Origin of the sequence: Dactylosporangium sp. CA-139066, assembly GCF_050936175.1 — a bacterium.
Classification (GTDB): domain Bacteria; phylum Actinomycetota; class Actinomycetes; order Mycobacteriales; family Micromonosporaceae; genus Dactylosporangium.
In genome coordinates this window covers 791,310-848,980 of record NZ_JBNJNH010000001.1, presented here as the reverse complement: position 1 = coordinate 848,980, position 57,671 = coordinate 791,310, and the positions used below count along the sequence as shown (strand labels likewise).

Annotated in this window: 48 protein-coding genes and 3 pseudogenes (2 of these 51 cut by a window edge); 11 read left to right on the top strand and 40 right to left on the bottom strand. The window is 72.3% G+C overall.

Features of this window, described 5'->3' with window-relative positions:
- Positions 1-1,361: the 5' portion of a PLP-dependent aminotransferase family protein gene (locus ACQEVU_RS03975; RefSeq protein ID WP_433320662.1), read on the bottom strand. It extends 115 nt beyond the left edge of the window; the window shows 1,361 of its 1,476 coding nt (coding positions 1-1,361); the start codon lies at positions 1,359-1,361; its stop codon lies beyond the left edge, outside the window.
- Between the two features lie 24 nt (positions 1,362-1,385).
- Positions 1,386-2,306, bottom strand: a complete 921-nt coding sequence (locus ACQEVU_RS03970; protein WP_433320659.1) for an EamA family transporter — start codon at positions 2,304-2,306, stop codon at positions 1,386-1,388.
- Positions 2,307-2,377: 71 nt separating this feature from the next.
- Here ACQEVU_RS03970 and ACQEVU_RS03965 point away from each other — a divergent pair, with 71 nt between their 5' ends.
- Positions 2,378-3,325, top strand: a complete 948-nt coding sequence (locus ACQEVU_RS03965) for a LysR family transcriptional regulator (protein WP_433320656.1) — start codon at positions 2,378-2,380, stop codon at positions 3,323-3,325.
- An 86-nt stretch (positions 3,326-3,411) separates the two neighbouring features.
- Complete coding sequence (locus ACQEVU_RS03960; protein WP_433320653.1) at positions 3,412-3,897, top strand: hypothetical protein; 486 nt, start codon at positions 3,412-3,414, stop codon at positions 3,895-3,897.
- Here ACQEVU_RS03960 and hisF read toward each other — a convergent pair.
- The 9 genes from hisF to ACQEVU_RS03915 all read right to left on the bottom strand — a co-directional run bounded on the left by hisF (position 3,894) and on the right by ACQEVU_RS03915 (position 10,682).
- Complete coding sequence (hisF, locus tag ACQEVU_RS03955) at positions 3,894-4,655, bottom strand: imidazole glycerol phosphate synthase subunit HisF (protein ID WP_433320650.1); 762 nt, start codon at positions 4,653-4,655, stop codon at positions 3,894-3,896. The genes ACQEVU_RS03960 and hisF overlap by 4 nt on opposite strands.
- Positions 4,652-5,380, bottom strand: coding sequence for a bifunctional 1-(5-phosphoribosyl)-5-((5-phosphoribosylamino)methylideneamino)imidazole-4-carboxamide isomerase/phosphoribosylanthranilate isomerase PriA (gene priA / locus ACQEVU_RS03950; protein WP_433320647.1), 729 nt, complete (start codon positions 5,378-5,380; stop codon positions 4,652-4,654). The genes hisF and priA overlap by 4 nt, the downstream gene beginning before the upstream one ends.
- A 3-nt stretch (positions 5,381-5,383) precedes the next feature.
- Complete coding sequence (locus tag ACQEVU_RS03945; protein WP_433320645.1) at positions 5,384-5,698, bottom strand: hypothetical protein; 315 nt, start codon at positions 5,696-5,698, stop codon at positions 5,384-5,386.
- A complete protein-coding gene (gene hisH, locus ACQEVU_RS03940; protein WP_433320642.1) occupies positions 5,695-6,318 on the bottom strand; it encodes an imidazole glycerol phosphate synthase subunit HisH in 624 nt (207 codons plus the stop codon). The genes ACQEVU_RS03945 and hisH overlap by 4 nt, the downstream gene beginning before the upstream one ends.
- A 10-nt stretch (positions 6,319-6,328) precedes the next feature.
- Positions 6,329-6,472: a hypothetical protein gene (locus ACQEVU_RS03935; RefSeq protein ID WP_433320639.1), complete on the bottom strand. Its 144-nt coding sequence runs from the start codon at positions 6,470-6,472 to the stop codon at positions 6,329-6,331.
- Positions 6,473-6,491: 19 nt separating this feature from the next.
- Positions 6,492-7,106, bottom strand: coding sequence for an imidazoleglycerol-phosphate dehydratase HisB (gene hisB, locus ACQEVU_RS03930; RefSeq protein ID WP_344612622.1), 615 nt, complete (start codon positions 7,104-7,106; stop codon positions 6,492-6,494).
- Positions 7,107-7,194: 88 nt separating this feature from the next.
- Entirely contained in the window at positions 7,195-8,271 is a 1,077-nt protein-coding gene (locus ACQEVU_RS03925) for a histidinol-phosphate transaminase (RefSeq protein ID WP_433320636.1), read from the bottom strand.
- A complete protein-coding gene (gene hisD / locus ACQEVU_RS03920; RefSeq protein ID WP_433320633.1) occupies positions 8,268-9,569 on the bottom strand; it encodes a histidinol dehydrogenase in 1,302 nt (433 codons plus the stop codon). Before hisD ends, ACQEVU_RS03925 begins: the two co-directional genes overlap by 4 nt.
- 471 nt (positions 9,570-10,040) lie before the next feature.
- Positions 10,041-10,682, bottom strand: a complete 642-nt coding sequence (locus tag ACQEVU_RS03915) for a TetR/AcrR family transcriptional regulator (RefSeq protein ID WP_433320630.1) — start codon at positions 10,680-10,682, stop codon at positions 10,041-10,043.
- Here ACQEVU_RS03915 and ACQEVU_RS03910 point away from each other — a divergent pair.
- On the top strand, positions 10,583-12,001 hold the full coding sequence (locus ACQEVU_RS03910; protein ID WP_433320627.1) for an alpha/beta fold hydrolase: 1,419 nt from the start codon (positions 10,583-10,585) through the stop codon (positions 11,999-12,001). The two genes, ACQEVU_RS03915 and ACQEVU_RS03910, sit on opposite strands and share 100 nt — an antisense overlap.
- A gap of 37 nt (positions 12,002-12,038) precedes the next feature.
- Positions 12,039-12,767: an LON peptidase substrate-binding domain-containing protein gene (locus ACQEVU_RS03905; protein ID WP_433320624.1), complete on the top strand. Its 729-nt coding sequence runs from the start codon at positions 12,039-12,041 to the stop codon at positions 12,765-12,767.
- Between the two features lie 83 nt (positions 12,768-12,850).
- Here ACQEVU_RS03905 and ACQEVU_RS03900 read toward each other — a convergent pair whose 3' ends face one another.
- On the bottom strand, positions 12,851-14,059 hold the full coding sequence (locus ACQEVU_RS03900) for a hypothetical protein (protein WP_433320621.1): 1,209 nt from the start codon (positions 14,057-14,059) through the stop codon (positions 12,851-12,853).
- Positions 14,060-14,484: 425 nt separating this feature from the next.
- A pseudogene (gene dnaE, locus ACQEVU_RS03895) lies at positions 14,485-17,793 on the bottom strand (DNA polymerase III subunit alpha); the annotation flags it as partial.
- 35 nt (positions 17,794-17,828) lie between these two features.
- Here dnaE and ACQEVU_RS03890 point away from each other — a divergent pair.
- Positions 17,829-19,184, top strand: a complete 1,356-nt coding sequence (locus tag ACQEVU_RS03890; RefSeq protein ID WP_433320618.1) for a transaminase — start codon at positions 17,829-17,831, stop codon at positions 19,182-19,184.
- On the opposite strand, the pseudogene ACQEVU_RS03885 reads toward ACQEVU_RS03890, so the two are convergent.
- Positions 19,172-19,963: pseudogene (locus tag ACQEVU_RS03885) on the bottom strand (MinD/ParA family ATP-binding protein); the annotation flags it as partial. The gene ACQEVU_RS03890 and the pseudogene ACQEVU_RS03885 overlap by 13 nt on opposite strands.
- A 386-nt stretch (positions 19,964-20,349) precedes the next feature.
- Complete coding sequence (locus ACQEVU_RS03880; protein ID WP_433320616.1) at positions 20,350-21,147, bottom strand: hypothetical protein; 798 nt, start codon at positions 21,145-21,147, stop codon at positions 20,350-20,352.
- A gap of 125 nt (positions 21,148-21,272) precedes the next feature.
- On the opposite strand from ACQEVU_RS03880, the gene ACQEVU_RS03875 reads away from it, so the two are divergent.
- Positions 21,273-22,802, top strand: a complete 1,530-nt coding sequence (locus tag ACQEVU_RS03875; RefSeq protein ID WP_433320613.1) for a carbohydrate binding domain-containing protein — start codon at positions 21,273-21,275, stop codon at positions 22,800-22,802.
- Positions 22,803-22,812: 10 nt separating this feature from the next.
- Here ACQEVU_RS03875 and ACQEVU_RS03870 read toward each other — a convergent pair whose 3' ends face one another.
- From ACQEVU_RS03870 to mraZ, 23 genes and pseudogenes are all read right to left on the bottom strand, one after another.
- Entirely contained in the window at positions 22,813-23,742 is a 930-nt protein-coding gene (locus ACQEVU_RS03870) for an RluA family pseudouridine synthase (RefSeq protein WP_433320610.1), read from the bottom strand.
- Positions 23,735-24,382: a signal peptidase II gene (lspA, locus tag ACQEVU_RS03865; RefSeq protein ID WP_433320608.1), complete on the bottom strand. Its 648-nt coding sequence runs from the start codon at positions 24,380-24,382 to the stop codon at positions 23,735-23,737. The genes ACQEVU_RS03870 and lspA overlap by 8 nt, the downstream gene beginning before the upstream one ends.
- Positions 24,292-24,723, bottom strand: a complete 432-nt coding sequence (locus ACQEVU_RS03860; protein ID WP_433320605.1) for a TraR/DksA family transcriptional regulator — start codon at positions 24,721-24,723, stop codon at positions 24,292-24,294. Before ACQEVU_RS03860 ends, lspA begins: the two co-directional genes overlap by 91 nt.
- A gap of 454 nt (positions 24,724-25,177) precedes the next feature.
- On the bottom strand, positions 25,178-26,695 hold the full coding sequence (locus ACQEVU_RS03855) for a potassium/proton antiporter (protein WP_433320602.1): 1,518 nt from the start codon (positions 26,693-26,695) through the stop codon (positions 25,178-25,180).
- A complete protein-coding gene (locus ACQEVU_RS03850; RefSeq protein ID WP_433320599.1) occupies positions 26,692-26,979 on the bottom strand; it encodes a DUF167 domain-containing protein in 288 nt (95 codons plus the stop codon). The genes ACQEVU_RS03855 and ACQEVU_RS03850 overlap by 4 nt, the downstream gene beginning before the upstream one ends.
- 84 nt (positions 26,980-27,063) lie before the next feature.
- Positions 27,064-27,834, bottom strand: a complete 771-nt coding sequence (locus tag ACQEVU_RS03845; RefSeq protein ID WP_433335354.1) for a hypothetical protein — start codon at positions 27,832-27,834, stop codon at positions 27,064-27,066.
- Between the two features lie 233 nt (positions 27,835-28,067).
- Positions 28,068-28,856, bottom strand: coding sequence for a DivIVA domain-containing protein (locus ACQEVU_RS03840; RefSeq protein ID WP_433320596.1), 789 nt, complete (start codon positions 28,854-28,856; stop codon positions 28,068-28,070).
- Positions 28,857-28,905: 49 nt separating this feature from the next.
- Complete coding sequence (locus tag ACQEVU_RS03835; RefSeq protein WP_433320593.1) at positions 28,906-29,211, bottom strand: YggT family protein; 306 nt, start codon at positions 29,209-29,211, stop codon at positions 28,906-28,908.
- Positions 29,212-29,229: 18 nt separating this feature from the next.
- Positions 29,230-29,961, bottom strand: a complete 732-nt coding sequence (locus tag ACQEVU_RS03830; RefSeq protein WP_433334780.1) for a cell division protein SepF — start codon at positions 29,959-29,961, stop codon at positions 29,230-29,232.
- A 126-nt stretch (positions 29,962-30,087) separates the two neighbouring features.
- Entirely contained in the window at positions 30,088-30,795 is a 708-nt protein-coding gene (locus ACQEVU_RS03825; RefSeq protein ID WP_433320591.1) for a YggS family pyridoxal phosphate-dependent enzyme, read from the bottom strand.
- A gap of 68 nt (positions 30,796-30,863) precedes the next feature.
- Positions 30,864-31,976: a cell division protein FtsZ gene (ftsZ, locus tag ACQEVU_RS03820; RefSeq protein ID WP_433320588.1), complete on the bottom strand. Its 1,113-nt coding sequence runs from the start codon at positions 31,974-31,976 to the stop codon at positions 30,864-30,866.
- Between the two features lie 261 nt (positions 31,977-32,237).
- A complete protein-coding gene (locus ACQEVU_RS03815; protein WP_433320585.1) occupies positions 32,238-32,738 on the bottom strand; it encodes a DinB family protein in 501 nt (166 codons plus the stop codon).
- Complete coding sequence (locus tag ACQEVU_RS03810) at positions 32,735-33,493, bottom strand: cell division protein FtsQ/DivIB (protein WP_433320582.1); 759 nt, start codon at positions 33,491-33,493, stop codon at positions 32,735-32,737. The genes ACQEVU_RS03815 and ACQEVU_RS03810 overlap by 4 nt, the downstream gene beginning before the upstream one ends.
- A gap of 7 nt (positions 33,494-33,500) precedes the next feature.
- Complete coding sequence (gene murC / locus ACQEVU_RS03805) at positions 33,501-34,943, bottom strand: UDP-N-acetylmuramate--L-alanine ligase (RefSeq protein ID WP_433320579.1); 1,443 nt, start codon at positions 34,941-34,943, stop codon at positions 33,501-33,503.
- A 136-nt stretch (positions 34,944-35,079) separates the two neighbouring features.
- The gene (locus ACQEVU_RS03800; protein WP_433320577.1) at positions 35,080-36,189 is read right to left on the bottom strand and encodes a UDP-N-acetylglucosamine--N-acetylmuramyl-(pentapeptide) pyrophosphoryl-undecaprenol N-acetylglucosamine transferase; all 1,110 of its coding nucleotides are present in this window, start codon (positions 36,187-36,189) and stop codon (positions 35,080-35,082) included.
- The gene (locus ACQEVU_RS03795; protein ID WP_433320574.1) at positions 36,189-37,595 is read right to left on the bottom strand and encodes an FtsW/RodA/SpoVE family cell cycle protein; all 1,407 of its coding nucleotides are present in this window, start codon (positions 37,593-37,595) and stop codon (positions 36,189-36,191) included. Before ACQEVU_RS03795 ends, ACQEVU_RS03800 begins: the two co-directional genes overlap by 1 nt.
- Positions 37,596-38,012: 417 nt before the next feature.
- Complete coding sequence (gene mraY / locus ACQEVU_RS03790) at positions 38,013-39,134, bottom strand: phospho-N-acetylmuramoyl-pentapeptide-transferase (RefSeq protein ID WP_433320571.1); 1,122 nt, start codon at positions 39,132-39,134, stop codon at positions 38,013-38,015.
- Positions 39,131-40,522: a UDP-N-acetylmuramoyl-tripeptide--D-alanyl-D-alanine ligase gene (locus tag ACQEVU_RS03785; protein WP_433320568.1), complete on the bottom strand. Its 1,392-nt coding sequence runs from the start codon at positions 40,520-40,522 to the stop codon at positions 39,131-39,133. The genes mraY and ACQEVU_RS03785 overlap by 4 nt, the downstream gene beginning before the upstream one ends.
- On the bottom strand, positions 40,519-41,991 hold the full coding sequence (locus ACQEVU_RS03780; RefSeq protein WP_433320565.1) for a UDP-N-acetylmuramoyl-L-alanyl-D-glutamate--2,6-diaminopimelate ligase: 1,473 nt from the start codon (positions 41,989-41,991) through the stop codon (positions 40,519-40,521). Before ACQEVU_RS03780 ends, ACQEVU_RS03785 begins: the two co-directional genes overlap by 4 nt.
- Before the next feature lie 108 nt (positions 41,992-42,099).
- Positions 42,100-43,809: a peptidoglycan D,D-transpeptidase FtsI family protein gene (locus tag ACQEVU_RS03775; protein ID WP_433320562.1), complete on the bottom strand. Its 1,710-nt coding sequence runs from the start codon at positions 43,807-43,809 to the stop codon at positions 42,100-42,102.
- 1,157 nt (positions 43,810-44,966) lie between these two features.
- Positions 44,967-45,245, bottom strand: a complete 279-nt coding sequence (locus tag ACQEVU_RS03770) for a hypothetical protein (protein WP_433320559.1) — start codon at positions 45,243-45,245, stop codon at positions 44,967-44,969.
- A gap of 311 nt (positions 45,246-45,556) precedes the next feature.
- Positions 45,557-46,486, bottom strand: a pseudogene (gene rsmH, locus ACQEVU_RS03765) (16S rRNA (cytosine(1402)-N(4))-methyltransferase RsmH); the annotation flags it as partial.
- Positions 46,487-46,699: 213 nt separating this feature from the next.
- Positions 46,700-47,131: a division/cell wall cluster transcriptional repressor MraZ gene (gene mraZ, locus ACQEVU_RS03760; protein WP_433320556.1), complete on the bottom strand. Its 432-nt coding sequence runs from the start codon at positions 47,129-47,131 to the stop codon at positions 46,700-46,702.
- 382 nt (positions 47,132-47,513) lie between these two features.
- Here mraZ and ACQEVU_RS03755 point away from each other — a divergent pair, with 382 nt between their 5' ends.
- Both ACQEVU_RS03755 and ACQEVU_RS03750 read left to right on the top strand, forming a co-directional pair.
- Positions 47,514-48,758 carry a MurT ligase domain-containing protein gene (locus ACQEVU_RS03755; protein ID WP_433320554.1) on the top strand — a complete coding sequence of 415 codons (1,245 nt, stop codon included), beginning with the start codon at positions 47,514-47,516 and terminating at the stop codon, positions 48,756-48,758.
- On the top strand, positions 48,748-49,458 hold the full coding sequence (locus ACQEVU_RS03750; protein WP_433320551.1) for a type 1 glutamine amidotransferase: 711 nt from the start codon (positions 48,748-48,750) through the stop codon (positions 49,456-49,458). Before ACQEVU_RS03755 ends, ACQEVU_RS03750 begins: the two co-directional genes overlap by 11 nt.
- Before the next feature lie 234 nt (positions 49,459-49,692).
- Here the strand turns inward: ACQEVU_RS03750 and leuS are convergent, their stop codons facing one another.
- Positions 49,693-52,530 (bottom strand): leucine--tRNA ligase, encoded by a 2,838-nt coding sequence (gene leuS / locus ACQEVU_RS03745; protein ID WP_433320548.1) that lies wholly within the window; start codon positions 52,528-52,530, stop codon positions 49,693-49,695.
- A gap of 219 nt (positions 52,531-52,749) precedes the next feature.
- A complete protein-coding gene (locus tag ACQEVU_RS03740) occupies positions 52,750-54,183 on the bottom strand; it encodes a serine/threonine-protein kinase (RefSeq protein ID WP_433320545.1) in 1,434 nt (477 codons plus the stop codon).
- A 279-nt stretch (positions 54,184-54,462) separates the two neighbouring features.
- Between ACQEVU_RS03740 and ACQEVU_RS03735 the strand changes: the two genes are divergently transcribed.
- The 3 genes in view from ACQEVU_RS03735 to ACQEVU_RS03725 are tightly spaced (at most 2 nt apart) and all read left to right on the top strand, a layout consistent with a single transcriptional unit that may run on beyond the window.
- On the top strand, positions 54,463-55,509 hold the full coding sequence (locus tag ACQEVU_RS03735) for an AAA family ATPase (RefSeq protein ID WP_433320542.1): 1,047 nt from the start codon (positions 54,463-54,465) through the stop codon (positions 55,507-55,509).
- 2 nt (positions 55,510-55,511) lie between these two features.
- A complete protein-coding gene (locus tag ACQEVU_RS03730) occupies positions 55,512-56,810 on the top strand; it encodes a DUF58 domain-containing protein (RefSeq protein ID WP_433320540.1) in 1,299 nt (432 codons plus the stop codon).
- On the top strand, positions 56,807-57,671 hold the 5' portion of the coding sequence (locus ACQEVU_RS03725; RefSeq protein ID WP_433320537.1) for a transglutaminase TgpA family protein. Its footprint extends 1,631 nt past the window's final position; 865 of the gene's 2,496 nt are visible here — the first part of the coding sequence; it begins with the start codon at positions 56,807-56,809; the stop codon falls past the right edge of the window. The genes ACQEVU_RS03730 and ACQEVU_RS03725 overlap by 4 nt, the downstream gene beginning before the upstream one ends.

The following is a 57,671-nucleotide window of genomic DNA, read 5'->3' as shown; positions in this document are numbered from 1 at the left end:
GGCAACCGCATGAACCGCTCCATCGTGCCGTCGGCGCCGAAGCGGGGCCCGGGCGCGACCCGCACGCCGAGCTCCTCGGCCGAGCGGGCCAGCGCGCTGGACACCGGCGCGTCGAGCTCGGCCCAGATGACCATGCCGCCGCGGGGCAGCACGAAGCGCCACTCCGGCAGGTGCGTGCGCAGCGCCGCGGCCAGGGTGTCGCGCTGCACGAGCAGCTGCTTGCGCCGCGCGGCGACGATCGTGTCGCGCCGCTGCAGCAGCCGCACGGCGACGAGCTGGTCGAGCACCGGCGAGGCCATGTCGACGCCGACGCGGGCCGCGGCGAGCCGGGCGATGAGCGGCGCCGGGCCGCGGACCCAGCCGATGCGCAGGCCGCCCCAGTACGCCTTGCTCATGCCGCCGATCGTGAGCACCCGCGCGGTGCGGTCGAACGCCGCCACGGCGGGCGGCATCCCGCCCTCGGCCAGCTCGGGCTCCAGCGCCAGGTCGACGAACGACTCGTCGATGATGAGATCGGTGCCGGCCGCGTGCGCCGTGGCGGGCAGCCGCTCGCGCAGCGACGCGGGCATGAGGTGGCCGGTGGGGTTGTGGAAGTCCGAGATGAGGTACGCCACCCGCGCCTGCGCCGCCCGCAGCGTCGACAGCAGCAGGTCGGCGTCCCAGCCGTCGGGGCCGAGCGCGTACGCGCTGATCCGCGCCCGGCCGGCCAGGAAGGCGCTCAGCGCGTTGGGGTAGGTCGGCGTCTCGACCAGCGCCCGCTGGCCCGGGGCCACGAGCAGGCGCAGCAGCAGGTCGAGGGCCTGCTGCACGCCGCCGGTGATCATCACCTGGTCGGGCTCGGTCGGCAGGCCCCGCTCGGTGTAGTTGCGGGCGATCGTCTCGCGCAGCACGTGCAGGCCGGCGGGCTGGTAGCCGGGGCCGCACAGGTACGGCTCCAGGTCGGCGACCGCCTCGGCGGCGGCCACGCCGGCCTCGGGCGGGGCGGGCATCGCCGCGCAGCCGAGGTCGATCAGGCCGGCGTCGTCGCTGGGCGTCCACAGCCCGGAGGTGCCGACGCGGTGCCCGGCCGGCAGCTCGGTCCAGCTGCCCGCGCCGCGACGGCTGGAGACGTGCCCGCTCTCGCGCAGCTCCCGATAGGCGGCGGTCACGGTGGTGCGGCTGATGCCCAGCGAGGCCGCCAGCTCCCGCTCGGCGGGCAGCCGCACGCCCAGGGCCAGGCGGCCGTCGATGAGCAGGCCGCGGACGGCGTTGGCGAGCACGACGTACTCGGGCCGGCGCCCGCCGGGGCCGCGCACCCCGACCGCGACCTGCCAGGCGTTGAGCATGCGGGCCAGTTGGGCGCCCCGGACGATCGCTGACAAGGCCAGTCCCCCCTCGATTGGCTCTTACACTCGCTCGATTGGCCTCACGCTTGCAGGTGTGGCATCGGAAGGCAAGTCCAATTCCACCGTTGGACGGCGGGTGACCGCGCCGAGCAGCACGCCGCCGACGATGGCCGCGCCGCCGACCAGGTCGTACCAGTGGACGCGCTCGTGCAGGAACAGCGCCGAGGACAGGATCGCGAAGACCGGCGCGAGGGCGGCGAACGGCGCCACGGTCCCGGCCCCGTAGCGGGCGATCAGGCCGCCCCAGACGCCGAAGCCGAGCAGCGTGGACAGGTAGGCGATGTAGGCGATGGCGCCGACGGCGACCAGGTCAAGACCCTTCAGGGCGCCGATGACGTACGCCGGGCCGTCGACCGTCAGCGTCAGCAGGACCAGCGGCGGGGTGGCGACGGCGCTGACCCACACCATGAAGTTGAGCATGTTCGTGGCACCGGCCTTGCGCATGGCGATGTTGGCCAGGCCCCACGCCGCGCCGGCCGCCACGACCAGCAGGAACGCGCCGAGCGGGCGGTCCAGGCCCAACTGCGTCGCGATGAGCGCGATGCCGGCGCCGGCCAGCACGACCCCGGCCACGCGCCGCCTGCCCGGACGGTCGCGCAGCAGCACGGTGGCGAAGACGAGGGTGAAGACGACCTGGCTCTGCAGTACCAGTGCGGACAGCCCCGAGGGCAGCCCGGCCGCCATGCCCGCGAAGAGCAGCGAGAACTTGACCACGCCCAGCGCCACGCCGGTGGCGATGATCCAGCGCCACGGCGCCTGCGGCCGGCCCACGAGGAACACCGCGGGCAGGGCCGCCACGCCGAAGCGCAGCGCGCAGAACAGCAGCGGCGACATGCTGTCCAGGCCCACGTGGATGACCACGAAGTTGACGCCCCAGATGACGGTCACCACGATCGCCAGGGCGAGGTCGCGAGGTTTCATGCCTTGATGATTGGCCCGCGAAACTTGAAGTACCATCGAAATGTTCTGCACTGTTGTTTTAGCATTGCTTCATGCTTGACCTCTCCCGGCTCCAGGCGCTCCGCGCGGTGCAGACGTTCGGCACGGTCACGGCGGCCGCGGGCGCGCTGCACTGCACCCCGTCGGCGATCTCCCAGCACATCGCGAAGCTCGAACGGGAGACGCACGCCACGCTCGTGGAGAAGGACGGGCGGCGGCTGCGGCTGACCGAGGCCGGGCGCGTCCTCGCCGAGCACGCCGGCCGCGTCCTCGCCGCCGTCGAGGAGGCCGAGGCGGCGCTCGCCGCCCACCAGGAGACGGTGTCGGGCCGGCTGAGCGTCGCGTCGTTCCCGACGGCGTGCCGCGGACTGCTCCCCCACGCGCTGCGCCGGCTCGCCGCCGACCATCCCGGCCTCGAGCCGACGCTGCTGGAGACCGACCGCGAGGCGAGCTTCGACGGCATCCTGCGCGGCCTCATCGACGTGGCCCTCATCGACGAGTGGCTGGAGATCCCGGTGACGTACCCGCCGGGCGTGGCCAACGTCGAGCTCGGCCTGGACGTCGGCGACGTCATGCTGCCGGCCGCGCACCCGCTGGCCCGCGGGCTCGGGCCGATCACCCTCGACGAGCTGCGCGAGGAGCGCTGGATCGGCGCGAAGCCGGGCACCGTCTGCCACGAGTGGCTGCTGCGGATGCTGCCCGGGCTGCAGCCGTCGATCCTGGTCAACGAGTTCGAGACGCAGCTGACCTTCGTCGCCGAGGGCCTCGGGGTGGCGTTCATGCCGCGGCTGGCCCGCACCGCGCTGCCGGCCGGCGTCGTGGCCCGGCCGGTCACCCCGGAGGCGGCCCGACGGGTGTCGGTCGCGTGGCGCGCCGCGGCCGGCGTGCGCCCGGCGATCGGCGCGACCGTGGCCGCCCTGCAGGACGCCTGGGCGCACCGGGCGAGCCCCACCGTCCCCGGCCTGGACCTGAGCGAGTGGGACGCCATTCACGTGGTTTAGCCCAGCTCAGGCCGTCCCTCTCGGGGGGCGTTCACTCATCATATTCATTTCAGCGGATCTGAGGGCCGCCCCTTACATTCATTGCTATGGCCCTCTTCCGTTCCCGCACAGCGACCGGCGCCGGGATCCTGGCGACGCTGCTCCTGGTGCTCGTGTTCGGCAACCAGATCTTCACGGAATGGGTCGACCGCCACAGCGACGGTTCGACCGTATGGGGATTCTTCCTGCGCATGCTGGCCTGGCCGCGGTGGTGGATCAGCCCCCGCGACGGATCCGGCGGCGCGGCCCGGGAACTGCTCGCCAACGACCTGCGGGCGTTGCTGGTGATCCTCTTCACCGCGCTCGTGCTGTCCATCGCCGCCAAGACGGTGGCCGGCGGCGGCGGCGCGTTCATCGTCGGCTGGGCGTCGCTGATCTTCGGCGCCGCGCTGGCCGCCTTCACGACCGCGTTCATCCTCGCCGACCCGACCATGCTGAGCGCGCTGCAGTCGGCGGCGTCGGCGTCCGGCTACGGCCTCTTCGTCGGGTGGATCGTCGGCATCGCCGTCGCCGCCGGGAAGAAGGGCGACTAGCGGACCGGATGCCCCGCCTCGCGCAGGGCCGCCTTGACGTCACCGATCGCCAGCTCGCCGAAGTGGAACACGCTCGCGGCGAGCACGGCGTCGGCGCCCGCGGCGACGGCCGGCTCGAAGTGGCCGACCTGTCCGGCCCCGCCGCTGGCGATGACCGGGATACCGACCACCGCGCGGACCGCGCGGATCAGCTCCAGGTCGAAGCCGTCCTTGGTGCCGTCGGCGTCCATCGAGTTGAGCAGGATCTCCCCCGCGCCCAGCTCGGCGACCCGGGCCGCCCACTCGACCGCGTCGAGGCCGGCGCCGCGGCGGCCGCCGTGCGTGGTCACCTCGAAGCCGCTCGGCTGCCCCTCGGCCCGCCGCACGTCCAGCGACAGCGTGAGCACCTGGTTGCCGAAGCGCCGGGCGATCTCCGCGATCAGCTCCGGGCGGGCGATGGCCGCGGTATTGACGCCGACCTTGTCGGCCCCGGCGCGCAGCAGCGTGTCGACGTCGCCGACGCTGCGCACGCCGCCGCCGACGGTGAGCGGGATGAAGACCGTTTCCGCGGTACGCCGGACCACGTCCAGCATCGTCGAACGCCCGTCGGCCGAGGCCGTCACGTCGAGGAAGACCAGCTCGTCGGCGCCGGCGGCGTCGTAGGCGGCGCCCAGCTCGACGGGGTCGCCGGCGTCGCGCAGGTTGAGGAAGTTGATCCCCTTCACGACCCGCCCGGCGTCGACGTCCAGGCAGGGAATCACCCGAACGGCGACACTCATTCCGCCTCCTCCAGCACCTGCAGCGCCTCGGAGACGGTGAAGGCTCCGGCGTACAGCGCCTTGCCCACGATCACGCCCTCCACCCCGGCCGGCTCGAGCGCCGCGAGCTGGCGCAGGTCGTCCAGCTTCGACACGCCGCCGCTGGCGATCACCGGCTTCTTCGTGCGGCCGGTGACCTCGAGCAGCAGGGTCAGGTTGGGGCCGGTCAGCGTGCCGTCGCGCATGACGTCGGTGACCACGTAACGGGCGCACCCGGCCTTCTCGAGCCGGTCGAGGACCTCGAACAGGTCGCCGCCCTCCTTGGTCCAGCCGCGCGCGGCGAGCTGGTGGCCGCGCACGTCCAGGCCCACCGCGACCTGGTCGCCGTAGGTGGCGCAGACGTGGTCGCACCAGTCCGGGTTCTCCAGCGCCGCGGTGCCGAGGTTGACCCGGGCCGCGCCGGTGGACAGGGCCGCCTTCAGCGAGGCCTCGTCGCGGATGCCGCCGGACAGCTCGACCTGCACGTCGAGGCGGCGCACCACGTCGGCGAGCAGCGCGGCGTTGGAGCCCCGCCCGAAGGCCGCGTCGAGGTCGACGAGATGGATCCACTCGGCGCCCTGCCGCTGCCAGGCGAGCGCCGCCTCGAGCGGGTCGCCGTAGGTGGTCTCGCTGCCGGCGGCGCCCTGGACGAGACGGACGGCCTGGCCGTCGGCGACGTCGACGGCGGGCAGGAGCTGCAGGGCCATGGTTCAGATCCTTCGGTCGATGACGAGCACGGTGAGGGCGGGAGTGGCGACGACGACGATCGCGCTGATGCCGAGGCGCGCCGGCCAGGAGTCGATGAACGTCCAGACCACGGCCAGCACCGCCAGCACGAGGATGGCGATGATTGCGCGCTGCTTGCGACTGCGGCGCGCGAAGATCTTACCGGTCCGCCCGACGCGGACCTTGGGCACCAGCCGCCGCACTGCGGCCCGGCGCGCCCGTTTGCGCTCGTGGCGGCGCATCCGCTCGGCGCGCTCCGCCTCCAGCAGCGCGCGTCGCTTGGCCCGTTCCTTGCTCAAAGCGTCCCGAGCCAGTTGGCGAGCAGGGTCGCGCCCGCATCGCCGGACTTCTCCGGGTGGAACTGCGTCGCCCGCAGTACGTCGGTCTCGAACGCGGCCACGAACGGCTCGCCGTGCACGGCGGTGGCCACCCGCACGCCGGCCTCGGCCTGCGCGTCGATCACCGTCGGGGCGTAGGAGTGCACGAAGTAGAAGCGGGTGTCCGGCGGCAGGCCGGCGCCGAGGACCGAGCCCGCCGGCCAGGTCACCGTGTTCCAGCCCATGTGCGGCACCACCGGCGCCTGCAGCCGGGTCACGGTGCCGGGCGCCAGGCCCAGGCCCTTGGTGACCACGCCGTGCTCCTCGCCGGCCTCGAACAGGATCTGCATGCCGACGCAGATGCCCAGCACCGGCGCACCGGCCCGCACCCGCTCGGCGATCGCCGGGGCCGCGCCGAGCTCGTCGATGCCGGCCATGCAGGCCGCGTAGGCGCCGACGCCGGGGACCACCAGGCCGTCGGCCCGCGCCGCCTTGCCGAGGTCGGCGGTGACCTCGACGTCCGCGCCGACCCGGGCCACGGCCCGCTCCGCCGAGCGCAGGTTGCCCGACCCGTAGTCCAGGATCACGACCCGCTTCGCCACGGTCTCCCCCTCACAGCCACAGCAGGCCGCCGGCCGCCGACAGCGCGGCGAGCACCAGCGTGATCACGAACGGCACCTTCGACTTCCCCTGCTGCCGCAGCGACAGCGCCCCGCCGAGCAGCAGCCCGGCCAGCGCGAGCAGCACAATGCTCACGCCGACACCTCCGGGCCGCTCACAGCGCACCTTTCGTGCTGGGCACCGCGCCCGCGTTGCGGGGGTCAATCGCGCACGCCTGGCGCAGCGCCCGGGCGACCGCCTTGAACTGGGCCTCGACGATGTGGTGGGCATCGGGCTGGGCGCCGTGGCGGCCGGCCCGCAGGATGCTGACGTGCAGCGTGACCCGCGCCGAGTGGCCGAAGGACTCCCAGATGTGGCGGGTCAGGCTGGTCGGGTAGTTGCCGCCGATGTGCGGGGCGATGTTCGCCGGCTCGTCGTGCACCACGTACGGCCGGCCGGAGAGGTCGACGACCGCCGAGGCGAGCACCTCGTCGAGCGGGACCTGGGCGTGGCCGTACCGCGTCACGCCGGCCTTGTCCCCGAGCGCCTCGGCGAACGCGGCGCCGAGCGCGAGGGCGGTGTCCTCCACGGTGTGGTGGGCATCGATCTCCAGATCCCCCACCGTGTGTACCCGAAGATCGAACCCGCCGTGCTTGGCGATCTGGTTGAGCATGTGGTCGTAGAAGCCGACGCCGGTGGAGATCTCCCCCACCCCGGTGCCGTCGAGGTCGAGCTCGACCAGGACCTTGGTCTCCTTGGTGACGCGCTCAACACGGGCAGTACGGCTCACAGCGACACCTCCGCTTCGCTCCGGCGCCGCTGCGAGCTTTCTCGCTGTGCCATCTGGCGAGCGGCCTCTCCGCTTCGCTCCGAACCGCTCACAACAGCTCCTCGAGTGCATCCAGGAAGGCGGTGGTCTCTTCGGGCGTGCCCGCGGTCACGCGCAGCCAGCCGGTCAGCCCGACGTCGCGGATCAGCACGCCGCGGTCCAGCAGCGCCTGCCAGACACCCTTGCTGTCGCCGCGCGGGGCGCCGAAGAGCACGAAGTTGGCGTCGCTGTCGGCGACCGGCAGGCCCCAGCCGCGCAGCGCCTCCACGATGCGGTCGCGCTGCGCCTTGACCGCGTCCACGGTCGACAGCAGCGCGTCGGTGTGCGCCAGCGCCGCCCGGGCGACCGCCTGGGTCATGGCGCTGAGGTGGTACGGCAGGCGGACCAGCTGCACCGCATCGACCACGGCCTCGCCCGCCGCCAGGTAGCCGACCCGCCCGCCGGCCAGCGCGAACGCCTTGCTCATGGTGCGGGTGACGACCAGCCTGGGGTACCGCCGGATCAGGCTCAGCGCGAAGACCGTGCCCTGGCGGGCGAACTCCGCGTAGGCCTCGTCGACGATGACCATGCCCTCGGCCGTCTCGGCGACCGCCTCCACGACCTCCAGGGGCAGCGCGGTGCCGGTCGGGTTGTTGGGCGAGCACAGGAAGACCAGGTCGGGCCGGTGCTCGCGGACCTTCGCGACGGCGTGCTCGGCGCTCAGCGCGAAGTCCTCGCCGCGGCGCCCGTCGATCCAGGCCGTGCCGGTGCCGGCGGCCAGGAGGGGGTGCATGGAGTACGACGGCGTGAAGCCCAGCGCCGTGCGCCCCGGGCCGGCGAAGGTCTGCAGCAGCTGCTGCTGGATCTCGTTGGAGCCGTTGGCGGCCCAGACGTTCTTCCAGGTGAGGTCGTGTCCGAGGTACGCCGCCAGGTCCGTGCGCAGCGCGACGGCGTCCCGGTCGGGATACCGGTTGAGATCGCGCAGCACCGCCGAGAGGGACTTCTCCATCTCCGCAACGGCCGCATCCGGTACGGGATACGAGTTCTCGTTGGTGTTGAGGCGCACGGCCACGTCGAGCTGGGGCGCGCCATACGGGCTCATGCCGCGCAGCTCGTCCCGCAGCGGCAGGTCGTCGAGCGTCGTCATCCGTTGAACCGCACCTTCACCGCGGCGCCGTGCGCCGGCAGGTCCTCGGCGTCCGACAGCGCCACCACGTGGGCGGCCACCTGCTGGAGCGCGTCGTGTGAGTACTCGATGAGCTGCACGCCGCGCAGGAACGTCTGCGTCGACAGGCCGGACGAGTGCCGCGCGCAGCCGCCGGTCGGCAGCACGTGGTTGGAGCCCGCGCAGTAGTCGCCGAGCGAGACGGGCGACCACGCGCCGACGAAGATCGCGCCGGCGTTGCGCACCCGCTCGGCCACCGCCCGCGGGTCGCGGGTCTGGATCTCCAGGTGCTCGGCGCCGTAGGCGTCCACGACCCTGAGCCCCTGCTCCAGGTCGCCGACCAGGACCGTCGCCGACTGCGACCCGTTCAGCGCCTCGGTCACCCGCTCGACGTGCTTCGTCGCCGCCACCTGCCGCGCCACCTCGGCGTCCACCGCGTCGGCCAGCTCCACCGACGTCGTGACCAGCACGCTCGCCGCCAGCGGGTCGTGCTCGGCCTGGCTGATCAGGTCGGCCGCCACGTGCCGCGGGTCGGCGCTGTCGTCGGCGAGGATCGCGATCTCGGTCGGCCCGGCCTCGGCGTCGATGCCGACCGTCCCGCGCAGCATCCGCTTCGCGGCCGTCACCCAGATGTTCCCCGGCCCGGTGATCATGTCCACCGGCGCGCAGGACGGCTCCTCGTCGCTGAACCCGTAGCCGAACATGGCGATCGCCTGCGCGCCGCCCACCGCGTAGACCTCGTCGACGCCCAGCAGCGCACAGGCGGCCAGGATGTTGCGGTTGGGCAGCCCCGTGTCCTTCTGCGGCGGGCTGCTCACGGCGATCGACTCGACCCCCGCGGCCTGCGCCGGAACCACGTTCATGACCACGCTCGACGGATACACGGCCAGGCCGCCCGGCACGTAGAGCCCGACCCGCCCGACCGGCAGCCACCGCTGGGTCACGGTCCCGCCCTCGCCGAGCACCGTGGTCACCTCGGTGCGCCGCTGGTCCCCGTGCACCTTGCGCGCCCGCGCGATCGACTCGAGCAGCGCCGCCCGCACGGCCGGATCGAGCTCGGCCTCGGCCCGCTCGATCTCCTCCTTGGGCACCCGCAGCTGCTTGACCTCGGTCCCGTCGAAGCGCCGGGTGGCCTCCCGGATCGCGGCCGCGCCATGCTCGTGGACCGCCTCGACGGTCGGGCGCACCTGCTCGGTGGCGACGGTGACGTCGATGGCGGCACGGGGCAGCAGACGGCGCGGGTCCTCGGCGGAGCCGCGCAGGTCGATCCGGTTCAGCACGCTTGCGAGTCTATTAGCCCCCGCCAGCGCTTATGCGTCCCCGTCCCGCCTGCCGGGCTGTCCGCTATCCGCTCCCGGCCCGCTGTCGCCGCGTTTCACGCCCGACCTGGCCGCGACTCTTGCCCAGCGCCGGTTCGTCTCCCTGCGCGCTTCGCCCGGGCGTCCGGCCGGACCGGGCCGCGACTCTGCCCAGCGCCGGTTGTTCGTCCTTGCGCTACTTTGCCCAGCGCCGGTTGTTCGTCCTTGTGCGCTCAGACCTGGCGTTCTGCCGGACGGGCCGCGACTTTTGCCCAGCGCCGGTTCGTTTCCTTGTGCGCTCAGGCCGGACCGGGCCGCGACTTTGCCCAGCGCCGGTCGTTCGTCCTTGCGCTCCTTTGCCCAGCGCCGGTTGTTCGTCCTTGCGCGCTCAGACCTGGCGTTCTGCCGGACGGGCCGCGACTTTGCCCAGCGCCGGTTCGTCTCCCTGCGCGCTCAGGCCGGACCGGGCCGCGACTTTGCCCAGCGCCAGTTCATCTCGGCGGGGTCCGGCGGCGGCCCGGGGAGGCGGTCGGCGTCGTCGCGGTCCATGCCGTCGATGGCCAGCTCCAGGTAGCGGCGCCGCAGTTCGGCGCTGCGCCGGCGGTCCGGCAGGCGGATGGCGGCGCAGGCCTCCAGGATCATGGTGACGTCGGCCACCACGAAGTCCTCGCGCAGGCGGCCGCCGGCGTGGGCCCGGGCCACCAGGCGCTCCACCAGCTCGTTGGCGCGCATCGCGTCGGCGACCATCTCCGGGGTCGAGGCGAACGTCCCGGCCAGGTGGACCGTGAGCGCGTGGACGTCGGCCTCCACCACGGCGCGCAGGAACGTGGTGAACGCGTCCCAGCCCTCGTTCATGTCGTCGCCGTCCTTGGCGGCGTCGATGAAGGCCTTCAGCCCGTCGTGGCACAGTGTCCGCAGGAGATCTTCCTTGCCCGCATAGCGGCGGTAGAGAGCGCTGATTCCCACCCCGGCCCGCTCGGCCACCGCCGAGATGGGTGCCTTCGGGTCCTCGAGGAACACGTCCCGGGCGGCCGCGAGGATGGCGCCGTCGTTGCGGGCGGCCTCGCGCTTACGCCCCTGCAGCGGTGCGGTCATGGCGACACCCTAGCACCGGAACGGACTGTTCCGATCCGTTGGCCCAGCGCCGCCGGCCCGCGATCCGCGCCTCGCGTGAGCCCAGGCGGGAGGCAGTCGAGGAGATCGTCGTTGCGGATCGCCGACCCGCTTCGCGCCTCGCGCGAACCCGGGCAGGCACGCCTCGGCGCACTGCCGACCCGCTACGCGCCTCGCGCGGGCCCGGGCGAGCAGGACGCGCGAGCCCGGGCGGGCACGACCGAGCCTGCCACTTCCTGCACGTCCGCTCGGCCAACCCGGACGCGGTGCCGCTCATCCTCACGCACGGGTGGCCGGGCTCGATCGTGGAGTACCTGGACCTCATCGAGCCGCTGACCGGCGACTTTCACCTGGTCATCCCGTCGCTGCCGGGCTACGGGTTCTCGGGGCCGACGCGCGGGCGGGGCTGGAACCGGTACACCACGGCCAAGGCGTGGAACGAGCTCATGTCCCGGCTCGGGTACGAGCGGTTCGGCGTCGTCGGCAACGACGCGGGCTCGATGGTCGGGCCGGAGCAGGGACGCCTCGCGCCCGAGCGGGTGATCGGCGTGCACGTGACGCAGCTCTTCTCGTTCCCGAGCCGCGACCCGGCGGAGTTCCAGGATCTCAGCGCCGTCGACCAGCGGGCGCTGGCCAAGCTGCAGTGGTTCTACGAGAACAAGATGTCGTTCAACATCCTGCAGAGCCAGCAGCCGCAGACCCTGGCGTTCGCCCTGGCCGACTCCCCCGCCGGCCTGCTCGCCTGGCTGGCCCAGCTCTTCGGCGAGAACCTGGACCCGGACTTCGTCCTGGCCAACGTCGCCGTCTACTGGTTCACCCGCACCGCGGCGTCCTCGATGCGCTTCTACTACGAGGAGGCCCACGCGACGGACAGGCCGCAGACGCCGACGACCACCCCGATCGGCCTGGCCATGTTCTACGGCGACTTCGAGTCGATCCGTCGCTTCGCCGACCGCGACCACGCCAACATCGTCCAGTGGCACGCGTACGGCTACCCGCCCCTCGCCACGGAAGACCCGGCAGGCAACCCGCCCCTCGCCACGGAAGACCCGGCAGGCAACGCGCCCCTCGCCACGGAAGACCCGGCAGGCAACCCGCCCCTCGCCACGGAAGACCCGGACAGCGCGGCCCTGACCACGGAAGACCCGGCGGACAACGCCGCCCGCGCCACGGAAGACCCGGCGGGCGACGCGGCGAGTGAACCGGTCAACTCGAACGACGCGGCCGGGCATTACGCCGCCCACGAGGCGACCGAAGTGCTGGCCGCCGACATCCGGGCATTCTTCAACACTCTCTCCTGAGAGCCATCGCCGCGCAGGCTCGGTTACGCTTCGGCTCGTGGAGGCACCGAACGATCCGGAGCGCACGCGGACGCTCCTGCCGCTCTTCCCGCTCGGCACGGTGCTGTTCCCCGGCCTGGTGCTGCCGCTGCATGTGTTCGAGCCGCGGTACCGCACCCTCGTGCAGCACCTCACCGAACTCCCGGCGAACCTTCCCCGGGAGTTCGGTGTCGTGGCGATCCGCCGCGGCTGGGAGGTCGGCCGGCAGACGGAGTCGACGGACGCGTCGATCACCGCGGGCGAGTCGCTGTCGCTGTACGAGGTCGGGTGCGCCGCGGAGATCCGCCAGATCACCGAGCTGCCCGACGGCCGCTTCGACCTCATGACGGTCGGCCGCCGCCGCTTCCGGCTGCTGGGCCTGGCCCGCAACGACACCCCGTACCTCACCGGCGAGGTCGAGTGGCTCCCCGAGCCCAAGGGCGACCCGGAGCGCGAGAGCGAGCTGGCCGCCGGCGTGCTGGCCGCCTACCAGGACTACCTCCGCGCGGTACGCGCCGACGAAGACGGCGAGCAACTGCCCGACGACCCGACGGTCCTGTCGCACCTCGTCGCCGCGACGGCCTCCCTCACCCTCGAGGACCGCCAGTCGCTCCTCGCCGAGCCGGACACGGTCAGCCGCCTCAAGGCCGAGCGCACCCTGCTGCGCCGTGAGGCCACGCTGCTCGGCCAGGTCCGCGCCGTGCCGGTCGCCCTGGCCGACCTCGCCGTCCCGTCAAGCCCGAACTAACGGAAATATCCGACACCTGGCCGGCGGTCCGGAACCACCCGGTGCTTGGCGCTGAGGAACGGCGGCGAGGCTAGGCGGCGAGGCTAGGCGGAGCCTCCCGGATCCCGGCGATCGACGCCCGGGCCGGACTCGGACGACCCTTCCGCGTTGGGCTGAGGACCCGGAATCGGGCCATCGGGCGGCCAGACAATGTCGGCGTGCGGAGCGCTCGGCCCGTTGCCGGCCGAGGTGGGCATCGGCGTCGGCCAGCCCTGATCGGCGGCGGAATGCCCAGCCGAAGAAGCGGCCCGACCACCATTCGAAGCCGACGGCTGACCGAACTGCTGCATCTGTTCGCCCGACGGCGAAAACCCCGCCTGCGCCTGGAGGTGACCGGCCGCCGGGAACGTGGGCTGGCCCTCACCGTGACCGGCGGCCGGGAACGTGGGCCGGCCCTCACCGTGACCGGCGGTCGGGAACGTGGGCTGGCCCTCACCGTGACCGGCCGGCGGGAAAGCGGGCTGGCCCTGCGCGTGACCGGCCGACGGGAACGCCGGCTGAGCGTCGGCGAAGCCGGCCGGGTCTGGCTGGTAGCCGGGCTGCGAGTGGCCGGCGGGAACGGTCGAGTAGGCGTCGTCGGCGGGCGGGTACTCGCCGGGGGGCGGCGGGTAGGCGCTCGGCGCCGGCGGCCCCAGGTACTCGGGGGGCATGTTGTCGTAGCGGAGCGTCGGCGAGGCGTGGAAGCCGGCCAGGCCCGTGTAGATCGCCGCGGCGGCCAGGCCCTGGATGAGCATGGTGCCGCGGACCCACGGGACGAAGCCGAACGCCAGGCTGGCCGAGCCGCTGCGCAGCTTCACCGGGCGGAAGATGTGGGTGTCGACCGGGGCGTGCTCGGCCTGGTCGATGTAGTGGGACCAGCCGATCTTGTTGCCCAGCCACGCGGCCAGGACCGAGGCGCCGATCGAGCCCAGGACCACGGCGGCGAGCAGCACCGGGCCGCGGTAGCGGCGGAGCAGGAACCAGGCGGCCACGGCCACGATCGCGCCCATGCCGAGCGACATGAGGATGAACCAGCCGTCGTCGGCCCAGTAGCCCTCGGGCTCGGGCTGGAGGGGATATGGGCCGTACTGCGTCTGGACGAGCTCCACGTGCGGGGCAAGCTTCGACCACAGCCAGCCGAACGGCGCGCCCAGGGCCGCGACCACCACGGCGACGAGGAGGGCGAACAGCGCCTCCCGACCGCGTGGCACGCTCGCCGGCTGCGGGGTGGCGGCCTCCGGCTGTTCGACGGGCGAAATCGGGGCGATGCTCACGATCCCATCCTGCCAGGCTCGGGCGCCGAACCGGCAAGCGAGTCCACCGCCGTCCCGGACGAGGACGCCACCGTCCCGGACGAGGACGCCACCGTCCCGGACGAGGACGCCACCGTCCCGGACGAGGACGCCACCGTCCCGGACGAGGACGCCACCGTCCCGGACGAGGACGCCACCGTCCCGGACGAGGACGCCACCGTCCCGGACGAGGACGCCACCGTCCCGGACGAGGACGCCACCGTCCCGGACGAGGACGCCACCGTCCCGGACGAGGACGCCACCGTCCCGGACGAGGACGCCACCGTCCCGGACGAGGACGCCACCGCCGTCCCGGACGAGGACGCCGCCGTCCCGGACGAGGACGCCGCCGTCCCGGACGAGGACCAGGCGGCGTTCGCGGAAGAGGACCAGGCGGCGTTCGCGGACGGGGCGGGTGAAGACGGGGCAGTCAGGTCCGGGAGGGTGAGGTCCATGGCCATGAGGCGCGGAGCCTCCTCGCGGCGGTCGACGCGGCCCTTCACCGCGACCACCGCGTCCTCCGCGACCCACTGGTCGACCATCTCGTAGGTGTCCGGGAAGAACATGACCTCGACGCTGCCGTCCAGGTCCTCCAGGAGGGCCGACGCCCAGGGGCGGCCCTGGCGGGTGACCTTGCGCTGGACGCCGGACAGGATGCCGGACAGGCGGACGACGGCGCCGTCGGGGACCGTGCCCTCCTCGGCCAGGGCGGCGATCGGGCGGTCGGCGGCGGCGCGCAGGACGTGCTCCAGGCCGCGCAGCGGGTGGTCGGAGACGTAGAGGCCGAGCATCTCGCGCTCGAAGGCCAGGCGCTCGGGCTTGTCCCACTCCATCCTGGGCACCGGCGGGGCGGTCATCAGCGGGGCGCCGAAGAGGTCGAACTGGCCCATCGCCTCGTTGCGCTTCACGCCCATGACGGCGTCGAGGGCGTCGGCGTGGATGCTCAGCAGGCCGCGGCGGGAGTGGCCGAGGGAGTCGAAGGCGCCGGCCTTGATGAGGGACTCGATCGTCTTGCGGTTGCACACGACCTGGTCGACCTTGGCGAGGAAGTCGTAGAAGTCGGTGTAGGCGCCCTTCTCGCGGCGGGCGCGGATGATCGCCTCGACCGCGGCCGCGCCGACGTTGCGGATCGCGCCGAGGCCGAAGCGGATGTCGGGGCCGTCGGCGGCGAAGCGGCCCTGGGAGGAGTTGACATCGGGCAGGAGGACGCGGATGCCCATGTGGCGGCACTCGGCGAGGTAGACGGCCGAGCGGTCCTTGTCGCCGCCGACCGAGGTGAGCAGGGCGCTCATGTACTCCGCGGGGTAGTTGGCCTTGAGGTAGGCCGTCCAGTAGGCCACCAGGCCGTAGGCCACGCTGTGCGCCTTGTTGAAGGCGTAGTCCGAGAACGGCACCAGGATGTCCCACAGGGTGCGGATCGCGGCCTCCGAGTAGCCGCGCTCGCGCATCGCCGGCGCGAACAGCGTGAACTCCTCGTCGAGGATCTCCTTCTTCTTCTTGCCCATCGCGCGCCGGAGGCGGTCGGCGGCGCCGAGGGTGTAGCCGGCGACGCGCTGGGCGATCGCCATGACCTGCTCCTGGTAGACGATCAGGCCGTAGGTGTCGCCGAGGATGTCCGCGAGGGGCTCGGCGAGCTCGGGGTGGATCGGCGTGACCGGGCGGCGGCCGTTCTTGCGGTCGGCATACTCGTTGTGCGCATTGGCGGCGATCGGGCCGGGCCGATAGAGCGCGCCGACGGCGGAGATGTCGGCGAAGCTGTCGGGGGCCATCGACCGCAGCAGCTGGCGGACCGGCGTCGCCTCGAACTGGAACACGCCGAGCGTGTCGCCGCGGGTCAGCAGCTCATACGTCGGCCGGTCGCTCAGCGACGCCTCCTCGATCACGACCGAGACGCCCCGGTTGTGGTGGATCGCCTCGAGCGCGTCGTCGATGATCGTGAGGTTGCGCAGGCCGAGGAAGTCCATCTTGAGCAGGCCCATCGCCTCGCAGGCGCCCATGTCCCACTGCGTGATGATCGCGCCGTCCTGCTCGCGGCGCTGGATCGGCAGCACCTCGATCAGCGGCTCCCGGGACAGGATGACGCCGGCGGCGTGCACGCCCCACTGGCGCTTGAGCCCCTCCAGGCCGCGGGCGGTGTCGACGACGGTGCGCACGTCGGGCTCCGACTCGTAGAGCCGGCGCAGCTCGCCGCCCTCCTTGTGCCGCGGGTGGGCGGGGTCGAACACGCCGGACAGCGGCATGTCGCGGCCGAGCACCGGCGGGGGCACGGCCTTGCTGATCCGCTCGCCGAGGGAGAAGGGGAAGCCCAGCACCCGCGCCGCGTCCTTGATCGCCGCCTTGGCCTTGATCGTCCCGTACGTGATGATCTGCGACACCCGGTCGGCGCCATACTGCTCGGTGGCGTATCGGATCATCTCCCCGCGCCGGCGCTCGTCGAAGTCCATGTCGATGTCGGGCATGCTCGGCCGCTCCGGGTTGAGGAAGCGCTCGAAGAGCAGCCCGTGCGCGAGCGGGTCGAGCTCGGTGATCCCCAGCGCGAACGACACGAGCGAGCCGGCCGCCGACCCGCGCCCCGGCCCGACCCGGATGCCCTCGCGGTGCGCGTGCGCGACCAGGTCGGCCACGACGAGGAAGTAGCCGGCGAGGCGCGCACCGGTGATCACCGACAGCTCATACTCGGCCTGGCGGGTGTGCTGCGGGGAGACGCCATCGGGGAACCGGCGGCGCAGACCCCGCTCGACCTCGGCCCGCAGGAACGTCTCCTCGCTCTGCCCGGGCGGGACGGAGAAGCTCGGCATCAGGCTGCGCGCGGCGAAGACCTCCGCATAGTCGCCGATCCGCTCGGCGATCTCCAGGGTGGCGTCGCAGGCGCCGGGGACCTCGGCGTCCCACAGCCGGCGCATCTCCTCGGCCGGCTTGAGGTAGAAGTCGCGGGCGTCGAACTTGAAGCGCTTCGGGTCGGCCAGCGTGGTCGCCGACTGCACGGCGAGCAGCGCCTCGTGGGCGTCGGCGTCGCCGGCGAACGTGTAGTGCAGGTCGTTGGTGGCCACCGGGGTGAGCCCGAGCCGCTGGCCGAGGCGCAGCAGGTCGGCGCGGACCCGGGACTCGATCTCGAGGCCGTGGTCCATGAGCTCCAGGTAGAGGTTGCCGGCGCCGAAGATGTCGCGCAGCTCCCCGGCGGCCGCGCAGGCGCGCTCGAAGTCGCCGATGCGCAGCCAGGTCTGCACCTCGCCGGAGGGGCAGCCGGTCGTGGCGATCACGCCGGCCGCGTGCTCGCCGAGCAGCTCCCGGTCGGCCCGCGGCTTGTAGAAATACCCCTCCAGGCTGGACCGCGACGAGAGCCGGAACAGGTTGCGCAGGCCGGTGGCGTCGGCGGCGAGCAGGGTCAGGTGGGTGTAGGCGCCGCCGCCGGAGACGTCGTTCTCCCCACCGTCGGCCCAGCGCACCCGGGTGCGGTCGCGCCGGTGGGTGCCGGGGGTCAGGTAGGCCTCGACGCCGAGGATCGGCTTGATCCCGGCCCGCACGGCCTGGTGGTAGAAGTCGTGGGCGCCGAACATGTTGCCGTGGTCGGTCATGGCCAGGGCGGGCTGGCCGAGCCGCGCGGCCTCCCCGAACAGCGGCCCCAGGCGCGCGGCACCGTCGAGCATCGAGTACTCGGTGTGTACGTGCAGATGTACGAAACCCACGGCCCCGAACCTATCGCGGGGGTACGACATTTTGCGGCACGTCAAATTGGTGGACACTGCACTGCATGATCGACCGTGACCGCCTCGGCGCACTGCTGCGCCGAGAACGAGCCGAATTCGCCGAGCGCCACCCGCGATCCGCGACCGAGTACGAGCGGGCCGGGCACCTGTTCGGCCGGGTGCCGATGACCTGGATGAACAAAAAGGCGGCGGGCTTTCCGCTGTACCTCGCCGCCGCCCGCGGCGCCACGGTGACCGACGTCGACGGGCTGGAGTACACCGACTTCTGCCTGGGCGACACGGCCGCGATGGCGGGCCACTCCCCCGAGCCGGTCGTCGCCGCGGTCCGCGAGCGCTTCGAGGTCGCCGGCGGGGCGTGCGCGATGCTGCCCACGCCCGACGCGGCCTGGGTCGGCGAGGAGCTGACCCGCCGCTTCGGCGTGTCCCGCTGGAGCTTCGCGCTGAGCGCCACCGACGCCAACCGCTGGGCGATCCGGCTGCTGCGCGCGGTGACCGGCCGGCCGAAGATCCTGTTCAACAGCTACTGCTACCACGGCTCCGTCGACGAGTCGCTGATCGTCCTCGACGCCCAGGGAAATCCGGCCGCCCGCGAGGGCAACGTCGGCGCGCCGGTCGACGTGACGGTGACGAGCCGGGTCGCCGAGTACAACGACCTGGCCGGCCTCGAGCGCGAGCTCGCACACGGCGACGTCGCCGCGGTGATCATGGAGCCGGCGCTGACCAACATCGGCATCGTCCTGCCGCGGCCGGGCTATCTGGAGGGCGTGCGGGAGCTGACCCGCCGGTACGGCACCTACCTCGTCAACGACGAGACGCACACGTTCTCGGCCGGCCCCGGCGGGGCGACCGGCGCGTGGGGCCTGCAGCCCGACGTGGTCACGATCGGCAAGGCGATCGGCGGCGGCATCCCCGCGGCCGCCTACGGTTTGTCCGCGGAGTTCGCCGAGATGGTGGAACGAACGGAGCATCTCGATCTCATCGACATGGGCGGCGTCGGCGGCACCCTGGCCGGCAACGCCCTGTCGATCGCCGCCACCCGGGCCACCCTCGAACATGTCCTGACAGACGCGAACTTCGAGAGGATGTCCGCCTTGTCCGAGCAGTTCGCCGTCAACACGCGGCGCACGATCGAGGCGCACAACCTGCCGTGGTCCGTGACGAGGCTCGGGGCACGGGTCGAGTACCGGTTCGCGAACCCGGCGCCCACTACGGGTACCGAATCAAATGCCGCAAGCGACGCGGACCTGGAGGACTTCCTCCACGTCTATCTCGCGAACCGCGGCATTCTCCTGACCCCGTTCCACAACATGGCGCTGATGTCCCCGGCCACGACGCCGGAGCAGGTCGCCCACCACGACGAGGTGTTCACGAAGGCGATCGAGGAGCTTCAGCGCGCGTAGGGGTCCATCATGACCGCCGCCGCCCGCAGCCACGCCCGCTTGGTCGCCGGCGCCAGCATCGGATACTCGATGTTGGAGCCGCTCTCCAGCGCCGGGTCGTAGGGCACCACGACGACGGCCCGCGTCCGGGTGCGGAAGTGCCCGGCCAGGTCGTCGATGAGCGGCGTCGGGTTGGGCGTCGGGCAGGACAGCAGGGTCACCGCGTTGGCGACGAGCTCCTCCATGCCGGCCTCGTCGAGCAGGTCGAGCATCCAGTCGGCGGTGAACGCGGCGTCCTCGCGCGGCACGCTGGTGACCACGAGCTGGTCGGCCGCCTGCAGCACGGTCTGCCAGTTGGGGCTCTCGACGTTGTTGCCGGTGTCGACGCAGATCACGTCGTGGGTGCGGCGCAGCAGCTCCAGCACGCGGCGCACCGTGTGCGGGTCGAGCCGCTGCGCGAAGCGCGGGTTCTCCTCGCCGGCCAGCACGTCGTAGGAGCCGTCGGAGGCGTGGCGCAGGTAGTCGTCGAGCATGTCGTAGAGGTCGTAGCCGGTCGCGTGCTCGACGCGCACGAGGTCGGCGATGAGGTGGCGGATCGTGCGGGCGTGCCGCGCGCTGCCGGCACGCAGGCCGAGCGTGCCGCGCAGCTCGTTGTCGTCCCAGGCGATGACGCCCTTGCCGCGGACGCTGCCGATCGTGGCGGCGGTCAGCACGGTCGCGGTCGTCTTGTGCACGCCGCCCTTGGGGTTGGCGAAGGCCAGCACCTTCGGCGTCGGGATCTCCTGGCGCAGGACCTGCACCATCTGCTCGGTGGGGTCGGCCGGGCGCGGCGCCTGGTACTCCACACTGGGGCCGCGACGCGGCGGCGCGTCATAGGGGCGGGTGCCGTTGCTCATTGGCTCTTCATCGTAGGGCCGGGACGGCGGATGCGGGGCGGTGGCCCGGTCGAACCGGCCGTCGTAATCGAGATCACCTGGGGCCGACCGGCCGAGCAGCGCCCGATCGAGGAGCGAGCGCCAACGGGCCGGCTCCGCCGAGCGTTCCCACCCTGCCTCGGCCACGGCTGACCCTCCCTCGACGCGCGCACGCAAACCCGTACCTCAGGCTACGGACCGAACACTATTCGGACCACACCTGCGAGCCCATCCCCTGCATCAACTGCACGACAGGCCGAAGGGATATCGCCTCAGGACGGACCGGGGGACGCGGCGGCCTCGGTCACCGGCTCCGCGACCGTAGTCTGCTCGGGCAACGGGGGCAGGAACACCGTGCGATCGAGGCGTTGCAGCTCGGTGATCGGGTCGACCACGCGGGTCTCGGGGCGGGCGGCGACGGCGCGCAGGGCGGCCGGGCCGGCGTACACGACCGCGGCATAGACACACGAGCAGTGCTCGCGATAGGCGGTCGCCTCCTGGTCGGCGACGATGGCGCCGTCGACGTAGCGCTGGCGGGTGTCGCTCGGGGCGTCGTCGGCCCGGGCGAGCAGGTCGCGGTAGTGCTGCGCCTCGTCGATCTTGCGCCGGGCGGTCTCGTCCATGGCCGTGACCACGTCGTCGGGCAGCCGGTACGCCCCGAGCCGCACGAGCTCGGTCTGCGTTTTCGGCAGCGGTACCCGGGCGAAGACGCTCGACACCGAGACGTCCGCGAGCACCGGCGCCAGCCGGTCGGGCGCCAGGTAGGCGGTGAAGGACACGAGCGCGTAGGTGGGCGCGTCACCCGGCAGCGCGGCCAGCTGGTCGCGGCCCGACTGGATGTACGCCGGGATCGAGTCACCCGCGGCCACCCCGACCCGCAGCGCGTCGCCGAGGGACGGGTCGCTGCGCGGCCGCTCGGGCCGGTGCACGGCGAGCAGTGTCGCGGTCACGGCGAGCACGCCGACGACGATCGTGAACGCCCGCAGGCGCTGGGCACCCCGGAAGATCCGGGCGAGGACGTCGCCGACCGGCGGAAGGAGGCGCTGGTCGAGTCGCTGGAGCTGCTTCATCGCCCCGCCAGGGTCGCACAGCGCTTTCTTAAGGGTGACTCATGGGGTCTTGACATCGATTGAGTGAAGGATTTCTATCAGGAAGGTTTCCTAATAGAAGCCTCCCCCACCGGAGAAGAGGACCCATGCGCAGATCGACCACGGTCCGTGCTCTCGGAGCCGCCGCGGTGGCGCTCACCGCCACCGGCGTGTTCCTCGCGGTCACGCCGTCCGCCCAGGCCGCGACCGCGATCCCCGCCCACGTGTTCGCCCCGTACTTCGAGGCGTACAACGGCGACAGCCTCAACGGCCTGTCCCAGCAGTCCGGCGACAAGTACCTGACGATGGCGTTCATCCAGACCGCCAGCCGGGGCTCGTGCACCGTGTACTGGAACGGCGACAGCGGCATGCCGATCGCCGGCTCCACCTTCGGCAGCGACATCGCCGCCATCCGCGCCCGCGGCGGCGACGTCATCCCCAGCTTCGGCGGCTACGCGGCCGACAACGGCGGCACCGAGATCGCCGACAGCTGCACCGACGTCAACCAGATCGCGGCGCAGTTCGAGAAGGTCATCACGACCTACGATGTCACCCGCATCGACCTGGACGTCGAGGACAACTCGCTGACCAACTCGGCCGGCATCGACCGCCGCAACAAGGCGATCAAGATCGTCGAGGACTGGGCGGCGGCCAACGGCCGGACCATCCAGTTCGTCTACACCCTGCCGACGACCACGAGCGGCCTCGCCGACAGCGGCCTCGCGGTGCTGCGCAACGCGGTGTCGAACAACGCCCGGGTCGACATCGTCAACCAGATGACGTTCGACTACTACGACAACCAGCCGCACCAGATGGCCAACGACACCAAGACGGCGTCGAACGGGCTGCACTCGCAACTGCAGCAGTTGTACCCCGGCAAGACCAGCCAGCAGCTGTGGTCCATGATCGGCGTCACCGAGATGATCGGCGTCGACGACTTTGGCCCGGCGGAGACCTTCACGCTGGCCGACGCCAACGCCGTGTACAGCTGGGCCACCCAGCAGGGCATCGCGGAGCTGTCGTTCTGGGCGCTCCAGCGCGACAACGGCGGCTGCCCGGGCGGCGCGGCGTCGGACACGTGCTCGGGCATCTCCCAGAGCACCTGGGACTTCTCGCACATCTTCGCGCCGTTCACCAGCGGCGGCAGCACCTCGTCGCCGAGCCCCAGCCGCAGCGCCAGCACGTCGCCGAGCCCGAGCCGCAGCCCGAGCACGTCGCCGAGCCCGAGCCGCAGCAGCAGCACCCCGCCCGGCAACGGCCTGGTCAACGGCAACTTCGAGACCGGCAGCCTGAGCCCGTGGACCGGCTCGCTGTGCAGCGTCGTGAGCACGCCGGTGCACGGCGGGACGAAGGCCCTCAAGGCCGCCGCGTCCAGCTCCGACAACGCCACGTGCAGCCAGACGGTCGCGGTCCAGGCCAACCACGCGTACACCCTGACCGCCTGGGTGCAGGGCAGCTACGCGTTCCTGGGGGCCACGACGGGGGCCGGCGACACGAGCACGTGGACGCCGGGCGGCTCGAGCTGGACGAAGCTGACCGTCACGGTCAACACCGGCAGCTCGGCGTCGATCAAGGTGTGGGTGCACGGCTGGTACGGCACCGGCACCATCTACGCCGACGACATCACGCTGGCGTAAGCAGGCAGGATCAGGCGGCGGCGCCGAGGATCTCGAGCGCCGCCGCCAGGTCCTTGGGGTACTCGCTCACGAAGGACACGTAGTCGCCGCTGCGCGGGTGCAGAAAGCCCAGCTCCCGCGCGTGCAGCCACTGCCGAGACAGCCCGAGCCGGGCCGCCAGGGTCGGGTCCGCGCCGTACGTCAGGTCGCCCACGCAGGGATGGCGCAGCGCCGAGAAGTGCACCCGGATCTGGTGCGTGCGCCCGGTCTCGAGCTTGATGTCGAGCAGGCTCGCCGCCGGGAACGCCTCGATCGTGTCGTAGTGCGTGACGCTCGGCCGGCCGCCGGAGACGACCGCGAACTTGTAGTCGTGGTTCGGGTGCCGGTCGATCGGCGCGTCGATGGTGCCGCGCAGCGGGTCCGGGTGGCCCTGGACGACCGCGTGGTACCGCTTCTCGACCTCGCGGGCCTTGAACGCCCGCTTGAGGGCGCTGTAGGCGGACTCGCTCTTCGCCACCACCATGAGCCCGGTCGTGCCGACGTCGAGCCGGTGCACGACGCCCTGCCGCTCGGCCGCGCCGCTGGTGGCGACCGTCTGCCCCATCGCCGCCAGCCCGCCGATCACGGTCGGGCCGGTCCAGCCGGGGCTCGGGTGGGCCGCCACGCCGACCGGCTTGTCGACCACGACGATGTCGTCGTCGCTGTACACGACCACGAGGCCGTCGACCGGGACCGCCTCGACGGCCACCGCGCCCGGCGGGGCGGGCAGCGTGACCTCGAGCCAGGCGCCGGCGCGGACCTTCTCCGACTTCGCGCGGACCTCGCCGTCGACGGCGACGTCGCCGGCCTCGACCAGGTCCGCCGCGACCGTCCGGCTCAGGCCGAACAGCCGGGTCAGCGCCTGGTCGAGCCGCGTGCCGTCGAGCCCGTCGGGCACCGGCAGCGAGCGAACCTCACGCATTGCGCTTGACCCGCGTCCCGTCGCGCCGGCGGCCCATGAACTCCAGCAGGATCGCCAGGGCCACCCCGACCGTCAGGGCCGAGTCCGCGATGTTGAACACCGGGAAGTGGCCCGCGTGGTCGTCCAGGAAGCTGAACATGTCCACCACGTGGCCCCGGAAGGGCCCGGGCGCACGGAACAGCCGGTCGCCGAGGTTGCCCGCGGCCCCGCCCAGGATGAGCCCCAGCGCGACCGCCCAGGCGGCCGACAGGGTGCCCTTGATCATCCAGAACAGCCAGCAGATCACGCCGATCGCGATCAGCGGGAAGATCCACGTCTGGTCGCGAAACATGCTGAACGCCGCACCGCTGTTTCGCGTGTAGATGACGTAGATCAGCCCGTCCAGGAGCTTGAGCGGCTCCCGGTGCGCGATCGTCGAGGTGGTCCACTGCTTGACGGCCAGGTCGATCGCGACGACCGCGATCGCGACAAGGCCGAAGACTGTCCAGGCCCGGGTCCGCGACCCCGTCGCGGCCTCGGTCGTCCGATCCTGGGTGGGGTCCTGGGTGGTCAGCGCCGCTCCTCCAACTGCTTGCAGGTGACGCAGAGCGTAGCGGACGGGAAAGCGGCCAGCCGCTCGACCGGGATGGCGTTGCCGCACTTCTCACACCAGCCGTAGCCGCCCTCGTCGAGGCGCTCCAGGGCCCGCTCGACCTGCGAGACCCGCTCCGCCAGGTTGTTGGCGATGGTGATCTCCTGCTCGCGCTCGCCGGTCTTGGTGCCGGTGTCGGCCTGGTCGTCGCCGGCCGAGTCGGTGAGCCGGTGCTGCTGCAGCTCGTGGATCTCGAGCAGGGTCTGGTCGTGCTCCGCCTTGAGCTCGTCCCGCCGCTCGATCAGGGCAACGCGGATCTTCTCGGTCTCGGCTGCCGTGCGCGTGCCACGGGCGGGCTTCGCCCCAGCGGTCTTGGCCGCGGTGGTCTTCGGTTCTGCGGTCTTGGCCATGGTGGCTCCCTCGGCCGCACGGGCGGCGGTTGACGTGGTCGGCGCTTTCCTGGTGCTGGTCGTGCTGGTCCTGCCGGCGGTACGGCCAGTGGTCCCCTGGGCCGCCGCCATTTTCTCAGCGGGCGGCTGCGCCCGCTCCCCCGAACGCCTGGCCGTCCGGCCCGATGCCGCGTTCGCGCTCTTGGCCCGCGACGAAGTCCCGGACGTGGCTTGCCTAGTGGCGGGTTTCTGTGCTGTTGTCACAGTGGTCACACCCGTCACATCGGCGGCGTTACCCCGCCCGGCGCCGCTTGCTGACCGCCCCTTTGGCGCGGCACCAGCCCGCTCGGCCATGGCTCCCCCAGATGCAAAATGGGCGCGCGACGCGCGGTCGCGCACTCCAGTGGCTGGCAAGAATACGGAATGTACACGCGTCCTACAAACGCGCCACACGTATTCGGGCCAATTGGATCAACTATTGGCGCCGATCCTCGCCATGTTCGGCAAACCAGCGGGCAAGCCTTCCCCGCCTGCTCACGGCCCGCAGCCGCCGCTCCGCGACGTCGCGAACCTGCTCAGTGGTGACGATCAGGAGGCTGTCGCGGTCCTTCAGGCGAGTCTCCGGCGCCGGCACGAACGCGCCGCCGTCGCGCAGCACGAGCGTCACGACCGCACCGACAGGCAATCGTAACTCGTCCACGTGCACGCCGTTGAGCTTCGAGCCGGTCGGCACGTCGACCTGCAGCAGATCGGCCCCCATGCGCTCCAGCGGGGCCGCCTCCACCTGCAGGTCCGTGGGCTCGGCGGGCGCGGTGACGCCGAGGCGGCGCGCGACCGGGGGCAGCGTGACGCCCTGCGCCGCCGTGTAGATCACGACCAGGACGAACACCACGTTGAAGAGGTCCTGGGCGCCGGGCACGCCGGCCGTGAGCGGGATGGTGGCCAGCACGACCGGCACCGCCCCCCGCAGGCCGGCCCAGGACAGGAAGGCCTGGTCGCGCCAGCCGAACCCGGAGCTGGTCAGCGCGAACGGCGCGACGCTGAGCAGAACCGACAGCGGCCGGGCGAAGAGGACCAGCACCAGGCCGACGACGAGCGCGGTGAGCACGGCGCCGCCCAGCTGGCTCGGCGAGGCGAGCAGGCCCAGCAGCACGAACAGCGCGATCTGGGCCAGCCACGCCAGCCCGTCGGCGAAGCCGAGCATGGCCCGCCGGTGCGGCAGCCGGGCGTTGCCGAGCACCACGCCGGTGACGTAGACGGCGAGGAAGCCGGAGGCGTGCGCGACGGAGCCGACCGCGTAGGCGAGCACGGTCAGGCCGATCGCCGCCAGCGGGTACAGGCCGGCCGAGGGCAGTGCCGCCCGGCGCAGCGCCCACGAGCCGCCGAAGCCCACCAGCAGCCCGATGGCGGCGCCGGCGACGAGCTCGTAGGTGACGAGGCCCAGCTCCACGTACCAGGCGCCCTGCTCGGCCGGCGCCGTGGACAGCAGCACGACGAGGATCACCACGGGCGCGTCGTTGATGCCGGACTCGGCCTCCAGCAGCGCGGCCAGCCGCGGCCGGACCGGCACCCGGCGCAGGGTCGAGAACACCGCCGCGGCGTCGGTCGAGGACAGCACGGCGCCGTAGAGCAGCGCCTGCTGCCAGCCGACGCCGAGGGCATAGTGCACGACGGCCCCGACAACCGCGACGCTGACGACCACGCCGAGGGTGGACAGCACCGCCGCCGGGCCGAGCACGGGCCGCAGCGTCGACCAGCGGGCCGTCAGGCCGCCCTCGGCGATGATCACGACGAGCGCGCAGATGCCGAGCGTGCGGGTCAGCTCGGCGTCGGCGAACCGGATGCCGAAGCCGGCCTCGCCGATCACGATGCCCAGCAGGAGGTACACCAGGAGGCTGGGCAGTCCCAGACGGACCGACAGGCGCACGGCGCCGACGCAGACCAGCAGGACCGCCGCGCCGACCAGAAGCGCGACGTTGAACTGGTGCGTCAACGGCGGCCCGCCAGCAGCTCGGCGACCCGGTCGGGCAGGTCGTCGGGCGGGTCGGCGAGCTCGACCAGCTTGTCGCGGCTCGTGGCGCCGGCCTTGAGCCGCAGTGCCGACGGCCGGACCCCGATGGCGCCGGCCAGCGCCTTCAGGGCCGCCTCGGTCGCCTGCCCCTCCACGGGCCGGGCGCCGACCGCGACGACCACTGCGGGCCCATACGGCCCCGGGTGGCTCCCGCCCACCACGGTGCGCGAGGCACCGGGCTTGACGCGGATCGCGATCGTGGTCACGCCTCATTGTGAAGGATCACCCGAACGAGGGCGATCCTCCGCACGGCGGGAATCCCGGTCGCCGGGCGGCGAGCAGCCCGCCGTTCAGCGTCGAGCCAGCAGCACGTCGTTGGGGGCGCAGGTGCTGCACGGGGTGAAGCCGAGCTCGACCGCCTCGTGCGCCGGCAGCGGCTCGTGCTCGCGGCCGAGCAGGTGCGGGCAGGACGGCACGTGGTACCGGGGCCGGCCGTCGATCACCAGGACATCGGCGTCCAGCGTGGCGACGCGGGCGAGGTCGGCGGCCGAGGAGTGCTGAATCGGCGGCTCGTCGGCCGGCTCATCGTCGTCGTACTCGTCATCGTCGTCATCATCGTTGTCGTACGCGGCGGCGGCGCGGTCGTAGCCCGACGGGTACTCCTCGTAGCGCCCCGGCTCGTCGTCCCCGCGGCCCGGCACGGCCGGCTCGGGCTCGTCGCGCACGGGCGCCATCATCGCGGTCTCGTCCGCCACGACCGGCCCGCTCGGGCGGCCGCCGGCCGCGCTGCCGTAGGTCGTGCCGGTGGTGCCGCCGGCGCGGGCCCCCGCCCCCACGGTCTGGCGCTCGGCGCGGCGGCCGAACTCCCCCGAGTCGGCGAGGTCGAACTCCTCGCCGAGGTGCGAGGCGAGCGGGTCGTAGCGCTCCGACGGCACCTGCCGCCCGGTGCGGGTGCGGGCCGAGCGCGCGGCCGCGGCCTGGCGACCGCCGACGATCAGCGCGACCGCGGCCAGCAGGCTCGCCCCGATGGACGCCACCAGCAGGGCGTCCGAGCCCTGCAGCAGTCCCAGCACGAGCAGGCCGACGGCCACCACGATCAGCAGCAGGCTTCCGACGATCACGGCCCTGTCCCTCCGCAAAGGCGAATCCCGGGGCGAGTGCAGAGCCTCTCCGGGCGAGTGTCTCTCAGCCGGTACAACGAACGAAGCAGTCGGAAGTCTCCCAGAAGCGACGGGCGCCCCAGTCGAATTTCGACTGGGGCGCCGCGTGTCGCATTGACCGGCCGGGCCTCAACTGCTCGACGGCCGCCTGCTCTGTGCCGCTAGTTCACTCGTACGGGTGCCGCCGGGGCCGGTCAGCGACCGGCGCCCTCGTAGCCGCCCGCGAGGCCGGCCGTGGCGAGACCGCCACCGACGGCGGGACGCGCCGCGCCCTCGCCGCGCGCGGCCATCTCGGCCTCGAGGCTCTGCTCGCGGCCCGTGAGGTCGCGCAGCTGGCTCTCCAGGTACGCCTTGAGGCGCGTGCGGTACTCCCGCTCGAACTGCTTGAGCTCCTCGATGTGCTTCTGCAGCGCGGTGCGCTTGGCGTCGAGGCCGCCCATCGCCTCCTGGTGGCGCTGGCGGGCGTCCCGCTCGAGCGCGTCGGCCTTCGCCCGCGCGTCGCGCGTGACCTCCTCGGCCTTGGTGCGGGCCTCGGAGAGAAGCTTGTCGGCCTCGCGGCGGGCGTCCGACACGTGGTCGTCGGCGGTGCGCTGGGCCATCATCAGCACGCGCAGGGCCTGCTGCTCGCCGTCGCCGGCGCCGCTGGGGCCGCCTTGGGCGCGGATCTGGTCCAGCTCCTGCTGCATGCCGCGAGCGGCCTGCTCGGCGGAGGTCTTCTCGCGCTGGACGCGCTCGAACTGCGACTTGAGGTCGGCGAGCTCCGCCGCGAGGCGAGCGTCGCCACCGGCACCGGTGGCCCCGCGGGCCGGACCGCCGCCGCGCTCGAGCTGCGCGCGCAGCTCGTTGTTCTCTTCGATCAGCCGGGCGAGCTCACGCTCGACCTCGTCGAGGAAGGCGTCGACCTCCTCCTCGTCGTAGCCCCGCTTGCCGATAGGGGGCTTCTTGAAGGCGACGTTGTGAACGTCGGCCGGGGTCAGCGGCATCGAAACTCCTCGGGTCAGTTGCGGCCGCGTGGCCGCCGAGCGGTGCGTGTCACGAGAACGCCGCGATCAGCCGCCCTAACACGACGTACATCAGCACGAACAGGATAACCAGCAGCACAAGCGAAGACAGGTCCACGGCCACGGTACCAATACGCAGCGGACGAATCACCCGCCTCAACGCTTTGAGCGGCGGATCGGTGACGCTCCACACCACTTCGAGCGCCGCCGCGGCGCCCCGGCCGGGCTGCCAGCGGCGTCCGAACTGGATGACGTAGCCCATCACGAAGCGTGCGAGGAGCGCCACCAAGAAGAGGTAGAGCAGCAGATGCACGATCTGCAAGGTGATGGACACCACGGTCTCTGAGTCCTCGCATCAGCTCTGGTTGAAGAACCCGCCCTCGGCGATCTTAGCTTTGTCCTCTGCGGTGACCTGGACATTTGCCGGTGAGAGCAGGAAGACTCGGTTGGTCACGCGCTCGAAGTTACCACGCAGGCCGAATACGAGCCCGGCGGCAAAGTCGACCAAACGTTTGGCGTCCGCCTCATCCATTTCGGTGAGGTTCATGATCACGGGGACGCCGTCGCGGAAGTGCTCGCCGATCGTGCGCGCCTCGTTGTAGGTAGTGGGGTGCAGCGTCGTGATCGCGTAGCGGCGGTCGTCGCTCTCCTCTTCCACGTGGGCGCGCTCCCGGATCGAGCTCGACGGGGCCAGCGCGAGATTGTCGCGCGTCGGGTAGCTGACCGACGTGGTCGGGCGGGTGATCGAGCGCACGGTGCCGGCCCGGCTCGCGGCGCCGGCCTCGAGCCGGTCGGCCGCGGACAGCCGCTCGGAGACGCGCTCGGACGCGCTCAGGCGCTCGGAGGCCGACAGCCGGTCGGACGAGCCGAGGCGGTCGGAGGCGCTCAGGCGCTCGGAGGCGGACAGCCGGTCGGAGGTGGACAGCCGGTCGGAGGACGTGCGGGAGCGCGGCGCCGGGACCTCGTCGACCTCGTCCTCGTCGTCGAGCATGTCGTCGCCATAGCGGTAATGACGATCGTCATAGCCACGATCGTCCTCGTCCTCGACGAGACCGAGCCAGACGCCCGCCCTGCGCAGAGCACCCATGCGAGCTCCTCCGTCCACCGCCATGCGGCACTTCCCCCCGTTGTCGGTGCCACCGTTCACGTTGTGCGACACCGCCCCGCCGGCGCAGAACCACACCCGTGTAGTTTTTCCGTTCCCGCGGTCAGGCTACCCCAGTGGGGTGCGTTTTCCGAGCAATGCGCTGCCGACACGGACATGTGTCGAGCCGTGCAAAATCGCGGATTCAAGGTCGTCGCTCATGCCCGCGGAAATCCAGTCCGGTTCGCCGTGCGCACCGGAAAAGCGCTGCCGAATCCGCGCCGACATCGCCGCGAGCCGCCCGAATGCCTCGTCGGGCGTCCAGTCCAGCGGCGCCACCGCCATGACGCCGAGCAGCCGCAGATGCGGGCTCGCCGTGATCGCCTCGGCGACCTTCTCGACCTGGCCGGTGAGCGCGCCGCCGCGGTGCTCGTCGTCGTCGAGGCTCACCTGGACGAGGGCGCCCAGCGGCGTGTCGCGCTCCGCCCTGGCCGCGGCGTCGCTGAGCGCCTCGACCAGCCGCAGGCTGTCGACCGAGTGCACGACGTCGGCGTAGCCGGCCACCGAGCGGGCCTTGTTGCGCTGCAGCTGCCCGACGAAGTGCCACCGCACGCCGGGCACGGCGGCGGCCTTGGGAGCCGCCTCCTGGTCGCGGTTCTCGCCGACGTCGCGCACGCCGAGCTCGGCCAGGCGGGCGACGTCTTCGGCCGGATAGGTCTTCGTGACGGCCACCAGGGTGACCGATTCCGGCTCGCGGCCGGCGTTGCGGCAGGCCGTCGCAATGCGCTCGCGCACCGCGGCGAGATTGGCCGCGATCTGCTCGGTGCGCGCATCCACGAAAACTCCCCCTGAAATGCCGATGGGTAGGCCGCCCCAGCGGCCTACCCAATTCAAGCAGAGCGCAATCACGCGCCGTTCTTGAGGAAGTCCGGCACGTCGACGTCGTCGAACAGGACCCGCCGGGGCGGCGGCGGCGCCTGGCGCTCCGGCACCGGCTGCTCCTTGGGCTGGCTGTGCTGCGGGCCGTGCGACGTGCGCGGGGCCCGCGCCTCGATCGGCCGGTAGGCGGGGGCGCCCCCGTCGAAGCCGGCCGCGATGACCGTGACGCGCACCTCGTCGCCGAGCGCGTCGTCGATGACCGCGCCGAAGATGATGTTGGCGTCCGGGTGCGCGGCGTCGGTGACGAGCTGCGCCGCGTCGTTGATCTCGAACAGGCCCAGGTCGGACCCGCCGGCGATCGACAGCAGCACGCCGCGCGCGCCGTCCATGCTCTGCTCGAGCAGCGGGCTGGAGATCGCCGACTCGGCGGCCTCGACCGCGCGGTTGTCACCGCGGGCGCTGCCGATGCCCATGAGGGCGCTCCCGGCGCCGCTCATGACGCTCTTGACGTCGGCGAAGTCGAGGTTGATGAGGCCCGGCGTGGTGATCAGGTCGGTGATGCCCTGGACACCGGAGAGCAGGACCTGGTCGGCCTGGCGGAACGCGTCCATCATGCTGATGCCGCGGTCGCCCAGGGCCAGCAGCCGGTCGTTGGGGATCACGATGAGCGTGTCGCACTGGTTGCGCAGCTCCTCGATGCCCGCCTCGGCCTGCACCTGCCGGCGCTTGCCCTCGAACGAGAACGGCCGGGTGACCACACCGATGGTCAGCGCGCCGAGCTTTCGCGCGATGTTGGCCACGACGGGCGCGCCGCCGGTGCCCGTGCCGCCGCCCTCGCCGCAGGTGACGAAGACCATGTCGGCGCCCTTGAGCACCTCTTCGATCTCGTCCCGGTGGTCTTCGGCCGCATTCTTGCCGACATCGGGATTGGCGCCGGCACCAAGCCCGCGGGTCAGTTCCCGACCGACGTCGAGCTTGACGTCGGCGTCGCTCATCAGCAGGGCCTGGGCGTCGGTGTTGATCGCGATGAACTCGACGCCCTTGAGGCCAACCTCGATCATGCGATTGACGGCGTTGACCCCGCCGCCGCCGATGCCGACGACCTTGATGACCGCGAGATAGTTGTGCGGATGTGTCATCGGACCACCTTTCCTTTCGAGGTTGGCGAGCGCCGATCCTGTCCGGAGTCGTCGAACTGGTAACCCGGTTCCGGCCCCACGGTGGGACCTGCCCCGAGCCCGACCCCGCGACGGGCGGCGTCCGCCAAATGCGAACGCACCGGATGGGGGTCCCGCAAACCCTCACCCTTTACTAGAGGCTTATAGTTATGTCAACTAATGCCTTATCGCAAGGTAAGGGCCCGACTGTCGTGATCCAAGGACCACGCCCCGGCGTGTCGGCTAATCGCCCACGACGCCGTCGACGATTTCCCTAACGGCGTCAAGGTGCCCGTTGTGACGGGCGGTCTCCTCGATCATGTGCAGAAGCACCCACCGGACCGACACGAGATGCCCGTGGCGCCGCCCGGCGCACAGCGCATCGGGGTCGAGGCCGGCGACGAGCCGGCGCGAGGTCTCGCACTGGGCGGCGTACGCGGCCAGCGCCTCCGCCAGCCCGGACCCGGGCCGCGGGCGCCACTCCAGGTCGGGGTCCTCGTCGGTCCAGTGCCGCGGCACGTCGAGCCCGGCGACCACCCGCTCGAACCAGTACGACTCCACCGCCGTCAGGTGCTGCACGAGCCCGGCGGCGGTGGTCAGCGGGCTGGCCGGCAGCGGCGCCCGCCACGCGTCGGCCTCGGCCAGGCCCGCGCACTTGGCGTGCACGGTCGCGCGGTGGAACTCGAGCCAGCCGGCCAGCAGCTCGGATTCCCCGCCGACGAACGGCACCGGCTCCCGGCTCACTTCTCGACCAGCACCCCGGGCGCGCTCACGTCGAGCGTGCGGCCCGGCTCGATCTTCGCGTTCTGCACCACCCGGACCTTCGCCGCGTTCTGGGTCGCGTCGCCCCAGATCACCAGCCGCTCGTCGGTCAGCTCGAGCCGGATCCGGGTCGGCGACTCGGCGACCAGCGCCACCATCTGCGCGCGGATCGCCGGCGGCAGCGCCGCGAGCACGGTCAGCGCGCTCATCGTGCTGGCGTCGCCGGGCTCGGGCTGGGCCACCCGGATCGACGGCAGCCCGGGCGGGGCCGCGTCGACGGGCAGGAACGCCATGCCGTCGGCGTCCAGCAGCGTGAACCCGCCGACCTTGGGCACCACGGCGATCGCGGTGCGCTCCTGCACGGCCACGACAAGCGTGTGCGGGTAGCGCGCCGAGACGTGCGCCGCCCGCACGGGCTTGAGCGCGCCGATGCGCCGCTCGACGGCCGGCAGGTTCAGCCTCGGCAGCGGGGTGCCGGTGCGGACGCCGGCGGCCCGGCGTACCGCATCCGGGTCCAGAACGGAGGCGCCGGTGACCTCGATCCGATCGACGCCGAGGGCCGGGGTCAGGTAGACGACCGCCGCCGCCCCGCCGAGCAGCGCGAGCACGCCCAGCGCCACCAGCCAGGGCAGGGCCGCGCGGAGGCGGCGCTGCCGGGCCCGCTTCGCGAACCGCCGCACCGACTGGGGTGCGTCGCGAGGGGCCAGGACCAGCCGCCAGCCGCGCGTCTGCGTCAAGGCCGGCTCAGTCGTCGGCTCGGGAGTGCCGGCCGACGTACCCCTCGGGCTCCGCGTCGCCCTTGAGCGCCGCCAGCAGCTCGTCGCCCATGAGCGAGATCGGCGGCGCGCCCATGGTGACGACGACGTCGCCCTCGCGCACGCGGGCGACGACCTCCCCGGGCACGTCCTCCCAGTACGGCACGAACACCTTCTGCGCCTCCGGCAGGTCGACGGCGGCGGTGAGCGCCACGCCGCCCTCCCCCGGCTCGCGCACCTCGCCGGGCCCGAAGACCTCCATGATCACGGCCTCGTCGGCGAGCGACAGGCCCGCGGCGATCTCGGCCTGGAAGTCGCGGGTGCGGTACACCCGGTAGGGCTGGAACACCACGAGGAGCCGCCCGTCGCCGGCGACCTCGCGCAGCGTGCGCAGGGCCGCGGCGATCGGCACCGGGTGGTAGGCGTACTCGTCGTAGACCCGCACCCCGGCCTCGGAGCCCTTGAACTCGAACCGGCGGCGCACGCCCGGGAACGTCGCGAGCGTCTCGATCGCCGTCTCCGGGGCCACGCCCAGCCGCAGCGCGGTGAGAATCGCCCCGGCCGAGTTGAGCCCCAGGTGGGCGCCCGGCACCGGCAGGAACACCTCGCCCAGCGACGCGCCCTCGTAGTGGGCCACGTAGCGCACGCCGTTGGCCGACGAGCGGACCTCGCTGATGCGCAGGTCGGCGTCGGGCGCGGTGCCGTACGTGACGACGTCGGCGCCGGCCGCCCGGGCCCGCACGGCCATCCGCATGGCCCCGGCGTCGTCGGCGCACGTCACCACGAACCCGCCCGGCTCGACCCGGCCGCAGAACTCGACGAACGCATCCTCGAGGCCCTGCAGGTCGCCGTAGGTGTTGAGGTGGTCGGCGTCGATGTTCGTGACGACCGCGACATGGGGGGTGTACAGCAGGAAGGAGCGGTCGCTCTCGTCCGCCTCGGCCACGAACAGCTCGCCGCTGCCGTGGTGGGCGCTGGAGCCGGCCGCCGAGATCTCGCCGCCGATCACGAACGACGGGTCGAGATTGGCGTGCTGCAGGATCAGCGTGATCATCGACGTCGTCGTGGTCTTGCCGTGCGTGCCGGCCACGGCGATGGCGCGCCGGCCCGTCATCGTGGCGGCGAGCGCCTCCGAGCGGTGCATGAGCCGCAGGCCCCGCTCCCGGGCGGTCACCAGCTCGATGTGGTCGCGCGGGATGGCCGTGGAGTAGACGACCGTGTCCACGCCGTCGAGGTTGGACGCCTCGTGGGTGCGGTAGATGGTCCCGCCGAGCGCCTTGAGCGCCGCCAGCTGGGGCCACTCCTTGAGCTCGCTGCCCGACAGCGGGATGCCGCGGGTGAGCAGCAGGCGGGCGAGCCCGCTCATGCCGACCCCGCCCACCCCGACGAGATGGACCTTGCCCAGGTCCTCCGCGGTCAGCCCGTTACTCATGCGACACCTCCGCTTCGCTCCGGCGCCGCATGAGCTCCAAAGCTGTGCTCATGGTGAGCGGCCCCAACGCCCAGTCTGGCTCGACGAGGCTTCGCGACGGTCGACCCAGACCGGGCGGCGCTTCGCTCCGTACCGCTCACTGTGCTCCGACCACCTTCATGACGTACCGACGAAGGGCCTCGTCGCCGTCGCGGCGGCCGTATCCGGCGGCCGCGCGGCTCATCGCGGCGAGCCGGTGACCGTCGCGCACCAGCGGCACCACGGTGTCCGCGATGAGCTCGGGCGACAGGTCGCCGTCCTCGACGATCAGGCCGCCGCCGGCCTCGACCACCGGCAGTGCGTTGCGCCGCTGCTCGCCGTTGCCCCACGGCAGCGGCACGTAAACCGCCGGCATGCCGATCGCCGCGGTCTCCGCGCAGGTCATCGCGCCACCCCGGCAGAGGGCGAGGTCGCCCGCGGCGTAGCCGAGCTCCATCTCGGAGAGGAACTTGATCCGCACGTACGGCGCGGCCAGGCCCGAGGGCACCTCGAAGTCCTCGTTGCGGGCGCCGATGATGTGCAGCACCTGTACCCCGGCGGAGGTGATCGCCTTCGCCGCGCCGGCCACCGCGTTGTTGATCGAGCGCGCGCCGGAGGAGGCGCCGAAGACGAACAGCGTCGGCAGGTCCGGGGCCAGGCCGAAGTAGGCCCGCGCCCGCGCCCGCAGCGCCGCCCGGTCCAGCGTGGCGATGTTCTGCCGCAGCGGCACCCCGACGACCTCGGCGTCCGCCACCGCGGGCATCTGCGCCCGCTGGTGCGGGAAGCCCAGCACGATGTTCTTGGTGAACCGCATGCCCATCTTGTTGGCCACGCCGATGGGGACGTTGACCTCGTGGATCACCGTCGGCGTCTTGCGCCGCCAGGCCGCGAGGTAGGCCGGGACGGAGACGTAGCCGCCGAAGCCGACGACGACGTCGGCGTTGACCTCGTCCATGATCGCGCGGGTGGCCCGGGCCGCCTTCCACATCCGGTCCGGGGTGCGGACCAGGTTCATGTTGACCGAGCGGGGCAGTTGGTACGCCGGGACGTGGCGCAGCTCGTAGCCGCGCTGCGGGATGATGTCGTTCTCCATCCCGCTGGGCGACCCGATGCAGGTGATGCGGACGCCGGGGTCGTGCCTGCGCAGGCAGTCGGCGAAGGCGAGCAGCGGGTAGATGTGCCCGCCCGTGCCTCCGCCGGCCAGCACCACCGAGCGCAGCGCTGCCATCAGGTGCTCCTTCCGCGGGGCGACCCGGCGAGCGTCGAACTCACCGCCGGCCGGCCCGCCGTGCGTGTCGAGGGGTCGGTGCCGTCGCCGTCCTCGCGGGCGCGCGGAAGCGGCGGCAACGGCGCCCAGAGTAGTCGCACCCATTTCCGCGGCGGACGCGCGTGCATGGCTCGCGCGCAGTCCGGCTCGGCCCGGGCGGCCGAGGTGAGGATCCCGGCGGCGCCGAGCGCGACCACGAGGGCGCTGCCGCCGTCGGAGATGAACGGCAGCGGCAGCCCGGTGATCGGCATCAGGCCGACGACGCCGCCGATGTTGATGATCGCCTGGCCGACGAACCAGATCGTGATCGAGGCGGCGACGAGCCGGCGGAACGGGTCCTCGACGCGGCGGGCGATGCGCAGGCCGGTGTACGTCAGCATCCCGAACAGCAGCAGGACCACCATGCAGCCGACCACGCCGAGCTCCTCGGCGACGATGGCGAAGATGAAGTCGTTGTGCGCGTTGGGCAGCCGGCCCCACTTGAGGTTGCCCTGGCCGAGCCCGACGCCGAACCAGCCGCCCTCGGCGACCGCCCACAGGCCGTGCAGGTACTGGTACCGCCCGCCCTCGGCCTTCGGGTCGATGCTCGGGTCGAAGAAGACCTTGAGCCGGTCCAGCCGGTAGTCCTTGTGCGCCGGCAGCAGGATGAGGGCCACGACGCCGGCGGTGAACAGCCCGCCGAGCCAGGCGAAGACCGGCAGCCGCGCCCCGGCCGCCCACAGCAGCCCGGTGAAGAGCACGACCATGCAGATCATCGAGCCGAGGTCGTTGTACCCGACCAGGAGCAGCAGCGTGACGGTGACCGGGAACAGCGGCATGAGCAGCTCGCGCCACGACAAGATCGTGCGACCCTTGCGCACCAGCAGGTCGGCGCCCCAGATCACCAGGGCGAACTTGGCCAGCTCGGCCGGCTGCAGCTGGAACGCGCCGACGTGCAGCCACAGGTCGTCGACGTAGATCGGCCCGAGGTGGATCGCCTGGACCTTCGCGCCGGGCGGGGTGCGCCGGGCGGCGACCCAGCCCATGAGGTCGACGAAGCACATGAGCAGGAACGCGGTCAGCAGCAGCGGGATGGCGACGGCGCGGAAGGTGCGCACCGGCAGCCGCTGGCAGACCCAGAACGCGAGCAGGCCGACGAGCGCGAAGAGCGCCTGCTTGACGATCGAGGTGAACGGACTGCCCGTGGTCGCGAAGTTGTCGACGCTGGTCACGGAGAAGACCATGACCAGGCCGATGAACACGAGCAGCCCGACGCTGGACAGCAGCAGGTAGTAGGACGCGAGCGGGCGATCCAGAAGACCACGGAGGGTACCGACGAAATTACCGGCCCATCCGCTGTTCGGAACTTCCTCCCCGTCGCTCCTCATGACGCCCATCATTCCCGGCGACGCACGCCCGGTGTGGTTACGACGCGCTGACAGGCCAACCTTGTGCGCGCTTCGCGCGGACACGAACCGGGGGGTTCCCACCCCGGACCCCCCATGGCCGCTTCGCGCCCACTACGAAGCGCTGACAGGCCAACCTTGTGCGCGCTTCGCGCGGACACGAACCGGGGGGTTCCCACCCCGGACCCCCCATGGCCGCTTCGCGCCCACTACGAAGCGCTGACAGGCCAACCTTGTGCGCGCTTCGCGCGGACACGAACCGGGGGGTTCCCACCCCGGACCCCCCATGGCCGCTTCGCGCCCACTACGAAGCGCTGACAGGCCAACCTTGTGCGCGCTTCGCGCGGACACGAACCGGGGGGTTCCCACCCCGGACCCCCCATGGCCGCTTCGCGCCCACTACGAAGCGCCGCTCATGACCCTCAGGAAGTCCGCGGCGAACAGGCCGAGGGCGGCCGCGACGCCGAGGCCCGCGATGATCCAGAAGCGGACGACGATGTTGACCTCGCTCCAGCCGGCCAGCTCGAAGTGGTGCTGCAGCGGGACCATCCGGAAGATGCGCTTGCCCGTGGTGCGGTACGAGCCGATCTGCATCACCCAGGTGACCACGATGATGACGAAGAGCAGGCCGAGCAGGGGCAGCAGCAGGATCGTCTTGGTCGCCACGGCCAGGCCGGCGATGAGCGAGCCCAGCGCCATGGAGCCGGTGTCGCCCATGAAGATCCGGGCCGGTGAGGTGTTCCACCACAGGAAGCCCACGAGCGCGCCGACGGCGGCCCCGGCGATCAGCGCCATCTCCAGCGGGTCGCGCACGTCGTAGCAGTAGCCGGCGTTGTACGACGGGTCGGCGCACCAGTGGCGGTACTGCCAGAACGCGATCGCCATGTAGCTGACGAGCACGAGGATCGAGGTGCCGGTGGCCAGGCCGTCGAGGCCGTCGGTGAGGTTCACCGCGTTGGACATCGACATGACCACGAACACGAAGAAGATCACGGCGCCGATCTTGGTGATGTTCAGCCAGTCGACGTCGTGCACCCACGACAGCTTCGGGCTCGCCACCGTGGTGACGACCTGGTGCCCGGTCTGGGTGGCCGGCACGTAGAGGGCGATCGCGCCGAAGATGGCGCCGATGAGCGCCTGGCCGATGAGCTTGCCGCGCTTGTTGAGCCCGTCGCTGTTGCGCTTGGCGACCTTGAGGTAGTCGTCGAGGAAGCCCAGCAGGCCGGTGAAGACGAACAGCCCGAGCAGCACGACGGCGGTGGCGGTGGGTCCGGCCGGGCGCAGCTGCTCGTTGGGCAGGGTGGTGAGGGCGATGTGGCCGCCGGTGTAGGCGACGAGCGTGGCGAAGATGAACACCACGCCGCCCATGGTGGGCGTGCCCTTCTTGCCGAGGTGGGTCTGCGGGCCCTCGGTGCGGATGGGCTGGTCGGCCTTCAGGCGGGTGAAGTACCTGATCGCGATCGGCGTGCCGAACAGCGAGATGAGAAACGCCACGAAGGCCGCGACGAAGACGGCCCTCACTTCTGGGCGCCTTCGGAACGCAGGGCGTCGGCAACGGCCCAGGTCCGGTACCGCGATCCCTTGACGAGGACCACGTCGCGCGGAAGCAGCTCGGCGCGCAGCAGCGCCACGGCGGCCTCCTGATCGGTCACGAGCACCGAGTCTCCTCCCCAACTCGCCACGGCGGCCGCCCCGTCCAGGATCGGCGCGGCCTGCTCGCTGACGGCCACGAGACGATCGACGCCGAGCTCCGCGGCGAGGCGACCGACCTCTTCGTGACCGGCTCGCTCGTACTCGCCGAGCTCCGCCATGAAGCCGAGCACCGCGATCTTGCGCCGCCCGCCGGCCACCTCGACGAGCGCGCGCAGCGCCGCCGCCATGGACGCCGGGTTGGCGTTGTACGAGTCGTCGATGACCGTGACATCGTCGGCACGGTCGAAGACATCCATCCTTCGGGTCGACAAACCCTCTAGATCGCCGAGTCCCGCGGCGATCGCGGCCGGTTCGATGCCGGCGTGCGACGCGACGGCCGCAGCGAGTAACGCGTTGCCGACGCTGTGGCGACCGGCGACGCCGAGGCGCACCGGCACCGGGTCGGCGCCGGGGATGTGCAGGGTGAAGCCGAAGCGGCCGCGGTCCGAGGCGGCCACGCCGGTCGCGCGCACCTGCGCGTCGGGCGCCTCGCCGGCGAGCACCACCCGGGCGCGCGTGCGGGCGGCCATGGCGCGCACCCGCTCGTCGTCGGCGTTGAGCACGGCCACACCGTCGGGCCCGAGCGCCTCGACCAGCTCGCCCTTGGCCTGCGCGATGCCCTCGACGGAGCCGAACTCCGCGATGTGGGCCACGCCCACGTTGAGCACGACGGAGACGTCCGGAGGGGCGATTTCGCAGAGGTACTGCAGGTGCCCGGCCCCCCGCGCCCCCATCTCGAGCACGAGGAAGCGGGTCTGCGCGGAGGCCTTGAGCACGGTGTACGGCGTGCCCAGCTCGTTGTTCTCCGACCCGGCGGTCGCGACGGTCGGGCCGTGCGCCGAGAGCAGCCGGGCGATGAGGTCCTTGGTGCTGGTCTTGCCCGAGGAGCCGGTGATCGCCACGACGGTGATGTCGGGCCGCCGGTCGAGCACGGCCCGGGCGAGCAGCCCGAGGGCGTGGCGCGGGTCCTCGACCACGATCGTGGGCACGCCGGGAATGGGCCGGCTGCCGAGGACGCCCACGGCGCCGTCGGCCATCACCTTGGGCCCGAACTCGTGCGCGTCGACCTTGGCGCCGGCGAACGCGACGAACAGCCCGCCCGGCCCGACCTTGCGCGAGTCGTACTCCACGGGCCCGCCGACGACCGCCTCGGCGTCGCCGTCGTGCAGCCGCCCGCCGACGATGCCGGCGATCTCCCCCAGCGACAACGGGATCATGCCGGCCCCTCCCGCAGCGCCGCCGCGAGCTCGACGCGGTCGTCGAACGGCAGCACCTCGCCGTTGATCTCCTGCCCGCGCTCGTGGCCCTTGCCCAGCACGGCGATGACGTCTCCTGGCTTGGCGTGCTCGACCGCATAGTCGATCGCGGCCCGCCGGCCGCCGACCTCCACCACCGCGGCCGGCCCGTCGGCCGCGCCGGCCAGCACCCCGGCCCGGATCGCCGCCGGGTCCTCGGTGCGCGGGTTGTCGTCGGTGACGATCACGAGGTCGGCCCCCTCGGCCGCGGCCCGGCCCATGAGCGGGCGCTTGCCCCGGTCCCGGTCGCCGCCGGCCCCGACCACGCACAGCACCCGCCCGCCCCGGGTGGCGGCGAGCGCCCGCAGGGCCCGCAGCACCTCGACCATGGCGTCGGGCTTGTGCGCGTAGTCGACCACGCCGACCACCTCGCCGGGGGCGTCGACCCGCTCCATGCGGCCCGGCGAGCCCGGCGCACCGGCCACCGCGCGGGCGGCGAGCTCGAAGTCGACGCCGACCGCGACCAGGGCGGCGATGGCCAGCAGGGCGTTGGCCACGTTGTGCCGGCCCGGCAGCTGGACGCCGGAGCGGGCCGTCCGGCCGCGCCAGTGCACGTCGAAGGTCTGGCCGTAGCCGGCGGCGCTCACGCCCGAGGCGCCGAAGTCGGCCTCGTCGCCGGCGACCGAGAACGTCCACGTGCCGGGCTTGCGAAGTCGCATTACCGACAGGTCGTCGAGATTGAGGATCTCGACCCCGGCCCGGCCGTCGAAGAGCCGGGCCTTGGCCGCGAAGTACGCCTCGACGCTGGGGTGGAAGTCCAGGTGGTCGAGGCCGAAGTTGGTGAAGCCGGCCGCGGCGAAGCGCACGCCGCCGACCCGCCCGACCTCCAGCGCGTGGCTGGAGACCTCCATCGCCACCGACTGCACCCCGTGCTCCAGCGCCGCCGCGAAGAGCGCGTGCAGGTCGGTGGCCTCGGGCGTGGTGCGGATGCTCTCCACGGTCAGGTCGCCCAGCCGGGTCTCGACCGTGCCGATGAGGCCGGTGACCTGGCCGGCGGCGCGCAGCCCGGCCTCGATGAGGTACGTCGTGGAGGTCTTGCCGGCCGTCCCGGTGATGCCGATCGTGGTCAGCTTCCGGGTGGGCTCGCCGTAGATCTTCGACGCGACGTCGCCGAGCACGTCGCGCGGGCGATCCACCACGATGAAGGGCACGCCGGCGTCGGGGCGGACCCCGGCCGGGTCGGTGAGCACGGCGAGCGCGCCGCGCTGCAGCGCGTCGGGGATGAACTGGGCGCCGTGGACCTTCGATCCCGGAAGGGCGGCGTAGAGGTCACCCGGGCGAACCGCGGAGCTACTGTGCGTCACCCCCGTGACCGCGACGTCTCCAGAGTCGCCGCCCAGCTCAGCGATGAGCGTGGGGCGGACATTCCGCGGACGGGGATAGCCGGGCACGGGGTCAGACCCTACCCGGCCCGCCGCGAGGCAGCAGAGCCGGTGTCGCGGGTGAACCGGGCCGGCGCGGTCGATGGTGGGCTTCGGCGGTCACGGGTGGATCGTGCCTCACGGGTAGATCGACAGCTTCGGCGGCTCGGTGCCCGTCGGCACGACGCCGTAGCTGGACAGGGTCGTCGCCATCATGTCGCGGAACGCCGGCGCGGCCACCGAGCCGCCGGCGCCGCCGGGCACGTGCGCGGTCACCGCGACCACGTACCGGGGCGCCTCGGCCGGGGCCATGCCGATGAACGACACGACGTCGCCCGGCGCGTACCCACCGTTCAGCGGCAGCTTCGAGGTGCCGGTCTTCCCCGCGATCCGGTACCCCGGGATCGCCGCCTGGTGCCCGGTGGCGTCGTCCAGCGTGGTGACCCCCTCGAGCATGGTGCGCAGCTCCTGCGCGATCTGCGGATCGAGGACCCGGCGGGTCTGCTGGGCGGGCGGCTTCGACGCGGCGCCGTCCGGCGCGATGATCTTGCGGACCAGCGTCGGCTGCACCCAGAGCCCGTCGTTGGCGATGGCGCCGTACACCGCGGCCATCTGCATCGCCGTGGTCGCCACGCCGTTGCCGATCGGGATCGAGCCCGGGCTGGAGCCGCTCCACTTGTCCGGCGCCAGCAGCTGCCCGGGCGACTCGTTGGGCAGCCCGACGTTCGTGCGCTCGCCGAGCCCGAACTTCTGCTGGTACTCGTACAGCTTGTCCTTGCCGAGCTGGTCCGCGACGGCGATGGTGCCGACGTTCGACGACAGCGCCAGGATGCCCGGGATGGTCATCTGGGTGCCGTCCTTCTGCGGCGGGTGATCCGTGTAGGTGGTGTCGCCCTTCTTCACCTTCGAGTTCACCGTGACGGTGGTACCCGGGTTGATGATCCCCTCCTGCAGCGCCGCACCCATGACGATCGCCTTGTGGATCGAGCCCGGGTCGAACACGGTCGCGGTGCACTGGTCCTTGCGCTGCTCCGGCGGCGTGCGGTCGAGGTCGGCCGGCGCGAACGAGGGATAGCTGGCCATCGCCATGACCTCCATCGTGTGCGCGTCGAGCACGATGGCGGTGGCGAAGTCGGCCTTGAGCGGCTCCATCCGCTCGGCGAGGGTGCTCTGCACCGAGTACTGCAGGTCCGCGTCGATGGTGAGCTCCACCGAGCTGCCGGGCCGGGCCGGCTTGAGCATCTCGTAGCCGTAGGGCAGGGGCTTGTCGAGCTCACCCTCGCCGTGCTCGTAGACGTGCAGCCCGTCGACGCCGCGCAGCACGGAGTCGTACTGCTTCTCGATGCCCATCTGCCCGACCAGGTCGGTGCGGGAGGTGTACCCGATGACGTTGGACGCCAGGTCGTACCCAGGGATCTCACGCCGCTCGTCCCGGGCCACCTTGAGCGCGCCGATCTTCATCGCCGTGATCCGGTCGCCGTCGGCGACGTCGATCTGGTGGACGAGGTACTCGAAGCGCACGTCGGTCTTGCCGTCCGCGCCCTTGTGCGGCGTCATGCGGCGCACCAGGTCCGAGCGTGTCACCCCGTACTTGTCCAGGATCGCGAACAGCTGGTCGGCCAGGGCCTCGGGGTTCTTGACGGCCATCGGGTCGACCGCCACATAGCGCGTCTCGATCGAGTGCACGAGGATCTTGCCGTTGCGGTCGAGGATGGCGCCGCGGGAGGCGGGCAGGACCGCGTGCACGAGGCGGTCCTTGAGCCCCTCGGCGGCGTAGGCGCTGGCGTCGGTGAGCTGGATCTGGACGAGCCGGACGCCGATCGTCGCGAACACGGCGAGCGCGAGCACGGTGGCCAGGCGCAGCCGGCGGCGCGGCTCGGCGAGCTTGGGCAGCCTCGGCCGCCGGGCGGCGAGCCGCGGGACCCGGACGCGGCTCTCCCGCCGCAGGCGCCCGGCGCCGCCTCCCTGACCGCGGCTGGTCCCACCACCACGGCCGCCTCCGCCACCACGGCCGCTTCCACCACGGCCGGCTCCACCGACACGGCCGCCCGCACCGCCGGCGGCTGCGCCGTCACGCCCGACTCCGGTGCCTCGCGAAAGGACGCCCCGTCCCCTGCCCGGCGTGCGGATCGGACCGCTCCGTTCCGTGCCGCGCCCCGCGACGCGACGGACCGGAGCGCTCCGTTCCGATCCGCCATTGGTGCGCCGACGGACCGGAGCGCTCGGTTCCGCATCCACGCCGCGGTCGGCGGCGCTGCGCCGACGGACCGGAACGCTCTGTTCCGCATCCGCGTCGCGGCCGGCGGCACTGCGCCGACGGACCGGAGCACCCTGTTCCGCATCCACGTCGCGGTCGGCGGCGCGGCGCCGACGGACCGGAGCGCCCTGTTCCGAATCCACGCCGCGGTCGGCGGCGCGGCGGCGACGGACCGGAGCGCCCTGTTCCATATCGGCGTCGCGGTCGACACTGCGGCGGAACGAAGTCGTCCGTTCCCCGCCCGGCTGGTCTTCGGACGGGAACGGAGCGGTCCGTTCCGGCGGATTGTCTTCGCGAGGGCGGCGCGTGGCCGTGCGCCTCGGGTCCGTGCGTCGCGGCTGCTCGCTGCGGCCGCCCTGGATCACCTCCAGGGCCGGACGGAACGGGTCCTTGCGGCCGCCCGCCTCGACCGACGCGTCGCGGACCGAGCGGCCGCGAGGTGTGTAGCGCTTGGCCTCGGACATCGTGCCGCGGAGCACCGGATCCGGCGTACCGTTGCCGCGTCCTTCGGCTTGTCCGCCGTCCCCGCGCGGACTTCCGTCCGCGCGAGAACGGGCGGAGGCACCGGCACCCCCCGCGCCGGCGCGACCGCCCGTTCGCTGCCGACCGGCGTCACCCCCGCGACCGGCTGCTTCCCGGCGCTCGGCGCCCCCGCGCCGCTCGCTCCCGCCTCGCCGATCCGGAGTGTCGCCAGCCATCGTCCCGACTTCCTTGTCCGTCCACTATGGACTTGGATGTTTCCCTTGGGTTACTTGCCCGGGCCGGGCATCTCCAGCCTGGTGCCGTCGGGCAGCACCAGGAAGGCCGGCGTGCGCGACGGCACGAGACCCAGTTGCTTCGCCCGCGACGCGAGCGTCACCGGCGACTCCTTGTTGGCCAGATCGCTGCGCAGCCGCTCCTCGTCGCGGTCGAGGTTGCTCTGCTTCGTCTTCAACGCGTCGAGCTTGAACGCGTTCTCGGCGATCCGCGTGTTGAGCACGAGGATGCCCACGACGCCGGAGAGGACCAGCACGAGTACGAGCGCCACGAAGGGTGCCCGGGGCGCACTGACCGGTGCCGGCGGTGCTACACGCAGCCGCGAAGGCGACTGCCTCGTGCCGGGCGCGTGCCGTTCGGGCACGACTCCCGGGTTCGTGGTCTCGTGCTCCGGCTGCAGTGCCGTCGCACCGTCGATGGGGTGGTCCCGTCGCTGTTGCTCATTGCGCTCAGCATCACGCGCCGTGGTCCGGCCCCCCGACCGCGGTGCACCCTGCTGAGTCCTGCGCTGCCGGTTGGCCGGCAGTGTCGTCACGTTCATCACACCTCCCCCGATGTGTCTGTCCTGTTCGGACCCTTCTTGCGTTCCACCGCGCGGAGTCGCACCGACGCCGCGCGCGGGTTGGCCGCTGTTTCGGCCGCGCCGGGAAGCTCGGCCCCCCGGGTGAGCGCCCGCAGCTCGGGTTCACTGCCGGGCGGCTCGAACGGCAGCTCGACCGGGACGGTCGAGCGGGTCCGCCCGGCGATCGCCTGTTTGACCAGGCGATCCTCGAGCGAGTGGTACGACAGCACGACCAGCCGGCCCCCCGGTTGCAGCGCGTCCAGCGCCGCCGGTATCGCCCGCTCGAGGACCGCGAGCTCGCGGTTGACCTCGATGCGCAGCGCCTGGAAGGTCCGTTTGGCCGGGTGTCCCCCGGTGCGCCGGGCCGGCGCGGGTATGGCCTCGCGGACCAGTTCGGCAAGGCGGGCCGAGCTGGTCAGCGGGGACTTCTCCCGCTCCCGGACGATCGACGCGGCAATGCGGGAGGCGAACTTCTCCTCCCCGTACACGCGCAGCACCCGCGCCAGCTCGCCGTGGCTGTAGGTGTTGAGCACCTCGGCCGCGGTGATGCCGGTCGTCTGGTCCATGCGCATGTCCAGCGGTGCATCCTGGGCGTAGGCGAAGCCCCGCTCCGCCTCGTCGAGCTGCATCGACGAAACGCCCAGGTCGAACAGGCCGGCGTCGATCCGCTCGCCGCCGAGGACCTCGGGCAGCTCGTCGTAGACGGCGTGCACGAGGCGGATCCGGTCGGCGAACGGCGCCAGGCGCTCACCCGCGAGGCGCAGGGCCTGCGGGTCTCGGTCCAGGCCCAGCAGCCGGGCCTGCGGGTGCGCCATGAGCACCGCCTCGGCGTGACCGCCGAGGCCGAGCGTGGCGTCCAGGTACAGCGCGCCGGGGCGGGCCAGCGCCGGGGCGAGCAGCTCGAGGCAGCGCTCGAGCAGCACGGGCACGTGAACGTCCCGCTCCCCCATCGTCGACCCCCTGCCCGGCGGCGGGTTCGCGGCCCGCCGTGGTGCTACCGCGTTACTTCAGAACGTGTGCCGAGTGCGCGAGCGCCGTACCGCCAGCTCCCCATCCGCCCCTCCGCCCTGGCGCCGGGGAAGTGGCGTCAGGACTTCGAGAAACTCGAGCGGCTGGAGAGCTGCCGGTACGGCGGCCTCAAAGTCGGTAACTGCAGTTGGACCTCACAGCCCTCCCGGCAGCACCCCCTCCTCGATGCCAGCGAAGTCTTCCTCGCTCTCGGCGAGGTATGTGTCCCAGGCCTGGCGATCCCAGATCTCCACCCGGGTGCTTGCCCCGATCACGACGAGCTCGCGGTCCAGCCCGGCATACTCGCGCAGATGCTGCGGGATGGTGACCCGGCCCTGACGGTCGGGAACCTCGTCGTGAGCGCTGGCGAAGAACACCCGGCTGTATGCACGGGCCGCCTTGTTCGTCATCGGTGTGGCGCGCAGCTGTTCGGCGATCCGGGCGAATTCGGCGCCGGGGAACACGTAGAGGCAGCGTTCCTGTCCCTTGGTGATCACGACACCTCCCGCCAGTTCGTCCCGAAACTTGGCCGGCAGGATCAACCGGCCCTTTTCGTCCAGGCGAGGAGTGTGGGTGCCGAGAAACACGCAGCATCCACCCCTTCCCACCGCGAACGGTCCCCCCGGGGCCGGCCGAGCCCCCCGGCTCCGCCATCACGCTCCACTGTACTCCACTTCCCTCCACCGTCAACGGAAAACCGCCCGATCAGACCGGCGTGGCCGTGAAGAATTCCCACGTCAAATGGGGTGGCGACGGGTGGAGGAGCTTGGGCGTGCCCGATCGGGTGAGGGTTTTCCCGCAAGTCAAAAATTCGGACAAAAGCCCCAACGAGGCGGTACTCCCCGCAAGCAACGGCCACGGAACGCCCCGCGTGGAGCAAAGTGGAGGGAGCCGGGGAGCCGGTAGCCGATTGGGGGCGTCGCGCGGTCCGGGTAGGGTCAGCGCATCGCCGAACACCGTGGAAGCGAGATGACGGACAACAAGCTGCCGATGCGGGCCAAGCTCGCCACCTCACTGTCGCGCGGTGCCGCCGCGCTGTCACGCGCCACCGGCCGGGGCGACGGATCGGTCATCGGCGGCCGGATCGCCCTCATGGTCGACCCGAACCTCCTCGCGGAGCTCGCCGCCGGCCGCCAGATCGCGCTGATCTCGGGTACCAACGGCAAGACGACCACCACCCGGCTGACCGCCGCGGCCATGGGCGTGCTCGGCCCGGTCGCGACCAACAGCCTCGGGGCCAACATGCCGACCGGGCACACCTCGGCCCTGGCCAAGGCGGGCGCCACCCCCTATGCGGTGCTGGAGGTCGACGAGCACTACCTCAAGCAGGTGCTCGACCAGACCCGGCCGCAGGTTGTCGCGCTGCTCAACCTCAGCCGCGACCAGCTGGACCGGGCCAAGGAGGTCGCCATGATGGCGGCCCTGTGGCGCGACGCGCTGCCCGGCCGCGGCCTGCACATCGTGGCCAACGCCGACGACCCGATGGTCGTGTGGGCGGCCGGCAAGGCCGTCGCCGACGGCACCGCGGTCACCTGGGTCGCCGCCGGCCAGCGCTTCCACGACGACTCGTGGGTCTGCCCGGAGTGCGGCGGCTCGATCGAGCGCAACGGTGAGCAGTGGGCGTGCGTCGAGGGCAACCTGAGCCGCCCGGTGCCGCACTGGACCATCAGCGGTGATGGCGTGGTCGACAACACCGGGACGTACCACCACATCACCCTGCAGCTGCCCGGCCGCGTGAACCGCGCGAACGCCGCGACCGCGCTGGCCGTGGCCGCGCACTTCGGCGTGCCGCCGGCGAAGGCGGTGCCGGAGCTGGCGAAGGTCGCCTCGGTCGCCGGCCGCTACGCGACGGTCGTGCGCGACGGTCGCACCATCCGGCTGCTGCTGGCCAAGAACCCGGCCGGCTGGCTGGAGTCGTTCGACATGGCCGAGGACGTGCCGACCCTGCTGTCCATCAACGCGCGGGACCCCGACGGCCTCGACACGTCGTGGCTGTACGACGTCGACTTCTCCCCGCTGCGCGGCCGGCGCGTGCTCATCACCGGCGACCGGGCGATGGACCTCGCGGTGCGCCTCGAGGTCAACGAGGTGGCCTTCGAGCACGTGCGCTCGTTCGGTCAGGCTTTGTCCCTGGTACCCCCGGGAAGACTCGAGGTCATCGCGAACTACACCGCCTTCCAGGACATCCGAGCGGAGCTGGACCGTGTCAACTGAGTCGCACCTGCGCCTGATCTGGCTGTACCCCGACCTGCTGTCCACCTACGGCGACCGCGGCAACCTGCTGATCCTGGCCCGCCGCGCCGACCTGCGGGGCCTGCCGGTCGAGTGCGCCGAGGTGCGCGCCGACCAGCGGGTCCCGAGCGACGGCGACGTGTACCTCCTCGGCGGCGGCGAGGACGGCCCCCAGGCCCTGGCGGCCCAGCGCCTGGCCAACGACGGCGGCCTGCACCGCGCCGTCGAGCGCGGCGCGACGGTCTTCGCGGTCTGCGCCGGCTACCAGCTGCTGGGCCACTCGTTCTTCGCCAAGGGCGCCAAGTACCCCGGCCTGGACCTGCTCGACATCGACTCGGACCGCGGCGAGACCCGGGCGGTCGGCGAGCTGGCCGGCGAGACGCACCCCGCCTTGGGCCTGCCGACGCTGACCGGCTTCGAGAACCACGGCGGCCGCACGCACCTCGGCGCCGACGTGAAGCCGCTGGCGCGCGTCTCGACGGGCATCGGCAACGACGGCCAGTCCGAGGGCGCGTGGAACGGGCGGATCCTCGGCACCTACTCGCACGGCCCCGCGCTGGCCCGCAACCCCGCGATCGCCGACCTGCTGCTGCGCTGGGCGACCGGGCAGAACATGGAGCCGATCGACGACCGGTGGCCTACGGCGCTGCGCAACGAGCGGCTGTCCGCGGTCGCCCGCTGATTCTTGCCGCTTCGGGGCCGGCTCTTCGGAGCCGGCCCTTTCGCACACCGCCCGAGTGCGGGCGCGCCGACGGCATTTTCGCTCCACGATCACTATGCGCATTTATCGCCTGTCGGGGTATAAATCCGACAAGTCGCGGCGCGGAGCGCCCGACTTGTCGGGAAAACAGCGGGGCCCTGCGGATGAAGAAGGCCGGTCCGCGAGGGGCCGGCCTTCTTCGTAGTGCGGCGAAGGTCAGACGACGACCGAGACCATGCGGCCCTTGACGACGATGACCTTCTTCGGGGTCTTGCCCGACAGCTCCTCCGCCACCGCGTCCAGCGCGGCCGCGCGCACCGAGTCCTCGTCGGCGTCGGCGGCGATCTCGATCGTGCCGCGGACCTTGCCGTTGACCTGGATCGGGTACGTCACCGAGTCCGCGACCAGGTAGGCCGGGTCGGCGGCCGGGAAGTCCGCGTAGGCGACCGAGGTCTCGTTGCCCACGCGCTGCCACAGCTCCTCAGCCAGGTGCGGGGCGAACGGGGCGATCATGCGGATCAGCGGGTCGGCCGCCTCGCGCGGGGTGCCGGACGCGGAGATCTGCGTGACCCGGTTGGTCAGCTCGATCATCTTGGCGATGGCCGTGTTGAAGCGCATCTCCTCGATGTCCACGCGCACGCCGTCGATCACGCGGTGCAGCAGGCGGCGGGTCTCGTCGTCCAGCGCGGTGTCGGTGACCCGGACCGCGTCGGTCTGCTCGTCGACGACCAGGCGCCACACGCGCTGCAGGAACCGCTGGGCACCGACGACCGCGCGAGTCTCCCACGGGCGGGAGACGTCCAGCGGGCCCATCGACATCTCGTAGACCCGGAAGGTGTCGGCGCCGTACCGCTCGCACATCTCGTCCGGCGTGACGACGTTCTTCAGGGACTTGCCCATTTTGCCGTACTCCCGGGTGACCTCCTGGTCACCGTAGAAGAACTTGCCGGCCTGGCGCTCCTCGACCTTCTCCGCCTCGACGTACACGCCGCGGGCGTCCTTGTACGCGTACGCCTGGATGTAGCCCTGGTTGAACAGCTTCCGGAAGGGCTCCTCCGACGACACGAAGCCGCGGTCGAACAGCACCTTGTGCCAGAAGCGCGCGTACAGCAGGTGCAGCACCGCGTGCTCGACGCCGCCGACGTACAGGTCCACGCCGCCGACGTCGCCGGGGCGCTGCGGGCCCATCCAGTAGCGCTCGTTGGCCGGGTCGACCAGCTTCCCGGCGTTCTCCGGGTCCAGGTAGCGCAGCTCGTACCACGACGAGCCGGCCCACTGCGGCATCACGTTGGTCTCGCGGGTGTACGTCTTGGGGCCGTCACCCAGGTCCAGCGTGACCTCGACCCACTCCTTCGCGCGCGACAGCGGCGTCTCCGGCATGCTGTCGGCGTCGTCGACGTCGAACGTGCGCGGCGAGAAGTCCTCGACATCGGGCAGCACGACCGGCAGCATCGCCTCGGGCAGCGCGATCGGCAGGCCGGTCTCGTCGTAGACGATCGGGAACGGCTCGCCCCAGTAGCGCTGGCGGCTGAACAGCCAGTCGCGCAGCCGGTAGGTGATGGCGCCGACGCCGTGCCCGTTCTCCTCCAGCCACTCGATGATCGACGCCTTCGCGTCCGCCACGTTCAGGCCGTTCAGGAACGACGAATTGATCGCCGGCCCGTCGCCGGTGAACGCCTTGCCCTCGAAGCCCTCGCTGGGCTGCACGGTCCGGATGATCGGCAGGTCGAAGACCTCGGCGAACTCCCAGTCGCGCTCGTCCTGGCCGGGCACCGCCATGATCGCGCCGGTGCCGTAGCCGGCCAGCACGTAGTCGGCGATGAAGACCGGGATGGAGCGGCCGTCGACCGGGTTGGTCGCGTACGCCCCGGTGAAGACGCCGGTCTTCTCCTTCGCGTCGGCCTGCCGCTCGACGTCCGTCTTGCTCGCCGCGAACGCCCGGTAGGCGGCGACCGCCTCGGCCGGGGTGGCCGCGCCGCCGGTCCACTTCTCGTTGGTCCCGTCCGGCCAGGCTGCGGGCACCAGCGAGTCGACCAGCGCGTGCTCCGGGGCCAGCACCATGTAGGTCGCGCCGAACAGGGTGTCGGGGCGGGTGGTGAAGACCCGGATCGGCGCTCCGGCCGCGGTCGGGAAGTCCACGTGCGCGCCGCGGGACCGGCCGATCCAGTTGCGCTGCATGGTCTTGACCTTCTCCGGCCAGTCCAGCCGGTCCAGGTCGTCCAGCAGCCGGTCGCCGTAGGCGGTGATCCGCATCATCCACTGGCGCAGGTTGCGCTTGAAGACCGGGAAGTTGCCCCGCTCGCTGCGCCCGTCGGGGGTGACCTCCTCGTTGGCCAGCACCGTGCCCAGGCCGGGGCACCAGTTGACCGGGGCCTCCGAGATGTACGCCAGGCGGTGGTCGTCGATCAGCTGCCGGCGCTCGATCGCGGGCAGCGCGTCCCACGCCCGGCCGTCCGGCGTCGCCCGCTCGCCGCTTTCGAACTCCGCAATCAGCTCGTCGATCGGGCGCGCCTTCTGCTGCTCGGCGTCGAACCAGGAGTTGAAGATCTGCAGGAAGATCCACTGCGTCCAGTGGTAGAACGTCGTGTCCGTGGTGGCGACGCTGCGCCGGTCGTCGTAGGCCAGGCCCAGGCGGCGCAGCTGGCTGCGGTACCGCTCGATGTTCGCCTCGGTCGTGGTCCGCGGGTGGGTGCCGGTCTGCACCGCGTACTGCTCGGCCGGCAGGCCGAAGGAGTCGAAGCCCATCGGGTGCAGCACGTTGTACCCGGCCATGCGGAAGTATCGCGTGTAGCAGTCCGTGCCGATGTACCCCAGTGGGTGCCCCACGTGCAGGCCGGCGCCCGACGGGTAGGGGAACATGTCCATCACGTACAGCTTCGGCGCCCCCGCGCGCGGGTGGGCGGGGTCGCTGAGCGGGCCCGTCGGGTTTGGCGCGTGGAAGGTGCCGTGCTCGGACCAGTAGTCCTGCCAGCACGCCTCGATGTCCGCCGCCATCGCCGCGGTGTACCGGTACGGCGGGATGTCGACCGCTCCGTCGGTCACTGCCTCGCTCATGACTCTCGCCACCTCAGATCTCGGGATTCCCAGGCATTGTTCCAGCACCGAAAAACGGCATGAAAAAACCCCTCGCGCAGGAGGGGTCGCCGTGCCGTCGCAGCCAGCTACTGCGTCAGCACGGCTCGCTAAGAAGCAGCCGGAACATCCGGGTCATACCCGCAGTGTACCCCAGCCGACGAGCCGATTTTTCACCCGTCTATCCGATCTCACCCAGCGTCACGCCGCCGTCGCCGCCGGGGCGCCGCCCGTGCAGGCGACGACGTAGCGCAGCCGCTGCCCGGCCCGGTTGAACTCGACGCGCGCCTTGGTGTGCACCCCGAGGTCGGCGTCGACGACCTGGGCGCCGGCGGCCGGGACGACCTGCAGCAGATCGACCTTGTGCCCGGCGCAGGCGGCCACGAGCACGCCGCCGCCGGTCGCCAGGCTGCTGCTCGGCCCGGTGACGTCGCGACCGCCCTGGTTGCCGCCGTTGCCCGGCTCGCCCTCGCCGTCGCGGTCCCGGGCGACCGGCGTCGCCGCCGGCGCACCCGTGGACGGCGTAATAAGAGGTGTGCTCGGCGCGGTCGAGGCGTCCGCCGTCGTGGGCCCGGTCGCCGGCGGGGCCGGCCGCGCGCCGCCGGCATCGACCCGCGGCAGGGCGTCCGGGCCGGCCAGCGCGAATGTGACCAGTAGCGCCGCGATGCCGGCGAGCACGGCGACGCCGGTCAGCACGCGCCGGCGCTGGACCTCGGGGGCGATCGTCTCCTCGGCGGCCGCCGGGGCGGCCATCGGTACCAGCCGCGTGGTGGGCTCGGGCGCGCCCGGCACCGGCTCCTGGAGTACCACCGAAAAACGCGGAACGATGCCCGCGGCCCGGGCCAGGGCGGCGGCGACCACGACGGCGGCCGGACGGCCCGCCGGGTCCTTGGCGAGGCAGCTCATGCACAGCTCGCGCACGTCGGCGGGGACATTGGGCAGGTCCGGCAGCGGCTCCGGGGTGGCGGTCATGTGCGCCATGACCATCTGCGTGGTCGTCTCGCGGTCCCAGGGCAGGCGGCCGGTCAGGCAGCGGTACATCAGCAGCCCGAACGCGTACACGTCGCTGGCCGTCGTGACGTCGTCCGAGACGAGCCGCTCGGGCGCGAGGTAGGCCGGCGTGCCGAGCACCTGGTCGCCCGCCCCCGTGTCGGGTACGCCGACGACGCCGACGATGCCGAAGTCCAGCACCTTCGCGGCCTCCGGCGTGAGCATCACGTTGGCCGGCTTGACGTCGCGGTGCACGAGCTCCTCGGCGTGCGCGGCGGCAAGGCCCGCGGCGACCTCGGCGCAGATGCGGATGGCCGCGGCCGGCGGCAGCGGGCCGGACCGCAGCCGCTCGTCGAGGTTGGGCCCGCGCAGCAGCTCCATCACCACGAACGGGGCATCGCCGTCCGTCTCGCCGTAGTCGTAGACACTCGTGATGTTCGGGTGCGAAAGACGCGCGGCGGCCCGGGCCTCGTTGCGGATGCGGCGGCGCCAGTCGGCGTCGGCGCTCAGCCGCGGCGCGAGGACCTTGACCGCGACCTCCCGGCCCAGGACCCGGTCGTGCGCGCGCCACACCACGGACATGCCGCCCTCGCCGAGGCGCTCGACGAGCTGGTACCGGCCGTTGATGAGCTGCCCCGCATTCACCGGCCCAGTCTGCCCCAATAGACCGGAGCCGACATCTCGACGGCCCGTTTACCGGGGATTTGCGGGGGTACGTCCCCGCGGCCAAAAAATCGCCGCGACCGGCCGGGCGGGATGTCCGCAATGACGGATTCCCGTCCGGCGCCGTGTTCATTCCCCGGCTAGCCTGAGGAGATACAACGGCTCGGTTGCGATCCGATGACAACGTTTTCACGCAACCGGGCGGTTCACCTATGGGTCTTACACCTAACGGTGGCCACGGCACGACCATGAGGAGGCCAGTTGACCAGGCACCGCACGTTCGAGGAACTCGGCGCACCACTACCGGCGCCCGAGTTCCGCGCCGCGACCGATGCGATCGTCGCCAACATCGAACAGGTCATCGAGGGCAAGACCGCCACCGTGCGGCTCGCCCTGGCCGTCCTGCTCGCCGAGGGGCACCTCCTCATCGAAGATGTTCCCGGCGTCGGCAAGACCAAACTCGCCAAGGCCCTCGCGCGGTCCATCGACTGCTCGGTCCGGCGTATTCAGTTCACGCCCGACCTGCTGCCCAGCGACGTGACCGGCGTCAGCGTCTACAACCAGGAGACGCGCGACTTCGAGTTCAAGCCGGGCGCGGTGTTCGCCAACATCGTCGTCGGTGACGAGATCAACCGCGCCTCGCCGAAGACGCAGTCGGCGCTGCTGGAGAGCATGGAGGAGCGGCAGGTCACGGTCGACGGCGCGACCTACCCGCTCCAGGTGCCGTTCATGGTCATCGCCACGCAGAACCCGATCGAGATGGAGGGCACGTATCCGCTGCCCGAGGCCCAGCGCGACCGGTTCACGGCCCGCATCGCGATGGGCTACCCGGACATGGGCGCCGAGCTCGCCATGCTCGACGTGCACGGCCGCCACGACGCCCTGGACGACCTCTCCCCTGTTTCCGACGGCTCGCTGATCCGGCGCATGATCGCCACCGTCCGCGACGTGCACGTCGCCGACGCCGTGAAGCAGTACGCGGTCAACATCGTCACCGCCACCCGCGAGGCCGCCGAGCTGCGCCTGGGCGCTTCACCCCGCGCCACCCTCCAGCTGCTGCGCACCGCCCGCGCCGTCGCCGCCATCGAGGGCCGCGAGTTCGTGCTCCCCGACGACCTGCAGGCGCTCGCCGTGCCGGTGCTCGCGCACCGCGTCATCCCGACGGCCGAGGCCCAGCTGTCCCGCCGCACCACCGACGCGATCATCGCCGAGCTCGTACACCGGCTGCCGCTGCCGTCCGACCGCCAGCAGCGCTCGCCGTATGACACCCGTCCACAGCAGCGGCCGCAGCAGTACGGGGGCCGCTGAGCATGAGAGAGGCGCTGCGGGGGCTCACCACCCGGGGTCGTAGTTTTCTGGCCGCCGCCGCAGCGGCCCTCATCGCCGCCCTGATTCTCGGCGAACGCGACCTGCTGCGCGTGGCGATCCTGCTCGCCGCGCTGCCGTTGCTTTCCGCGGCGTACGTCGGACGGACCCGCTACCGCCTGTCGTGCAGCCGCACCCTCGACCCGCACCGCGTCCAGGTCGGCGCGAGCGCGCGGGTCATCCTGCGCCTGCAGAACCTCTCCCGCCTGCCCACCGGCACCATGCTGCTGGAGGACCGGCTGCCCTACGCGCTGGGCAGCCGGCCGCGGCTGGTGCTGGAGAAGCTCGGCGCCCACCAGGCCAGCTCCGTCGCCTACACGGTGCGCGCCGACGTGCGCGGCCGCTACGAGGTCGGCCCGCTCGTCGTGCGGCTCACCGACCCCTTCGGGCTGTGCGAGCTGACCCGGGCGTTCCCCTCGGTCGACCGGCTGACCGTGATCCCGCAGGTCGTGCCGCTGCCCTCGGTCCGCCTGGCCGGCGAGTTCGCCGGCTCCGGCGAGAGCCGGGCCCGGTCCGTGGCCGTGCACGGTGAGGACGACGCGGCCACCCGGGAGTACCGCCACGGAGACGACCTGCGCCGGGTGCACTGGCGCTCGACGGCCCGCACCGGCGAGCTCATGGTCCGCCGCGAGGAACAGCCGTGGGAGAGCCGGGCCACGGTCGTGCTCGACACCCGCGCCGCCGCCCACCGCGGCGAGGGCCCGACGGCGAGCTTCGAGTGGGCGGTGTCGGCGGCCGCGAGCATCGCGGTGCACCTGCGCCACGCCGGCTACAAGATGCGCCTGGTCACCGACGCCGGGGTCGACGTCGACGCGACCGAGGTCGACGGCGACGGCCCGCTGCTCGACCAGCTCGCCGACGTGCGGCTGGCCCAGCGCGGCGACATCGGCACGCTCATCGAGCGGGTCCGCCGGCGCAGCGACGGCGGCCTGATCATCGGCATCTTCGGCCTGCTGTCCTCGGCCGAGGCGGAGCTGCTCGCCTCGTTCCGCTCCAACAACGCGACCTGCGTCGCGCTGTTCATCGACTCCTCGACCTGGCTCAACCTGCCCACGACGGCGCGCGAGGAGGCGGACAAGGCGCACGGCGTCGCGTCGCTCGCGCTGCTGCGCAGCGGCTGGCGGGTCGTCGAGGTGCCGCACGGGGCCAAGCTGTCCGCGTTGTGGCCACAGACCGGCCGGGGTTCACAGGGCTTCGCCTGGCGGGCCGCGTCGGCGGAGAGCGTCGCTGGAGGAGTCCGGTGAACCAACGCAAGCACCTGACGCTGATCGCGGCCGGTTCGGCGTTCCTCGCGTCGCTGCCGCTGATCAACGTCTTCGAGAACTACACCTGGGCGTTCCGCTCCTTCCTCGTCGTGGCCGTCATGTGCGGCGTCGGGCTGCTCGTGCGCAGCCTCCGGGCGCCGTCGTGGGCGCCGACCGGGGCGATGGCGCTGGCCGGGCTGCTGTCGCTCACCTGGCTGTACCGCAGCCACGAGGAGTACCTGGGGATCCTGCCCTCGCCGGGCACGATCGTGCACTTCGGGCAGCTGCTGCGCACGGCCTCGCAGGAAATGAGCGAGTATGCGACGCCGGTCGGCGACCGCGACGGCTTCCTCTTCCTGGCCACGCTCGGCGTCGCCGCCGTCGCGCTGCTGGTCGACCTGTTCGCGGTCGTCGTGCGCCGCCCGGCGCTGGCCGGCCTGCCGATGCTCGCCATCTACTCGGTGCCCGTCACCGTCGACACCGAGAGCACCAGCTGGTTCCCGTTCGTGCTCGGCGCCGTGGGCTTCCTGTGGCTGCTCGTCACCGACAACGTCGACCGGGTCCGCCGCTTCGGCCGCCGCTTCACCGGCGACGGGCGCGACGTCGACCTGTGGGAGCCGTCCCCGCTCGCCGCGGCCGGCCAGCGCCTCGGCGCGCTGAGCGTCATCGCCGCGGTGCTCATCCCGCTCGTGCCGTTCGCCATGCCGTCCGGCATTCTCGACAGCTTCGGCACGGGCGCGGGCGGCGGCGGGGGCGCCGGCATCGGCAACGGCCGCAACGGCAAGTCGGTCAGCATGTTCGCGCTGCTGTCCGGCCAGCTCAACCGCAGCAAGGCCGTCGAGATGGTCAAGGTGACCAACA

Excerpts from the sequence above, each read along its gene's own strand:
- ACQEVU_RS03970 (WP_433320659.1), bottom strand. The coding sequence starts at position 2,306 with ATGAAACCTCGCGACCTCGCCCTGGCGATCGTGGTGACCGTCATCTGG.
- ACQEVU_RS03965 (WP_433320656.1), top strand. The coding sequence starts at position 2,378 with ATGCTTGACCTCTCCCGGCTCCAGGCGCTCCGCGCGGTGCAGACGTTC.
- ACQEVU_RS03960 (WP_433320653.1), top strand. The coding sequence starts at position 3,412 with ATGGCCCTCTTCCGTTCCCGCACAGCGACCGGCGCCGGGATCCTGGCG.
- hisF (WP_433320650.1), bottom strand. The coding sequence starts at position 4,655 with ATGAGTGTCGCCGTTCGGGTGATTCCCTGCCTGGACGTCGACGCCGGG.
- priA (WP_433320647.1), bottom strand. The coding sequence starts at position 5,380 with ATGGCCCTGCAGCTCCTGCCCGCCGTCGACGTCGCCGACGGCCAGGCC.
- ACQEVU_RS03925 (WP_433320636.1), bottom strand. The coding sequence starts at position 8,271 with ATGACGACGCTCGACGACCTGCCGCTGCGGGACGAGCTGCGCGGCATG.
- ACQEVU_RS03915 (WP_433320630.1), bottom strand. The coding sequence starts at position 10,682 with ATGACCGCACCGCTGCAGGGGCGTAAGCGCGAGGCCGCCCGCAACGAC.
- ACQEVU_RS03890 (WP_433320618.1), top strand. The coding sequence starts at position 17,829 with ATGATCGACCGTGACCGCCTCGGCGCACTGCTGCGCCGAGAACGAGCC.
- ACQEVU_RS03880 (WP_433320616.1), bottom strand. The coding sequence starts at position 21,147 with ATGAAGCAGCTCCAGCGACTCGACCAGCGCCTCCTTCCGCCGGTCGGC.
- ACQEVU_RS03875 (WP_433320613.1), top strand. The coding sequence starts at position 21,273 with ATGCGCAGATCGACCACGGTCCGTGCTCTCGGAGCCGCCGCGGTGGCG.
- ACQEVU_RS03870 (WP_433320610.1), bottom strand. The coding sequence starts at position 23,742 with ATGCGTGAGGTTCGCTCGCTGCCGGTGCCCGACGGGCTCGACGGCACG.
- ACQEVU_RS03860 (WP_433320605.1), bottom strand. The coding sequence starts at position 24,723 with ATGGCCAAGACCGCAGAACCGAAGACCACCGCGGCCAAGACCGCTGGG.
- ACQEVU_RS03840 (WP_433320596.1), bottom strand. The coding sequence starts at position 28,856 with ATGCCGCTGACCCCGGCCGACGTTCACAACGTCGCCTTCAAGAAGCCC.
- ACQEVU_RS03830 (WP_433334780.1), bottom strand. The coding sequence starts at position 29,961 with ATGGGTGCTCTGCGCAGGGCGGGCGTCTGGCTCGGTCTCGTCGAGGAC.
- ftsZ (WP_433320588.1), bottom strand. The coding sequence starts at position 31,976 with ATGACACATCCGCACAACTATCTCGCGGTCATCAAGGTCGTCGGCATC.
- murC (WP_433320579.1), bottom strand. The coding sequence starts at position 34,943 with ATGAGTAACGGGCTGACCGCGGAGGACCTGGGCAAGGTCCATCTCGTC.
- ACQEVU_RS03800 (WP_433320577.1), bottom strand. The coding sequence starts at position 36,189 with ATGGCAGCGCTGCGCTCGGTGGTGCTGGCCGGCGGAGGCACGGGCGGG.
- ACQEVU_RS03795 (WP_433320574.1), bottom strand. The coding sequence starts at position 37,595 with ATGAGGAGCGACGGGGAGGAAGTTCCGAACAGCGGATGGGCCGGTAAT.
- ACQEVU_RS03785 (WP_433320568.1), bottom strand. The coding sequence starts at position 40,522 with ATGATCCCGTTGTCGCTGGGGGAGATCGCCGGCATCGTCGGCGGGCGG.
- ACQEVU_RS03755 (WP_433320554.1), top strand. The coding sequence starts at position 47,514 with ATGACGGACAACAAGCTGCCGATGCGGGCCAAGCTCGCCACCTCACTG.
- leuS (WP_433320548.1), bottom strand. The coding sequence starts at position 52,530 with ATGAGCGAGGCAGTGACCGACGGAGCGGTCGACATCCCGCCGTACCGG.
- ACQEVU_RS03730 (WP_433320540.1), top strand. The coding sequence starts at position 55,512 with ATGAGAGAGGCGCTGCGGGGGCTCACCACCCGGGGTCGTAGTTTTCTG.